45 protein-coding genes and 1 pseudogene (1 of these 46 cut by a window edge) are annotated in these 57671 nt (G+C 71.7%); 14 read left to right on the forward strand and 32 right to left on the reverse strand.

What is annotated here, in order from left to right; translation table 11 throughout:
- From ACILSK_RS15785 to ACILSK_RS15810, 6 genes are all read left to right on the forward strand, one after another.
- Positions 1–1079 carry the 3' portion of a metallophosphoesterase gene (locus tag ACILSK_RS15785; protein WP_395728127.1) on the forward strand. Its footprint begins 103 nt before the window's first position, so the window shows 1079 of its 1182 coding nt (coding positions 104–1182); its start codon lies off the left edge, out of view; the stop codon is at positions 1077–1079.
- A gap of 306 nt (positions 1080–1385) precedes the next feature.
- Positions 1386–2525: a sensor histidine kinase gene (locus tag ACILSK_RS15790; protein ID WP_395728128.1), complete on the forward strand. Its 1140-nt coding sequence runs from the start codon at positions 1386–1388 to the stop codon at positions 2523–2525.
- A 28-nt stretch (positions 2526–2553) separates the two neighbouring features.
- A complete protein-coding gene (locus tag ACILSK_RS15795; protein WP_395728214.1) occupies positions 2554–3210 on the forward strand; it encodes a response regulator in 657 nt (218 codons plus the stop codon).
- Positions 3211–3384: 174 nt separating this feature from the next.
- Positions 3385–4140: a glycerophosphodiester phosphodiesterase gene (locus ACILSK_RS15800; protein ID WP_395728129.1), complete on the forward strand. Its 756-nt coding sequence runs from the start codon at positions 3385–3387 to the stop codon at positions 4138–4140.
- A complete protein-coding gene (locus tag ACILSK_RS15805) occupies positions 4137–4805 on the forward strand; it encodes a thymidine kinase (protein ID WP_395728130.1) in 669 nt (222 codons plus the stop codon). The genes ACILSK_RS15800 and ACILSK_RS15805 overlap by 4 nt, the downstream gene beginning before the upstream one ends.
- Before the next feature lie 547 nt (positions 4806–5352).
- Positions 5353–5694 carry an RNA polymerase-binding protein RbpA gene (locus ACILSK_RS15810; protein WP_395728131.1) on the forward strand — a complete coding sequence of 114 codons (342 nt, stop codon included), beginning with the start codon at positions 5353–5355 and terminating at the stop codon, positions 5692–5694.
- A gap of 101 nt (positions 5695–5795) precedes the next feature.
- Here the strand turns inward: ACILSK_RS15810 and ACILSK_RS15815 are convergent, their stop codons facing one another.
- The 4 genes from ACILSK_RS15815 to ACILSK_RS15830 all read right to left on the reverse strand — a co-directional run bounded on the left by ACILSK_RS15815 (position 5796) and on the right by ACILSK_RS15830 (position 11585).
- Complete coding sequence (locus ACILSK_RS15815; RefSeq protein ID WP_395728132.1) at positions 5796–6590, reverse strand: polyprenol monophosphomannose synthase; 795 nt, start codon at positions 6588–6590, stop codon at positions 5796–5798.
- On the reverse strand, positions 6587–8326 hold the full coding sequence (lnt, locus tag ACILSK_RS15820; RefSeq protein ID WP_395728133.1) for an apolipoprotein N-acyltransferase: 1740 nt from the start codon (positions 8324–8326) through the stop codon (positions 6587–6589). The genes ACILSK_RS15815 and lnt overlap by 4 nt, the downstream gene beginning before the upstream one ends.
- A 218-nt stretch (positions 8327–8544) precedes the next feature.
- Positions 8545–11421, reverse strand: a complete 2877-nt coding sequence (locus ACILSK_RS15825) for an FAD-binding and (Fe-S)-binding domain-containing protein (RefSeq protein WP_395728134.1) — start codon at positions 11419–11421, stop codon at positions 8545–8547.
- Positions 11421–11585, reverse strand: a complete 165-nt coding sequence (locus tag ACILSK_RS15830; RefSeq protein WP_395728135.1) for a hypothetical protein — start codon at positions 11583–11585, stop codon at positions 11421–11423. The genes ACILSK_RS15825 and ACILSK_RS15830 overlap by 1 nt, the downstream gene beginning before the upstream one ends.
- A 164-nt stretch (positions 11586–11749) precedes the next feature.
- Here ACILSK_RS15830 and ACILSK_RS15835 point away from each other — a divergent pair, with 164 nt between their 5' ends.
- Positions 11750–12406, forward strand: a complete 657-nt coding sequence (locus tag ACILSK_RS15835) for a GntR family transcriptional regulator (RefSeq protein WP_395728136.1) — start codon at positions 11750–11752, stop codon at positions 12404–12406.
- 211 nt (positions 12407–12617) lie between these two features.
- Here ACILSK_RS15835 and ACILSK_RS15840 read toward each other — a convergent pair whose 3' ends face one another.
- Positions 12618–14231 carry an amidohydrolase gene (locus tag ACILSK_RS15840; RefSeq protein WP_395728137.1) on the reverse strand — a complete coding sequence of 538 codons (1614 nt, stop codon included), beginning with the start codon at positions 14229–14231 and terminating at the stop codon, positions 12618–12620.
- A 166-nt stretch (positions 14232–14397) separates the two neighbouring features.
- Here ACILSK_RS15840 and ACILSK_RS15845 point away from each other — a divergent pair, with 166 nt between their 5' ends.
- Complete coding sequence (locus ACILSK_RS15845; protein ID WP_395728138.1) at positions 14398–16842, forward strand: HAD-IC family P-type ATPase; 2445 nt, start codon at positions 14398–14400, stop codon at positions 16840–16842.
- Between the two features lie 76 nt (positions 16843–16918).
- On the opposite strand, the gene ACILSK_RS15850 is transcribed toward ACILSK_RS15845, so the two are convergent.
- From ACILSK_RS15850 to ACILSK_RS15865, 4 genes are all read right to left on the reverse strand, one after another.
- Positions 16919–18346 (reverse strand): MDR family MFS transporter, encoded by a 1428-nt coding sequence (locus ACILSK_RS15850; protein WP_395728215.1) that lies wholly within the window; start codon positions 18344–18346, stop codon positions 16919–16921.
- A 112-nt stretch (positions 18347–18458) separates the two neighbouring features.
- Positions 18459–20567 (reverse strand): prolyl oligopeptidase family protein, encoded by a 2109-nt coding sequence (locus tag ACILSK_RS15855; RefSeq protein ID WP_395728139.1) that lies wholly within the window; start codon positions 20565–20567, stop codon positions 18459–18461.
- Entirely contained in the window at positions 20564–21040 is a 477-nt protein-coding gene (locus tag ACILSK_RS15860; protein ID WP_395728140.1) for an Lrp/AsnC family transcriptional regulator, read from the reverse strand. Before ACILSK_RS15860 ends, ACILSK_RS15855 begins: the two co-directional genes overlap by 4 nt.
- Before the next feature lie 11 nt (positions 21041–21051).
- Complete coding sequence (locus ACILSK_RS15865) at positions 21052–22194, reverse strand: M24 family metallopeptidase (protein ID WP_395728141.1); 1143 nt, start codon at positions 22192–22194, stop codon at positions 21052–21054.
- 79 nt (positions 22195–22273) lie between these two features.
- Between ACILSK_RS15865 and ACILSK_RS15870 the strand changes: the two genes are divergently transcribed.
- Positions 22274–23014 (forward strand): dienelactone hydrolase family protein, encoded by a 741-nt coding sequence (locus ACILSK_RS15870; RefSeq protein WP_395728142.1) that lies wholly within the window; start codon positions 22274–22276, stop codon positions 23012–23014.
- A gap of 65 nt (positions 23015–23079) precedes the next feature.
- On the opposite strand, the gene ACILSK_RS15875 is transcribed toward ACILSK_RS15870, so the two are convergent.
- A complete protein-coding gene (locus ACILSK_RS15875; RefSeq protein ID WP_395728143.1) occupies positions 23080–24426 on the reverse strand; it encodes an ankyrin repeat domain-containing protein in 1347 nt (448 codons plus the stop codon).
- Complete coding sequence (locus ACILSK_RS15880) at positions 24423–25151, reverse strand: GntR family transcriptional regulator (RefSeq protein ID WP_395728144.1); 729 nt, start codon at positions 25149–25151, stop codon at positions 24423–24425. Before ACILSK_RS15880 ends, ACILSK_RS15875 begins: the two co-directional genes overlap by 4 nt.
- Positions 25152–25317: 166 nt before the next feature.
- Here ACILSK_RS15880 and ACILSK_RS15885 point away from each other — a divergent pair, with 166 nt between their 5' ends.
- On the forward strand, positions 25318–26337 hold the full coding sequence (locus ACILSK_RS15885; protein ID WP_395728145.1) for a 5'-3' exonuclease H3TH domain-containing protein: 1020 nt from the start codon (positions 25318–25320) through the stop codon (positions 26335–26337).
- A gap of 308 nt (positions 26338–26645) precedes the next feature.
- On the opposite strand, the gene ACILSK_RS15890 is transcribed toward ACILSK_RS15885, so the two are convergent.
- Positions 26646–27308: a helix-turn-helix domain-containing protein gene (locus ACILSK_RS15890; protein WP_395728146.1), complete on the reverse strand. Its 663-nt coding sequence runs from the start codon at positions 27306–27308 to the stop codon at positions 26646–26648.
- A 324-nt stretch (positions 27309–27632) separates the two neighbouring features.
- On the opposite strand from ACILSK_RS15890, the gene ACILSK_RS15895 reads away from it, so the two are divergent.
- Positions 27633–29018, forward strand: coding sequence for an NAD-dependent succinate-semialdehyde dehydrogenase (locus ACILSK_RS15895; RefSeq protein ID WP_395728147.1), 1386 nt, complete (start codon positions 27633–27635; stop codon positions 29016–29018).
- Between the two features lie 39 nt (positions 29019–29057).
- Here ACILSK_RS15895 and ACILSK_RS15900 read toward each other — a convergent pair whose 3' ends face one another.
- From ACILSK_RS15900 to ACILSK_RS15950, 11 genes are all read right to left on the reverse strand, one after another.
- Complete coding sequence (locus tag ACILSK_RS15900) at positions 29058–30005, reverse strand: DUF4333 domain-containing protein (protein WP_395728148.1); 948 nt, start codon at positions 30003–30005, stop codon at positions 29058–29060.
- A gap of 174 nt (positions 30006–30179) precedes the next feature.
- Entirely contained in the window at positions 30180–32927 is a 2748-nt protein-coding gene (locus ACILSK_RS15905; RefSeq protein WP_395728216.1) for a DEAD/DEAH box helicase, read from the reverse strand.
- Between the two features lie 128 nt (positions 32928–33055).
- Positions 33056–33586: a DUF6325 family protein gene (locus tag ACILSK_RS15910; protein ID WP_395728149.1), complete on the reverse strand. Its 531-nt coding sequence runs from the start codon at positions 33584–33586 to the stop codon at positions 33056–33058.
- Between the two features lie 152 nt (positions 33587–33738).
- Positions 33739–35295 carry a DUF2252 domain-containing protein gene (locus ACILSK_RS15915; RefSeq protein WP_395728150.1) on the reverse strand — a complete coding sequence of 519 codons (1557 nt, stop codon included), beginning with the start codon at positions 35293–35295 and terminating at the stop codon, positions 33739–33741.
- A gap of 102 nt (positions 35296–35397) precedes the next feature.
- Positions 35398–36423: a twin-arginine translocase subunit TatC gene (gene tatC, locus ACILSK_RS15920; RefSeq protein ID WP_395728151.1), complete on the reverse strand. Its 1026-nt coding sequence runs from the start codon at positions 36421–36423 to the stop codon at positions 35398–35400.
- 95 nt (positions 36424–36518) lie between these two features.
- Positions 36519–37064: a potassium channel family protein gene (locus ACILSK_RS15925; protein ID WP_395728152.1), complete on the reverse strand. Its 546-nt coding sequence runs from the start codon at positions 37062–37064 to the stop codon at positions 36519–36521.
- Positions 37065–37128: 64 nt separating this feature from the next.
- Positions 37129–38094 carry a helix-turn-helix transcriptional regulator gene (locus ACILSK_RS15930; protein ID WP_395728153.1) on the reverse strand — a complete coding sequence of 322 codons (966 nt, stop codon included), beginning with the start codon at positions 38092–38094 and terminating at the stop codon, positions 37129–37131.
- A 178-nt stretch (positions 38095–38272) separates the two neighbouring features.
- Positions 38273–39355, reverse strand: a complete 1083-nt coding sequence (locus tag ACILSK_RS15935; protein ID WP_395728154.1) for a helix-turn-helix transcriptional regulator — start codon at positions 39353–39355, stop codon at positions 38273–38275.
- A 314-nt stretch (positions 39356–39669) separates the two neighbouring features.
- The gene (gene pafA, locus ACILSK_RS15940) at positions 39670–41028 is read right to left on the reverse strand and encodes a Pup--protein ligase (RefSeq protein ID WP_395728155.1); all 1359 of its coding nucleotides are present in this window, start codon (positions 41026–41028) and stop codon (positions 39670–39672) included.
- A gap of 9 nt (positions 41029–41037) precedes the next feature.
- Positions 41038–42207: a hemolysin family protein gene (locus ACILSK_RS15945; RefSeq protein WP_395728156.1), complete on the reverse strand. Its 1170-nt coding sequence runs from the start codon at positions 42205–42207 to the stop codon at positions 41038–41040.
- Positions 42204–43673, reverse strand: a complete 1470-nt coding sequence (locus tag ACILSK_RS15950) for a hemolysin family protein (protein WP_395728157.1) — start codon at positions 43671–43673, stop codon at positions 42204–42206. The genes ACILSK_RS15945 and ACILSK_RS15950 overlap by 4 nt, the downstream gene beginning before the upstream one ends.
- A 149-nt stretch (positions 43674–43822) precedes the next feature.
- Between ACILSK_RS15950 and ACILSK_RS15955 the strand changes: the two genes are divergently transcribed.
- On the forward strand, positions 43823–44356 hold the full coding sequence (locus ACILSK_RS15955) for an FxsA family protein (RefSeq protein WP_395728158.1): 534 nt from the start codon (positions 43823–43825) through the stop codon (positions 44354–44356).
- A 40-nt stretch (positions 44357–44396) separates the two neighbouring features.
- Here ACILSK_RS15955 and ACILSK_RS15960 read toward each other — a convergent pair whose 3' ends face one another.
- Positions 44397–47057, reverse strand: a complete 2661-nt coding sequence (locus ACILSK_RS15960) for a CHAT domain-containing protein (protein ID WP_395728159.1) — start codon at positions 47055–47057, stop codon at positions 44397–44399.
- A gap of 166 nt (positions 47058–47223) precedes the next feature.
- Here ACILSK_RS15960 and ACILSK_RS15965 point away from each other — a divergent pair, with 166 nt between their 5' ends.
- Positions 47224–48405, forward strand: a complete 1182-nt coding sequence (locus tag ACILSK_RS15965; protein WP_395728160.1) for an aminotransferase class I/II-fold pyridoxal phosphate-dependent enzyme — start codon at positions 47224–47226, stop codon at positions 48403–48405.
- 4 nt (positions 48406–48409) lie between these two features.
- Here ACILSK_RS15965 and ACILSK_RS15970 read toward each other — a convergent pair whose 3' ends face one another.
- The 6 genes and pseudogenes from ACILSK_RS15970 to dop form a co-directional block, all read right to left on the reverse strand.
- Positions 48410–49072 carry a hypothetical protein gene (locus ACILSK_RS15970; protein ID WP_395728161.1) on the reverse strand — a complete coding sequence of 221 codons (663 nt, stop codon included), beginning with the start codon at positions 49070–49072 and terminating at the stop codon, positions 48410–48412.
- Positions 49069–49764, reverse strand: coding sequence for an RNA polymerase sigma factor (locus tag ACILSK_RS15975; protein WP_395728162.1), 696 nt, complete (start codon positions 49762–49764; stop codon positions 49069–49071). The genes ACILSK_RS15970 and ACILSK_RS15975 overlap by 4 nt, the downstream gene beginning before the upstream one ends.
- 297 nt (positions 49765–50061) lie before the next feature.
- Positions 50062–50841 (reverse strand): proteasome subunit alpha, encoded by a 780-nt coding sequence (gene prcA, locus ACILSK_RS15980; protein WP_395728163.1) that lies wholly within the window; start codon positions 50839–50841, stop codon positions 50062–50064.
- Positions 50842–50899: 58 nt separating this feature from the next.
- Positions 50900–51604, reverse strand: a pseudogene (prcB, locus tag ACILSK_RS15985) (proteasome subunit beta); the annotation flags it as partial.
- 28 nt (positions 51605–51632) lie between these two features.
- Positions 51633–51827 (reverse strand): ubiquitin-like protein Pup, encoded by a 195-nt coding sequence (locus ACILSK_RS15990; RefSeq protein ID WP_395728164.1) that lies wholly within the window; start codon positions 51825–51827, stop codon positions 51633–51635.
- A gap of 71 nt (positions 51828–51898) precedes the next feature.
- Entirely contained in the window at positions 51899–53404 is a 1506-nt protein-coding gene (gene dop, locus ACILSK_RS15995) for a depupylase/deamidase Dop (RefSeq protein ID WP_395728217.1), read from the reverse strand.
- A gap of 48 nt (positions 53405–53452) precedes the next feature.
- Here dop and ACILSK_RS16000 point away from each other — a divergent pair, with 48 nt between their 5' ends.
- The gene (locus ACILSK_RS16000) at positions 53453–54670 is read left to right on the forward strand and encodes an aromatic acid exporter family protein (RefSeq protein ID WP_395728165.1); all 1218 of its coding nucleotides are present in this window, start codon (positions 53453–53455) and stop codon (positions 54668–54670) included.
- A 98-nt stretch (positions 54671–54768) separates the two neighbouring features.
- Here the strand turns inward: ACILSK_RS16000 and ACILSK_RS16005 are convergent, their stop codons facing one another.
- Both ACILSK_RS16005 and arc read right to left on the reverse strand, forming a co-directional pair.
- On the reverse strand, positions 54769–55773 hold the full coding sequence (locus ACILSK_RS16005; protein WP_395728166.1) for an aldo/keto reductase: 1005 nt from the start codon (positions 55771–55773) through the stop codon (positions 54769–54771).
- A gap of 160 nt (positions 55774–55933) precedes the next feature.
- Entirely contained in the window at positions 55934–57634 is a 1701-nt protein-coding gene (arc, locus tag ACILSK_RS16010) for a proteasome ATPase (protein WP_395728218.1), read from the reverse strand.
- Positions 57635–57671 lie beyond the last annotated feature (37 nt).

The following is a 57671-nucleotide window of genomic DNA, read 5'->3' on the forward strand; positions in this document are numbered from 1 at the left end:
TGGTGCTTGCACCGCGATGGCCGGTCGGGCTGTTCTGGACCGGGACCGTGACGATCCTGATTGCGGTCGCCACCTTCCCGGTCGCGATGATCCGCGGTCACGGCCGTCGGCACGACGACCGGTGGGCCATCGCGGGTGACAGCTGGCTGGGGGTGATCTGGCTGCTCTTCAGCTGGTCGGTGATCGGTGGCGTGGTCGACGTCGGCCTGCTGCTCGGTGGCGTCCCGAGCCCCACCGCCCAGCGGTGGACGGCCGGGACAGTGCTCGTCGTCGTGCTGATCCTCGCAGCCTGGGGCATGCGGCAGGCGCTGCGGCTCCCCCGCGTCCGGCGGACCCAAATCACCCTCGACCGGCTCGATCCCGCATTCGACGGCACCCGGATCGTGCTGCTCGCCGATACCCACTACGGCCCGATCGACCGGGCCCGCTGGTCGGCCCGCTTGGTCGACGCGGTGAACCGGCTCGACCCGGACGTCGTCGCCCACGCCGGCGATCTGGCCGACGGGTCCGTCGACCAACGCCGCGCGCAGGTCGCGCCGCTGGCGTCGGTGCGAGCCGGGCTGGCCCGGGCCTACATCACGGGCAACCACGAGTATTTCTCCGGTGCCGAGCCGTGGGTTCGGCACATGGCGGACCTGGGTTGGTCGGTGCTGCACAACCGGCATCTGATCCTGCGGCGCGGGACGGCCCACCTGGCGCTGGCCGGCATCGACGACCTCACCGCGGCCGGGTCCGGGCTGCCGGGCCATCACGCGGACCTGCCCGCGGCCCTGGCCGGCATCCCATCGGACGTCCCGGTGGTGCTGCTGGCCCATCAGCCCAAGCAGGTCCGGGCCGCGGTCGCGGCCGGGGTCGATCTGCAATTGTCCGGGCATACCCACGGCGGCCAGATCTGGCCGTTTCACCTCCTGGTCCGGGTGGAACAGGGCGCGCTGCAGGGACTGTCCCGGCCCGGCGGTCGAACCCAGCTGTACACCACCCGCGGCGCCGGCTTCTGGGGTCCGCCGCTCCGGGTGTTCGCGCCCAGTGAGATCAGCCTGCTGATCCTGCGGTCGGGATCGCCGCAGCCCCGCACCTGATCAGCCCGGCCCGGCCCGCCTGCGGCACCCCGCGCTCCTCGGCTCGTCCACCCGTGCACGGCTCCCCCGCTGCCCGGCCCGCCTGCGGCACCCCGCGCTCCCCGGCTCGCCCACCCGTGCACGGCTCCCCCGCTGCCCGGACTCGCGAGCTCCGGCTGACCGCGTCGAATTGCCACTCTTGGCCCAGGCCTGCCGGGTCACGAGGGCGGAAACCGTCAACTCGGCAGTGCCGGTGGTAGGGGACCCCGACCGAATCGGGGGGTTATCCCCACTCCACCGGACCGGCACAGGCGTCAGAATTGGGGCATGACGGACCCCCGCCTCCCCGACCCGCGACCGGCGGGCCGATGGCAGCTGTTCGGCATCGCGTTGGCGTACGTCGGCCTGTGGGTGGTCGGAATGGTGCTGTTGGTGCTGCTCGTGCTGGCGGTCAGCCTGCTGGTCATCTGGATCGGCCTGCCCCTCCTGCTGGCGTTCCTGGCCTCGTTGCGCTGGTTCGCCCGGCTGCACCGCCGGCTGGCCGGCCGGGTGCTGGGCCAGCCGATCCTCGACCCCTACGCGCCGCTACCCCCCGGTGGCCTGTTCGTCCGGCTCCGGATCCGGCTGACCGACCGGGCCACCTGGCGCGACCTGGCCTGGCTGTTCGAGGTGCTGACCCTCGGCTTCGCCCTGCAGCTCACCGCGTTGTTGTCGTTCCCGTTCCTGCCGATCGGCTGGTGGGGCTCGCCCCTGCTGTTGCGCCTGGACGCCGGCATCACCCGGTTGCTGCTGTCGGCCCAGGACGAGCCTCTGCACCAGCGCATCGAGGCGCTCGAGTCGTCCCGCCAGGACAGCGTCGACCACTCGGCGGCCGAGCTGCGGCGGATCGAACGGGACCTGCACGATGGAGCGCAGGCTCAGCTGGTCGCATTGGGCATGAACCTGGGTCTGGCCAAGGAACTGGTCGATCGGGACCCGGCGGCCGCGACCGAGCTGATCGCCGAGGCCCAGCAGTCGTCGTCGACCGCGCTGGCGGAACTGCGCTCGCTGGTACGCGGCATCCATCCGCCGGTGCTGGCCGATCGCGGCCTGGCCGGCGCGGTCGAGGCCCTCGCCTTGGCCCACCCGCGACCCGTCGACCCCGATATCGCGCTCGGTGGCCGGCCGCCCGCGCCGGTCGAATCGGCGGTCTACTTCGCCGTCGCCGAACTGCTCACCAACTGCGCCAAGCATGCGTCCGCCCAGCACGCCTGGGTGTGGATCCGGCACGACGACGGCATGCTGACCGCGATGGTGGGCGACGACGGCGTCGGCGGCGCGCAGCCGACGGCCGAGGGTGGTCTGGCCGGGGTGCAGCGTCGGCTCGCCGCGTTCGACGGCACCCTGTCGGTGGCCAGCCCACTCGGTGGTGGAACGATCGTCACGATCAAGGTGCCGTGCGTGCTCCGGGTGTCCACCGCGGCCTGAGCCCGAACCGGCGGAGGTGTAGGTGCCCGTGCGCGTCGTATTGGCCGAGGACCTGGCGCTGCTCCGGGACGGCATCGTCCGGATCCTGACCGCCCACGACATCGACGTGGTCGAGGCGGTCGACAACGGCCCCTCCCTGCTCAAGGCGATCACCGAGCATCGGCCGGACATCGCCGTGGTGGACGTCCGGCTCCCCCCGACCTTCACCGACGAGGGTCTGCGAGCGGCGTTGGCCGCCCGCGAGCGAATCCCGGGCCTGCCGGTGCTGGTGGTCAGCCAGTACGTCGAGCAGCTCTACGCCCGGGAACTGTTGGGCCAGGGCACCGGCGGGGTCGGGTACCTGCTCAAGGACCGCATCTCCGACGTCGGTCAGTTCATCGACGCGGTTCACCGGGTCGCCGGCGGCGGCACCGCGATGGACCCGGAAGTGATCGGGGCCCTGCTGGCTCGGCATCGGGACAGTTCGCCGATCGCCTCGCTCACCCCCCGCGAGCGCGAGGTGCTGTCCCACATGGCGCAGGGCCGCTCGAACGCGGCCGTCGCGGCGTCGATGTTCATCACCGAGAAGGCAATCGGCAAACACACGAACTCGATCTTCGGCAAGCTCGGGCTCGAGCAGAGCGAAGACGACAATCGCCGAGTACTGGCCGTGCTGGCCTACCTGGAGAGCACGCCCCGACCCTGAGTCCCCCGTGCTCCCGTGTTGGTCAGGCGCTGCCTGCGCGACACGCCGACGACACGCCGACCGTGGGCCGGGAACGCCATGATCGACTCATCCGTCCAACCCTCAACCTCAAGTTGAGGGTGAAGGAATTGGTGGTGTGACTTCGATCGAGCGGGCCGTGCCAGACTGTCCGCCGTGACGGCGTACCTGGACGGAGACCCACCTCGGGCGTTCGCCCATCGGGGATGGCACATCGATGAGTTGGTCGGGCGCGAGAACTCGATGGCGGCCTTCCGCCGAGCCTACGACGAGGGGTTCCGGTACCTGGAGACCGATGTGCACGCCACCACCGACGGTCAGCTGGTCGCATTTCATGATCTGTCCCTCGGCCGGGTCACCGACCGCCAGGGCCAGATCGCCGCGCTGTCCTGGGCGGACGTCCGCCAGGCGCGGATCGGCGGCACCGATCCGATCCCGTTGATGGCCGACCTGCTCGAGGAGTTCCCGGACGCGCGGTTCAACATCGACGCAAAGGCCGATCCTGCGGTGGGTCCGTTGGCCGACCTGATCCGACGCGCCCGGGCCAGGGATCGGGTCTGCCTCGGATCGTTCTCGGATCGGCGGATCGCCTCGTTGCGAGCCGCGGTCGGCCCACGGGTGGCCACCTCGATGGGTCCGCGCGAGGTATTCCGACTGGCCCGGGCGGCGCGGCTGCGCCGGCCCTTCGTCACTGCGGCGGTTGCCGCCCAGGTCCCGGTCGCGTTCTCCCGGGTAAAGATCGTCACCCCGGCGTTCCTGGAAACGGCGCACCGAGCCGGACTCGAGGTGCATGTCTGGACCATCGACGACGAGCCCGAGATGCGTCGGCTGCTCGACCTGGGGGTCGACGGGCTGATGTCCGATCGCCCGGACCGGTTGCGCCGCGTGCTGATCGAACGCGACGCCTGGTGAGCACCGTCCCGCCCCAGCCCGGCAGCGTCAGGTTCTTCTATGGCCCGATGGACTGCGGCAAATCGACCCTGGCCCTGCAGATCCACGACAATCAGCTCCGGCAGGGTCGCCGCGGCGTGCTGCTGACCCGATTCGACCGGTCCGGACCGGCCCGGATCAGTTCGCGGATCGGCCTGAGCAGTCCGGCTCTCGAGGTGACCGGCGACCTCGACCTGGCCCAGGTCGTCCGCGAGGCCGGGACGGTCGACTATGCGATCGTCGACGAGGCGCAGTTCCTCACCGCCGCGCAGGTCGACCAGCTCGCGCTCGTCGCCGACGAGCAGTCCGTCGATGTGTTCGCGTTCGGCATCGCGACGGACTTCCGGAGCCGGCTGTTCCCGGGATCGGCCAGGTTCTTCGAGATCGCGGACGGGGTCGCGCCGGTGCAGGTCGAGGTGCTCTGCTGGTGCGGCCGGGCGGCCCGGTTCAACGCGCGGGTCGTCGAGGGCCGGGTGACCCGCGAGGGGCCGACGATCATGATCGCGGACACCGGTGCCGAACCGGTCCCGGATCCGGCAACCGGTTCACGCCCGCACAGTGAACGGGACGGCTCCGGGACGCGGTACCGGGTGCTGTGCCGGCGTCATTTTCGGATGGGTCTGCTCGGCCCGATTGAACCCGGGTGAGCCGTTCCGACGTGTTGTCCAGAAATGGTTCGCGTCGCCGCGTGACCAACCGGGTGCTGGTGCGTCTCGAAGTAGTGAAAAGCCTGCCGGCGAGTGGAACGGTGCGTCCGCGTCCGGCCGGGTCACGGTACAAGTAGTACCCGGCAACGCGCCGGTGGCCGAGCACGCGAGGCCGCCATCGAACACCGCAGGAGGGCACTGGGCGCAATCGGACGACGAAGGAGTCGGATTGCCCAGGGCACGCCTAGTCGGCCGAGCACGCGAGGCCGCCATCGAACACCGCAGGAGGGCACTGGGCGCATCGGACGACGAAGGAGTCGGATTGCCCAGGGCACGCCTAGCAGTGCAAACTTGTCGACTTCGAAGGGAACGAAACACCGACGATCAGCGTTACCCACCGGTAGGAACCCGTCTCGGGGCTCGCCGTGGGTGCACGAACAGCTGCTATGAGGCCGCTTCGGCGGTCATCTGTGGCCTGCCCCACCCGGAAGCATCACCCCAGCTAGGCACCACCCAGCTTGGCACTACCCAGCAAGGAAGGAACACCATGGCCGACCGTGTCCTGCGCGGAAGCCGCCTTGGCTCGACCAGTTACGAGGCCGATCGGAACCATGATCTGGCGCCTCGTCGCACGGCGACCTATCGCTGCCCCCGCGATCATGAGTTCACCGTTCCGATGGCCGACGACGCCGAGGTTCCCTCGGTGTGGGACTGCCGGATGCACGGGTTGTCGTCGACGCTGATCGACGGCTCGGTACCCGAGGGGAAGGCGGCCAAGCCGCCGCGTACCCACTGGGACATGCTGCTGGAGCGCCGGTCGATCGAGGAGCTCGAAGAGATCCTCAACGAGCGGCTGGCCGAGCTGAAGGCGCGCCGCACCGCTTCCTGAGCGGTCGAACGAGACAACGCCACCTTCCCGAGGGGAAGGTGGCGTTGTGCTTTCCGCGATGTGGGCCGGCCGGGCCGGCTCAGGGCGTGCGATGGGCCGGCTCAGGCCTTGCGACGCCGGAAGACCCCGGTCAGCTGGTGCCAGCGGTGAGCCGCACCCCACACGGTGACCTTGAGCAGCGCCTCCCGCACGATGCCGCCGCTCATCTTGGAGGTACCGATCTGCCGTTCGGTGAAGGTGATCGGCACCTCGGTCACCCGGAATCCGGCCCGGACCGTCCGCCACGCCAGGTCCACCTGGAAGCAGTAGCCGGTCGACGCGACGTCATCCAGGGCAAGGGCCTTGAGCGCCTCGGCCCGGTAGGCGCGATAGCCGCCGGTGATGTCGTAGATCCGGACCCCGAGGGCGAACCGGGAGTACAGGTTGCCGCCCCGAGAGAGCCACTCCCGATGCTTGGGCCAGTTGACCACCGTCCCGCCGGCCACGTACCGCGAGCCGAGCACCAGGTCGGCGTGCTGCAACGCGTCCAATAGCCGGGGCAGCTGCTCCGGCGCATGCGAGCCGTCGGCGTCCATCTCGACGAGCACGTCGTACCCGCGGTCCAGACCCCAGCCGAACCCGGCGATGTAGGCGGCCCCCAGACCGGCCTTCTCCGTCCGGTGCATGACGTTCACCCGCTCGTCGCGGGCCGCCCACTCGTCGGCGATCTCGCCGGTGCCGTCGGGGCTGCCGTCGTCGGCGACCAGAACATTCGCGGTGGGCACCGCCGCGAACAACCGCTCCAGGATCAGCGGGAGGTTCTCCCGCTCGTCGTAGGTCGGGATGATCACCAGGACTCGATCGCCATGTGGCTCGTCGAGTTCGAAGTGCGGCGTCGGGTCGCCTTTCGGGCTCACGATGTGCGGTCCTCCACGGGATTGCCGGCAGCCGGGCGGCCGGTAGTGAATGTGCTGGGCTCTGCTGCGGCGCCGGCGGCCGGCCCGGATGTCGGTCCAGGTGAAGCCGCCCGGCGACGCCGGCGCTCCACCACGACCAGGTAGGCCAGCGCCGCGGGGGTGGCCAGGGCGAACAGCCACTCCAGCGGCGCACCGAGCACCGTACCGGGAGTGGTTGCCGTGATCAGCGGCACGGTCGGGGTCAGGTAGCCAGGCGTGAACAAGGGGATGGAGGATTCGATCGTCCCGTCCGGCCCGACGACCGTCGACACGCCGCTGGTCGAGGAGATCAACACGCTTCGGCCGTGCTCGACCGCCCGCACGCGACTCATCGCCTGCTGCTGGTAGGTCTCGTCGGTGTATCCGAAGGTCGCGTTGTTCGTCTGCACCACCAGCACCTGGGCGCCGCCCTCGACGACGTCCCGGACCAGCTGGTCGTAGACCACCTCGAAGCAGATGACGTCCCCGACCGGGACGCCGGCGACGTCGACGTTGCCGGGTCGCTCGCCGGGCAGGAAGGTGCCGCGCAGCAGGTCGACCTTGTCCGAGAACAGGCGGAAGAACGACCGGAACGGCATGTACTCGCCGAACGGCAGCGGATGCCGCTTGGTGTACGTCTCGCCCGGTCCGGTGACCGGGTCCCACACGATGCCCATGTTGTACAGCTCGCCGGGCTGCGACCCCTGCACCACCGCGCCCACCAGGATGGGCACGCCGATGTCGGCGGCCGCAGCGGAGATCACCGCATTCGCGTCGGCGTTGCGGTAGGGGTCGATATCGGTCGAGTTCTCCGGCCAGATCACCAGGGTCGGCGCCGGGGCCTTGCCGGCCCGGACGTCGGCAGCAAGCTGGTGCGTCTGGGTGGCGTGCAGGTCGAGCACGGCCCGGCGTTCGGCGTTGAAGTCAAGACCCGGCCGCGGCACGTTGCCCTGGATGACGGCGATGGTGCGGGCCGGGGTGTCGGTGCCGTGTTGCACCGTCAGCAGGCTCAGGGCGCCGACGACGAACGGCAGGATCAGCAGGCCGATCGGGCCCAGGATCGTGGTGGATCGCCAGCCCGGCCGGGGCCGCCGGGCCAGCGCCCCGACCAGCGCCGCCAGCGCGAACCCGCCCAGGGCGGTGAGAAAGGCCACGCCGACGGAGCCGAGCAGCGACGCGGCGGGCAGCAAGGGTCCGTCCGGCTGGGAGAACGCCACCCCGCCCCAGGGAAACCCCCCGAACGGCCACCGGGCACGCAGTGCCTCGCCGGTGATCCAGGCGGCGGCCGCCCAGGCGGGCCACAGCGGCAGGCGACGGGATGCGGCGGCGATCAGCGCGCCGGCCGGTGCGGTCAGCACCGCCTCGGCGACGGACAACGCGTACCAGGGCAGGTCCCCGACGTAGATGTTGGTGAACGAGAGCAGCGGGATGTAGAAGGTCAACCCGAAGACGAAGCCCAGGCCGAGGCCGGCCCGCCAGCTGCGGCCGTCCAGGGCCACGCCGAGCAGCGTGAATCCGACGATGGCCAACCACCACCGGGTGGACGGCGCGAACGCCGAGTACAGCGCATACCCGCCGGCCGCGGCGGCCAGGATGCGCAGGCCCCCCAGGCCGAACAGCGAGCGCCGCCAACGGGTCAACCGGGCCCGCCACCGGGCCCGCGGGGCCGTCCGCGCAGTCGGCGGCGCGGTCGATCGATGCACCGTCGGCTGGGCCACGGCGTCACTGTAGTGGCGACCACCGACAAACTCCGTGTGCTCGGCGTCGGGTCACGATCCGGGAATCGGGTTGCCATGTTCCGCCCACCTGAATCGATTCAAGGCGGGCCGAAGGTGGCAAGTCGGCGGCCGGCTCCGGCTCTCGGCGGCCGGCTCCGGCTCTCGGCGGCCGGCTCCGGCTCAGGGCGGCCGGGCCGGCTCAGGGCGGCCGGGCCGGCTCAGGGCGCACTGGCCCAGTCCACCACCTCCAGCACGTGCTGGTAGTCGTGCCCGGTCGCCCGGGTCATTCCGAGCTCGCAGGTGCGGTTGCAGGACGCGTAGGAGTCGAAGGAACTCTGCTCGAGCTCCTGCGCCTCTGCCCTGGACGCGGAGGCCGTCAGCTCCGGGTGCAGCATGCCGCGGTCCCCGGCGAACGCGCAGCAGCCCCACGACGCGGGCACCGTCACCGACTCCGAGACGGCCTCCGCCACCTCCTTGAGCTGGTCGTTGAGCCCCAGCTGGGTGGACGAGCAGGTCGGGTGCAGGGCCATCGACGCCTTGCGGCGCTTGATGTCCAGCCGGGGGAGCACGTGCTCGGCGACGAACGCGGTGGCGTCGACGATCCGCAGACCCGGGAAGTGACCGGCGGCGAGTTCGCTCTCCAGCATGTGCCGCAGCCCCTCGGTGCACGAGGACGCGTCACAGACGATGGGCAGCTCACCCTTCCGGGACGCCGCCCACAGCCGGGGCAGCACCTTGCGGACCATGGTCCGGTACCCGTCCTTGATGCCCTTGGACTTCCAGGGGGTGCCGCAGCACAGGTCGGGCAGGTCGGGCGGGTAGCTGAACGGGATGCCGGCCCGCTCACACAGCCGGACGAAGGCTTCCCGCGCGCCCGGTCCCCCGTCGGCCGGCCCGAACATGGTGCCGACACAGGCGCTGAAGAAGACGAATTGGGCGTTGCCGGTCGCCGTCCCCGAGTGGCGCTGCGGGCCACCGCCGGGCAACTCGGCCGAGTACAACGGCAGCAGATCCGGGTCGACGACCTTGCGACCCAGCTGGTTGGGCCCGGCGATCAGCGCGTCCGGGGTCTTGTCGGCGACGGTGAGCGCGGCGCCGGCGATCCGGGTCGTGGTCGCCCAGTGCTTCGCCGCATACGACCAGCCCTTGGCCGCGGTCTTGTTGACCGTCTCGGCCCGCAGCCGGCGGACCAGATCACCGGTGTTGATCAGCACCGGGCAGGCCGTCGAGCACATCCCGTCCACGGCGCAGGTCTGCACCCCGTCGTAGGCGTACTCGGCTTCCAGCTCGTCCAGCAGCGCGGTGTCGCCGGCCGCCCGGGCCCGCTCCATCTCCCGGCGCAGCACGATCCGCTGCCGCGGCGTGGTCGTCAGGTCGCGGCTGGGGCAGACCGGTTCGCAGTAGCCGCATTCGACGCAGCGGTCGACCTCCTCCTCCACGGTGGGCGTCACCTTGAGGTCACGCATGTGCGCCTGGTCGTCGTCGGTGATGATGACGCCCGGGTTGAGCAGCCCGGCCGGGTCGCACAGCTGCTTGATCTGCAGCGTCACGTCGTACAGCTCGTCGCCGTACTGGCGGCGGACGAACGGCGCCATGATTCGGCCGGTGCCGTGCTCGGCCTTGAGGTTGCCGCCGTTCTCGAGCACCACGTCGACCATGTCCTCGGTGAACTCGGCGAACCGGTGCAGGTCGCCCCCGGCGCCGAGCTGCTCGGTGAGCATGAAATGAATGTTGCCGTCCTTGGCGTGCCCGAAGATCACGTTGTCGGTGTAGCCGTGCTTGCCGAACAGTTCGATCAGCTGCTCACAGGTGTTCAGCAGGGACGGCACCGGGACGACGATGTCCTCCAGCAGCGCGGTGGTGCCGGACGGCCGGGCCTCGGCGACCGTGGTGTAGAGCCCTTTGCGGGTGTGCCACAGGCGCGCCCGGGCGCGCGGGTCGGCGGTCAGCTCGGCCGGCCCGGCGACAGGAATGGACCGCAGGACCGGCCCCGCCTGCGCAGCCATGTCGGCGACCGCCTCGGCCGAGTCGGCCTGGTATTCCACGAGTAGTGCGGAGTGCTTGTCGACGGTGATCCGCCTGATGATCTCGTCACAGGCCGGGTCGGACTGGGCGACCCGCAGCGAGGTGGCGTCCAGCAGCTCAATGGTGGCCGGCCCGGTGGACACCAGCGCGGGCAGCGACCCGGTGGCGCCGGACAGGTCGTCGAACACCAGCAGACCGGTCATCGCGTGCCGCAGCAGCGGCACCGTCCGGAAGACCGCGCTGGCGACAAACGCCAGCGTGCCCTCGCTGCCGATGATCAGGTGGGTCAGGATGTCGATCGGCCGGGTGTGGTCGACCAGCGAGTTCAGCCCGTAGCCCATGGTGTTCTTCATCGAGAACTGCCGGGTGATGATCCGCACCGACTCGGCGTTGCCTCGCACCCGATCGCGGAGCGTGGCCAGCCCTTCGTAGAGCGCCGGCTCGGTCGCCCGCAGCTTGGTGTCGGCGTCGGCGGCCCCGGTGTCGATGACGGTGCCGCTGGGCAGCACCAGGACCAGCGACTCCAACGTCTGGTAGGTGTTCTGCACGGTGCCGCAGGCCATGCCACTGGAGTTGTTGTTGACGACGCCGCCCAAGGTGCAGGCGATCTCACTGGCCGGGTCGGGACCGAGCTTGCGGCCGAAGCGGGCCAGCCGGGCGTTGACCTGCCGAACCGTCGCGCCGGGTCCTACCCGGATGCGCGCGCCGTCGTCGAGGATCTCGATGTCGCGGAAGTACTTGCGGGTGTCGGCCAGGATGCCGGCGGTGCCGGCCTGGCCGGACAGGCTGGTGCCGCCCGACCGGAAGGTCAGCGGTACCCCCTGAGCCGCGGACACGCGGAACAGCCGGCCGACGTCGGCGGCGTCGCGCGGGGTGACCACCGCGGTCGGCGTGAGGAAGTAGTGCGAGGCGTCGTGGCCGAGGGCGAGCCGGTCCAGCGCCCTGGTCCGGAGCTGGCCCGGTCCGGGTAGGGCCAGCAGCAGCGCGTCCAACAGGGCCGGGTCCGCCGGAGCCAGGAGCGACGAGGACGCCTGGCCCCCGCCGTTCGACTGCTTCGTTGCGATCGACATCAGTCCACCATCCAGTCACGGGCGGGCGTGGCCGGCAGGTCGACCGGCAGACATGTCCCGCACCGCAGGTCCAGGCTTCCCCAGGACACGACGCCGGACAAGTTCGCTTCTCGTACCCCGAGACCCCCCTGGGCGGCCACCGGACTGTTGACCTGTCGGACCATGCGTCACTCCCTCGTGTCGTACCTTCGGCGCCCTGATCGCCCTCGTCCACAAGTTGTATGACATGTATACACGTCTGTCAACCATTCGGATGGACTGTCTGACGATTCATCGGTAGATTTCTGTCGGGCGGATCGCTGGATCGAGGTGCGAGGAGGGCGGGCCGGTGAAGGGGCTACAGACCGTCTCGGTTGTCGATGCCTTGACGGCATCGCTGCGGGCGAAGGTCCTGGACGGGCAGATCGACCCGGGAGTGGGACTGGGCGAGACCGACGTCGCCGCCGACTACGAGGTGTCCCGGCCCACCGCCAAGGCCGCCATCGCCGCGCTGGTGTCCGAGGGGTTGCTGCGCCGCGAGGCCCATCGGTCCGCGCAGGTGCCGACCCTGTCCCGGGCGGATGTGGAGGACCTGTTCCTGGTCCGGATGCCGCTGGAGCTGGAGGTCGTCCGGCTGCTGGCCGGACATCCCATCCCGGAGGCGGCCGGGACGGCAGTGCGCGACCTGGCGCAGGTGCCACCGGATGCCCGGCATTCCATGTTCGTCGAGGCCGATCTGCGGTTCCACCGGGTGCTGTTCGACGCGGTGGCCAGCCCCCGGCTCACCCGGCTCTACCAGACGCTGACCGGCGAGATCCATCTGTCGATGGTGCAGTCCCGCTACGCGTTGGGCCGGGACCGCATCGTCGCCGAGCACGACGGGGTGCTGGCCGCGCTCCGGGCCGGCGAGGCGGACCGGGCGGCCGCGCTCATGCGGGTGCACCTCGAAGGCGCCCGTGATGCGTTGGCCGCCCACCTCGACCAGGGCGCCGGAATCGCCGGCTGACCTCTCGCCGGCCGACGTCGCGCCGGCACTCCCCGACCCGGCCCCGAGCCCCCGGTCGGCCGCGGAACATCCGCCGCCCCCAGCCCGGCCGACGTTCCGCAGCCCTCACTACGAGCGGCACACTCCCCGGGTCGGGGTCGAGCGCGGAGCATCCGCCGCCCCCAGCCCGGCCGACGTTCCGCGGCCCGAGAACCCGCGGCCCGGTCCGCGCCTATCCGAAGACACCCGTGTCGAACACGACGCGTCCGGCCACGAGGGTGGCCAGGGTGGTCGGCAGGTCGACGCCCGGCGTCAGGTCGGGCAGCAGCGGCACCCGCGAGCGAGGGTCGGTGGACCATCGGGCCACCGACGGGTCGGCCGCCGGCCGGACCAACTCGCCCGCCTGCACGATCGCCAGGTGCGCCGGCGCCCCGACATTGATCGTGCCGATCTCCCGGTCCATCCGGCCGGCCGCGCGGTGCCCGCCCCGGGTGTGGGCGGTGAATGCTCCGCGGGGCGACAGCCCGCGACCGGGTGTGCGGTGGTGAACCGCCGCCTGCACCGCGGCCCACGGCCCGATGGGGGTGACCGGCGCGTCGGACCCGAAGGCCAGGGCCACCCCGGCGGCGGCGAGCGCGGCGAGGTCGTTCATCGGCGCGGCTCGTTCAGCGCCGAGCCGCCGGGCGTACAGCCCGTCCGGGCCGCCCCAGGCCGCGTCGAACATCGGCTGCATGCCGGCGACCGCGCCGGTCCGCGCAAACGCGGCGATCGCGTCGGCGTCGGTCATCTCGGCGTGCTCCACCCGGTGGGCGCAGGCGGCGAGCCGGACCGTCGCGTTCTCCCCCAGCCGGTCCGCCGCGGCCAGCAGTCCCCGGCCGACGGCCGAGACGGCGTCGTCGCCGATGGCGTGGAAACCGGCCTGCACGCCGGCGACGGTGCAGGCGATCAGGTGGTCGACGATCTGCTCGTCGGTCAGGTAGCGGGCACCCCGGTTGCCCGGGTCGTCGGTGTACGGGTGGGTCAGCGAGGCGGTCCGGGAGCCGATCGCGCCGTCGACGACCAGATCCCCGCCGAGCGCGTGCGCTCCCGTCTCGGCGAGCGCGGCCCGGGCCGCCTCGGGCGAACCGACGGATCGGGCCAGGTACCCGCGGACCGGGATCGGCCCGTCCAGATCAAGCAGGGCCCGCAGGTCGGCCAGTCCGGACGGCCCGTCCGCGGCGCATTCGTGCACCTCGACGATCCCCTGCCCGGCGCAGGCGGACAGGAAGGAAAGGTGCGCAAGCCGGCGTTGGGCGGAGCTGAGCAGGTCGCGGGCCGCGGACCGGACGGCGGCGTGGGCCAGCCGGGTGACGGGCGCGCTGTCCGACCAACCGTCCGGACGGTCGGCGATCGTCGCGGCGAGCGCGGTGGACAGTTGCGCGGAATGCACGTCGATCCGGGACAGGTACGCCGGGCGACCACCGACGGCGTCGTCCAGTTCGGCCCGGGTCGGCGGCCGGCCCTCCGGCCACCGGGTGTCCTCCCAACCGTGTCCCCAGATCACACCGTCCGGGTGGGTGCCGGCGTACTCGCGCACGGCCTGGAGGCACTGGGTCAGCGACCGGGTACCGGACAGGTCGAGCCCGGTGAGCGCCAGGCCCGCGTCGAGGGTGTGCACGTGGGCGTCGACGAAGCCGGGCACGACGAGCGCGCCGGCCAGGTCGATCACCCGGTCCGGCCGGCCGGCGGTGTCGACGGCGTGTTCACCGCCGATCCAGCTGATCGTGCCGTCGGTGATCGCCAGGGCGGTGGCTTCGGGATCGGCCGCGGTGTGCACCCGGCCGTTGCGCAGGACTGTGAGCGTCATCGGCGACCAGTCAACACCGTCGGTGGGGTGAACTCACCTGACCGGTGTCGGTGCCATCTGTCACAGTGTTGCCTGTGATCCAGTCGTGCCGAGCCAACCAGTTGCCCAGTCGACGGACCGGTACCGGTCCTGCCGGGTATGGGCGGCCGAACCCCGAGGGGGCGTCGTGAGTATCTCCCCCGAGTCGACCGACGTCGGAGCCGTCGGCGCGACCGATCTCACCCGCGGCCTGACGGCCGAGCAGGTCGCCCAGCGGGTGGCCAACGGTCAGGTCAACCACACCGACCAGGCGTCGTCGAGGTCCCTGTGGGTGATCTTCAAGACGAACGTGTTCACCCGGTTCAACGCGATTCTGGGCGCCCTGTTCGTGCTGATCGTGATCACCGGATCCCTGGCGGACGGCCTGTTCGGGGTCGTGCTGATCGTCAACTCGGCGATCGGCATCGGGCAGGAGTACCTGGCCAAGCGCAAGTTGGATCGGCTGGCGCTGCTGAATGCACCCACCACCCGGGTCGTCCGGGACGGCCGGCTGATCGAGATCCCCACCGGCGAGGTCGTCCTGGACGACCTGATCGAACTCCGCACCGGCGACCAGGTGCCGGCCGATGGTGTCGTGCTCACCACCTCGGGTCTGGAGGTCGACGAGGCAAATCTGACCGGCGAGGCGGACCCGATCCCCAAGGCCCCCGGGGACGAGGTCCGCTCCGGCACCACCGTGGTGGCCGGCACCGGCCGGTTCCCGGCCTCCGCGGTCGGGCATGACGCCTACATCAACAAGATCGCGGCCGAGGCCAAGAAGTTCACCAAGACCCGGTCGGAGATCCAGGAGTCCGTCAACCGGCTGCTCAAGTACATCACCTGGATCATCGTCGTCGCGTTGCCGCTGCAGCTGTGGTCGCAGTGGCGGGCGATCGGCGACCAGGGCTGGCAGCAGGTCGTCATCCGGTCCACCGGCGGGCTGGTCGGGCTGGTGCCCGAGGGTCTGGTGCTGCTGACGTCGGTGGCGTTCCTGCTCGCCGCGGTGCAGCTGACCCGGCAGCAGGTGCTCGTCCAGGAGCTGCCGGCGGTCGAGGGCCTGGCCCGGGTGAACGTGGTCTGCCTGGACAAGACCGGCACGCTCACCGTCGGCGACATCGCCTACGAGGACTGCGAACCCGTGCCGGACGCGGCGATGACGGCCGACGAGGTGCGGGAGGCACTCGGCGCGCTGGCCGATGACCCGAACGCCAACGGCACCCTCAAGGCGCTGGCCGCCGCGCTGCCCGCGCCGGGCGGCTGGTCCCGCGAGGCCACGATCGCGTTCAACTCGGCCCGCAAATGGAGCGCCGCGTCCTTCACCGGCCGCGGCGCCCTGGTCTTCGGCGCCCCCGACGTGCTGCTGGCGCCCGACGACCCGTTGCGGGACCGGGTCGCCGAACTCGCCGCGACGGGACGGCGCGTGTTGCTGCTGGCCCGCTCGGACGCCGCGTTGCACGGCCAGGAGCTGCCCGCCGGGATGCGCACCGTCGCGCTGGTGACGTTGACCGAGCAGGTCCGCCCGGACGCCGAGGAGACCCTGAACTACTTCAAGGACCAGGGCGTCGCGATCAAGATCATCTCCGGGGACAACCCGACGACGGTCGCGGCGATCGCCCGCCGGGTCGGCCTGGACGTGCCGGCGGAGGCGGTGGTCGACGCCCGGACGATCGGCGAGGACCCGGAGGAGCTGCGCGAGCTCGTCGAGCGGACGACCGTGTTCGGCCGGGTCTCGCCGGAGCAGAAGCGGGCCCTGGTCAACGCGCTGCAGCGGAACGGGCATGTGGCCGCGATGACCGGCGACGGGGTCAACGATGCGCTGGCGCTCAAGGACGCCGACATCGGTGTGGCCATGGGCAACGGCGCGCAGGCGACCAAGGCGGTCGCCCAGCTGGTCCTGCTGGACGGCCGGTTCTCGCACCTGCCGAACGTGCTGGCCGAGGGCCGGCGGGTGATCGGCAACGTCGAGCGGGTGGCCAACCTGTTCGTCGCCAAGAACGTGATGAGCCTGATCGCGATCATCACCGCGGCCCTGTTCACCCTGCCGTTCCCGTTCCTGCCCCGGCACCTGACGCTGGTGTCCGCGGTGACGATCGGCATCCCGGCGTTCTTCCTCGCCCTCGGCCCGAACAAGCGGCGCTACGTCCCCGGCTTCCTCAAGCGGGTGCTCCGGTTCGCGGTGCCGGCCGGCGTTGTGTCCGGCATCGTCGTGTTCGTGTCCTACCTGCTGGCCCGGGCCGAGGTCGGCGCTCCCCCGGCATCGGAATGCCTGGTCAAGACCGAGGGGGCCGCGGTCACCGACAACGTGGTCTGCTGGCAGCCGTCGACCGCGGCGACCATCGCGCTGCTGTTCACCGCGTTCTGGATCCTGGTGGTGCTGTCCCGGCCGTTCCGGCTGTGGAAGGGCGCCCTGGTGGGCGCCATGGTGGGGATTGCCACGCTGGCCTTCATCACCCCGCTCGGCCGCCAGTTCTTCAACTTCTCCATCACCGAGACGACGCTGTTGACCTCGCTGGCGGTCGGGGCCGTCGGCGCGTTGGCGATCGAGATCATCTACCGGACCGAGCCGGGCATGCGGACGGCCGCCGGCACCTGAGCCGGTCCACCTCGTCGGTGAACCGCCCTTGCGCACCAGATCGGCCCAGTGCGCAACCGGCGTTCAGCCGGCGTGGCTACTTGGGCTCGGCCGAGGGGGCGCCGGCCTGGACCGCAGCGGCCGACGGCGCCTCGCCCGAGGGCGGCGCCGCGGCGTCCTGCGCCGAGGGCCGGCCACCGGGCAGCACCCAGGCCGCGGCGAACATGCAAGCGGCCAGCACCGCGGTGGCGACGAAGACGTCGTGGCTGGCCGCCGCGACCGCGGCCGGGTTGTCCGCGGCGTTCGCCGTCGCGCCCAGGCTGGCGTTGGCCAGCGCCCCGAAGGCCGCCACGCCCACCGCGCTGCCGATCGACCGGGCGAACAGGTTTGTCGCCGTCACCACCCCGCGCTCGGACCAGCCGACGCTGGACTGGGCCGCGATCAACGTGGGGCTGGCGATCAGGCCCATGCCCAGGCCGACGACGAAGCAGCTGGCCGCGACCTGCCAGACTACGGACGACGCGCTCAGCCAGATCGTGGACACCGCGCCCAGCACGGCCAGCGTGGCTCCGATGACCGCCGTCGTGCGGAAGCCGAGGCGCAGGTAGAGGCGGCCGGACAGGGTCGCCGAGATGGGCCAGCCGATGGTCAGCGTGGCCAGGGCGAACCCGGCCACCAGCGGTCCGGTACCCAGCACGGCCTGGACGAACGTCGGCACGTACGTCGTCAGGCCCAGCAGCACGGCACCGACCAGGGTGGCGATCACCGCGCTGGCCACCAGCACCCGCCGGGAGAACACCCACAGCGGCAGCACCGGCTCGGCCGCTCGGCGCTGCACCACCAGGAAGATCGCGATCAGCACCGCTCCACCGCCGAGCACGGCCAGGCTCGGCGCCGACGTCCAGGCCCATGCCTGGCCACCCTCGAGCAGCCCCAGGATCAGCAGGGCCGCGCCGACCGTCAACGTCACGCTGCCCAGGTAGTCGATGCGATGGGCGACCCGCTGCACCTTCTCGTGGAAGCGGCGGGCCAGCATCCAACCGGCCAGCAGGCACAGCGGGATGTTGATGATGAACAGCCACCGCCAGGTCAGCCATTCGGAGAACACGCCGCCCAGCGTCGGCCCGACCACCGCGGAGATCGCCCAGACGCTGGCCAGGTAGCCCTGCGCCTTGGCCCGTTCGGCCAGCGTGTAGATGTCGCCGGCGATGGTGATGCTCATCGGCTGGACGGCGCCGGCGCCCAGCCCCTGCAGCGCGCGGAACACGATCAGGGCGGTCATGCTCCACGCCGCCGCGCAGAAGATCGAGCCGAGCAGGAACAGCCCGATACCCACCAGCATGATCGGCTTACGGCCAACGATGTCGGCCAACTTGCCGTAGATCGGCACCGACACCGCCTGGGCCAGCAGGTACACCGAGAACAGCCAGGGAAACTGCGAGAAGCCGCCCAGGTCGGCGACGATGGACGGCACCGCGGTGGCCACGATCGTCGAATCGAGCGCGACGAGCGAGGTGGCCAGCATCAGCGAGGCCAGGATGGGCCCCCGCTCGGAGCGCAGACCGACCGCTGCCGTCACCGCCGCCTCCCCTGCCTCAGCCCGAACCTTATGCAGGCTAACCGTCCACCGAACATCGCTATTCCGGCCGGCCGACCGCCAATCCGGTGTGCCGCGCGGCGAACGCGAGCTGGTCGGCGTATTCCAGCGCCAACGCGCGCGCCGGTTTGCCCATTCCGTGGCCCGCCCGGGTGTCCACCCGCAGCAGCACCGGCGCCGGGCCGGCCTGACAGAACTGCAGCTGGGCGCCGAACTTGAGCGAGTGCGCGGGCACCACCCGGTCGTCGTGGTCGCCGGTGCAGATCAGGGTGGCCGGGTAGCTGGTCCCCGGGGTCAGCCGGTGCAGCGGCGAGTAGGCCAGCAGCACGCCGAAATCGTCCGGGTCGTCGGGCGAGCCGTAGTCGCTGGTCCAGGCCCAGCCGATGGTGAACAGGTGGAAGCGCAGCATGTCCAGCACGCCCACGGTGGGCAGCGCGGCCGCGAACAGGCCCGGTCGCTGCGTCATGACGGCGCCGACCAGCAGCCCGCCGTTGGACCGGCCGTGCACCGCCAGCTGCCCCGGGGTCGTCACCCCGGTGTCCACCAGCGACTCCGCGCAGGCGATGAGGTCGTCGAACACCTGCTGCTTGCGGTGCCGCATGCCGGCCTCGTGCCAGGTGGCGCCGAACTCGCCACCGCCGCGCAGGTTGGTCACCACGAGCACCCCACCGCCGGCCACCCAGGCCGCGAACATCGCGGAGAACGCCGGCAGCAGCGGGATGTCGAACCCGCCGTAGCCGTAGAGCAGGGTCGGCGCCGGGCCGGCGGGCAGGTCCGCGCGGCGCAGCACCGTCATCGGCACCTGGGTTCCGTCGGTCGACTCGACCCGCCGCCGGTCGGCCACCATCTCGGGCAACGGCACCTCACCACCGGGTCCGGGCAACGCCCGGACGTCGGTCGACGACGTACCCACCAGCAGCCGGAACAGCCGCGTCCGGGTGGTGAACGAGTTCACCCCGAGCAGGATCTCGGCCGATTCGGCGCGGGTGTTGACCGCCGCCATCGACACCGGGGCGGGCAGATCGGGCCAGTCCAGGTGCCCACCGGCCCGGTCCACGAGCTGGAGGCGATGCGCGGCGTCGGTCGACCAGACGAGCGCGAATGCATCGCGCGCCGGGTGGACGCTGACCAGCACGTCCTCGGCGTGCTGCGGCACGATCTCCGCCCACTCCGGGGTCGCGGCGGTGCGGACCCGGTTCAGGTCGGTGGCGACCAGCCGGCCCCGCGGCGCGTCCCGCTCGGTGCGCACGAAGAGCACGTCGCCGGCGGTGCCGACGACGTGGTGGGCGTCGGCCAGCTCGGTCACCACCGGCACCGCGGCCGGGTCGACGACCGTCCGACCGGCGGTGACGGCCAGCCGGTGCGCGGTCAGCAGGGTCCGCGAGTCGGTCCCCGGGCTGCACGTGAGAATGAGCCAGCGCCCGTCCGGAGCCACCCACGGATCGGCCAACCAGTCGCGGTCCGGCGGCGTCCAGACCACCTCGTCGTCCGCGGAGTCGGCGCCGATGCGGTGCAACGCCAGCTCGCCGGCCCCCATCGCCTCGGTCAGTTCGCCACCGGCCGCCGCCGGGTACCGCCAGTACAGGAAGCCGGACGCGTCGGGCAGCCAGGTCGGGTCGATCCACTTGGCGAACCGCAGCACGTCCGACCGGTCCCGGCCGGTCGCGACGTCCCGTACCCGGATCGTGCGCCAGTCCGACCCGGCCTCGGACACCGCGTAGGCCAGCAGTTCACCGTCCGGACTGACCCGGGCGGCCGTCATCGCGACCGTGCCGTCGGCGGACAGCGCGTTGGGGTCGAGCAGCAGCGTCGGCGTGTCCAGCAACTCGTCCAGACCGTCGGCGCGGAACAACTGGTCCTGATCCAGTTCGCCCGGATTGCCGACGACGAAGTACCGGCCGCCCCGCTCCCACGGGACACCGCGACGGGGGGCGGTCAGCAGGGCGGTGGTCAGTTCCAGCAGCGGCTCACGGGCCGGCAATGCCTCGAGATACGGCCTGGACAGCGTGTTCTGGGCGTCGACGAAGGTCCGGGTGCGCTCGGCGTCGGGATCCTCCAGGTAGCGGTAAGGATCGGCGACAGGGACGCCGTGCAGCGACTCGACGACGTCGTCCCGCTCGACCGCCGGGTAGGTCGGAGCCTGGGTCACTCGGTCGGGCCGACGGGGTCGACACCGATGGGCGGCGCGACGGGGCGCCCCTCGAACGGGGTCGACAGCACCACAGTGGTGCGGGTGGTCATCCCGGCGGTGCCCCGGATCTGGCCGAGCAGGGACTCCAGCGCGGCCGGCGACTGCACCCGCACCTTGACGATGTACGACTCGACCCCGGCCACCGAATGGCAGGCCTCGATCTCGGGCATCACCGACAGGCGCTGCGGATAATCGTCCGGCGCGGCGGGATCGATCGGGGTGAGCGAGACGAAGGCGGTCAGCGGCAGGCCGATCTGCTCGCTGTCGATCTGCGCCGTGTACCCCCGGATGACGCCGCGCTTTTCCAACCGGCGCACCCGCTGATGCACGGCCGACACCGACAGGCCGACCTTCTCGGCGAGATCGGTGTAGCTGCACCGGCCGTCGGCGGCGAGCACCGCGGCGATGCGGGCATCAAGCTCCTCGAGCATCCCTCGACCCTTCAGCCACCGACGACGACCAGCTCGGTGGACGCATTGTTCATCAGCAGTGCCCCGGACTCCCCCACGACAACGATGTCCTCGATCCGGACCCCGAACTCGCCGGGCAGGTAGATACCCGGCTCCACCGAGAACGCCATGCCCACCTCCAGGGGGATCGAATTGCCGGCCACCATGTAGGGGTGCTCGTGCACCTCCAGGCCGATCCCGTGACCGGTCCGAGTGATGAAGTATTCCCCAAATCCGGCGTCGTCAATCACCGAGCGTGAGGCGGCGTCGACCGATTCGGCGGTGGCCCCCGGACGGACGGCGGCCACCCCGGCCGCCTGCGCCCGCCGGACCAGCTCGTAGACCTCGCGGACCCGGTCCGGCACGGCGCCCCCGGCGGCCGACCCGGCGACGTAGGTGCGGGTGCAGTCGGAGAAGTACCCGGACGGCATCGGCCCGCCGATGTCGATCACCACCACGTCGCCGGGTTCGATCACCCGGTCGGAGGCCTCGTGGTGCGGGCTGGCCCCGTTCGGCCCGGAGCCGACGATCACGAAGTCAGGGCGTTCATGCCCCTCGGCGACGATCGCCGCGGCGATGTCGGCGGCCACCTCGTTCTCGGTGCGGCCGGGACGCAGCCACTCCCCGATCCGGACCTGCACCCGGTCGATCGCGGCCCCGGCGGCGGCCAACGCAGCCACCTCGTCGGCGCTCTTGCGCATTCGCAGTTGGGCGATCGTCTCGCCGGCCAACGTGAGCTCCGAACCCGGCACGATCGCCTGGGCGTTGAGCGCGTGCACCGCCGGCATGTGGTAGTCCACTGCCAGCACCCGCGCGTCGGCGGGCAGGAGGCCGGCCAGCGCCGCGTACGGGTCCTGGCCGTCGGTCCAGGTGCCGATCGCCACGTCCATCCGTTCGACCGGCGACCCGGCCCAACCCGGTCTTTCCAGCGTCGGTACCAGCAGCGATGGGCCGCCGGTGGCCGGCACCACCAGGCAGGTCAACCGCTCGTGCGAACCGATGGAATGGCCGATGAAGTAGGCCAGGTCGGGGCCCGGGGTGATCAGCACGGCGTCGGCGCCGGACACCCCGGCCAGCTCGGCCAGGCGGACCAGCCGGTCGGTGAACACGGCCACCGGGTCAGGGTCGGGTGACATACCCGGAGCCTAGTGTTCCTACCGGGGACGGAACGCCGACCGGGCCGGCACCGCGTCCGAGCGGGCGTACCGTCATCCGATGCAGACCGTCACGGTTCCCGGCTCGGGCGCGCTGCACGATCGTCAGGCCTACCTGGCCCGGCCCGTCCCCACCGGTCCCCAGCCGGGGCCGTGGCCCGGCGTCGTCGTCATCCACGAGGCGCTCGGCCCCACCGACGACATGCACGAGCAGTGCGACTGGTTCGCCGCCGCGGGGTATCTGACGCTGATGCCGGACCTGTACCACGGCAAGCCGATGATCCGGTGTGTCCGCGGTGCCGTGCGGCAGCTGGCTGCGCAACGCGGTCCGATGTTCGAGCAGATCGAAGCCGCGCGCAGCTATCTGGCCGGGCGGGACGACTGCACGGGCGCGGTCGGCGTCGCCGGCTACTGCCTGGGCGGGGGGTTCGCGCTGCTGCTGGCCGGTCGCGGCGGTTACCACGCGGCCGCGGTCAACTATGGCGAGCTGCCGCAGAACCTGGACGAGGTGCTGGCCGGCAGCTGCCCGATCGTGGCGTCGTACGGCGGCCGGGACGGGCTGGTGCGCGGCCCGGCGGCGGCCACGCTGACCGCCGCGCTGGACCGGGCCGGAGTGCCGCACGACGTCAGGCACTACCCGCCGGCCCGGCATGCGTTCATCAGCCGCAACGTGGTGCCGTCGCCGCTGACCACGATCGGCAAGGTGCTGGGGGTCGGCTACCACCACGACAGTGCCGCGGACGCCAAGCGTCGGATCCTGGCGTTCTTCGACGAGCACCTGCGCGGCTCAACGACCGGATAGCGCTTCCGGCAGCTCATCGGGAACCTTTCCGATCTATCGCTCGCGTTTCCGCGGGGACGACCCGGTCACCCGCCCGCGGCGGCCAACCGCTGGGCGATCTCGTCCTGCCCGCGGCTGCGGGCGTGCTGCAGCGGGGTGACGCCCTGCGCGTCGGCGATCCGCGGATCGGCGCCGGCGGTGAGCAGGATGTCGACGATCTCCCGGTACGGCGCGGATCCATCGCCGTAGACGATCGCCTCGAGCAGGGCGGTCCACCCCGGATCGTTGATGTGGTTGACGTCGATGCCGGTCTGCACGACGCGACGCACGTAGTCGACGTGCCCGCGCTCGCTGGCCGGGATCACCGAGACCCCGCCGAACCGGTTGGTCAGCGTCAGGTCCGGGTCGGCCGGCAGCAGCGTCTCCAGCATGGCCACGCTCCCGGTCACCCCGGTGACCAGCCAGGCGCTGTCGCGCCGATCGTCCTGGGCGTCCGGGTCGGCGCCGAGCACGACCAGCAGCCGGGCGACCTCGACATGATCGTTGGTCGCAGCCAGCACCAGCGGTGTCCGGCCCCCCGCGTCGCGGGATTCGATCGGCGCGCCGGCCCGAAGCGCGGCGGCGGCCGCGTCGGCGTCACCGTCGGCGGCCGCGCTCAGCAGCGCCGTCGCCGGATCGGCGGGCGGCGGCTGGGTACCGGCGGTCAGCGCGAGCACCACCGCGTCCTGACCCTGCCGCACCGCGTTCTGCGGCGGCGTCCGCCCGTCGGACGCGACCCGGTCCAGGTCGGCGCCGCCCGCGATCAGGGCGCGCACCGTGTCGACGTACGACGGGCTGCCGTCCCCGTAGACGATCGCCTCGTCCAGCGCGGTCCAGCCCGGCCGGTTCACATGGTTGGTGTCGATCCCGGCGCGCAGCAACCGCCCGACGATGTCCGCGTGGCCGCGTTCGCCCGCGCGGATCAGTCCGGTCCCCCGGTAGGAGTCCAGGCTGGTCAGGTCGGCGCCGTGGGCGAGGGTGAGCTCGAGCAGGTCCAGGTAGCCCTCGCTGGTCGCGATCAGGTAGGCGCTCTGCTGGGTGTCGTCCTTGGCGTTGACGTCCGCGCCGGCGGCGATCAGTTCGGCCGCCCGAGGCACGTCGTTCGCCCAGGCCGCGTCACGCAGGGGTTGGTCGAGGGTGGGGTCGCGCGGGGGTGCGGCCGGCTCGAGGGTGCTCGACTCGGTGGTCGGTGGGGACGACAGGGTCGTGACCGGCGGGATCGATGCGGTGATGGCGGGCTCCGGGCTGGTGGTCGGGATCGGCGGTTGGCTCGACGTGACCGGTGACGGGACGGCACTCGACGCCGCGGTCACGTCGCTGCCGGCCGGTCCGGCACAGGCCGCGAGCAGGACGGCGACACTGCCGAGCGTCAGGGCCGTTCGGGTGATCCTCATCGGGCCGCCGACCGTTCCGCACGCGAGTCCGGCTCCCCGGCCGCAGCCGACCGGGGTCCGCCGAGCCGGCGCGCGGCCGCGGCTCGGCTGGTGGCCAGGTGGTGCACCGCCAGACGCTGGACGGTCGGCTCGTCACCGGCCAGGATCGCGTCGAACAGGGCGACGTGCTCGACGTGCATGGCGGCCGGATCCTCGTGCTGACGCAGCAGCCAGCGCATCCGGTCCCGCACGCCGTCCAGCAGGCCCTGCAGCAGCGGGCCGGCGACGACCTCGGCGAGCACCTCGTGAAAGCGGGCGTTGCCGGCGACGGCGCCGGCCCGATCCCCTGCCGCCAAGGCTTCGCCGGTCGTGTCCAGGCAGTCCCGCAGCTGCCGGGCGCCGACCGGCGACAGGCCGCCGGACGCGCGGCGAAGCAGGACGGACTCCAGAGCCGACCGGATTTCGAACAGCTCGGCCACGTCGTCGGCGGGGTAGTCACGCACGGCGATCCCGCCGGTCGCCCGGGTCACCGCGTACCCCTCGGCGACCAGATCGCGCAGCGCCTCCCGCACCGGCACCCGGGACACCCCGAGCCGGTCGGCCAGCGCACGTTCGACGAGCCGAGCGCCGGGCCGGAGCTCACCGTCGATGATCAGTGCCCGCACGGCGTCGCGCGCGGTCTCGCGCAGCGCGACCGGGCCGTCGCCGCTCAGCCCGGCAGGTTCGGTTTGATGAACACTCACCATTTTAGGTATACCAAAATCTTGGTGGATCGGTCGGCGGACTCGATGACCGTCCGTCAGGCTGATCAATTCGGCAGGACACTCGACATTGCGGGCGCGTACCGCCGAGTTGATCAGCCTCGCCCGGCTCGATAGGTCAGCTGACGGACAACGGGTAGCGTCGGGCGCCATGCTGCAACTGCTGGACCTGGCCGGCATCTACTTCCGCGCGTTCTTCGCGGTGCCAACCTCCACCACGTCACCGGACGGGCGGCCGGTCAACGCGGTCCGCGGGTCGCTGGACATCATCGCCCGGGTGGTGGCCGACGCCCGGCCGACCCGGCTGATCGCCTGCCTGGACCTGGACTGGCGGCCGGCCTGGCGGGTCGAGCTGATCGACACCTACAAGACCCACCGCGTGCTGGAACCCGCAGCGGCGCCGGGGTCGACGCTGACCGCGGTGCCGGAGGCGCTCACCGGAGCGCTGACCGGGGCGGGCGCGACGCCGCACAGCGGCGGGCCCGGCCCGTCGGCCGACATCGAGGTGGTGCCCGACGAACTCTCGCCCCAGGTGCCGATCCTGCTGGACACCCTGGCTGCGATCGGGATCACGGTGGCCGGGGCGACCGGGTACGAGGCCGACGACGTCATCGGCACCCTGGCCGCCGCCGAGGCGACGGACCCGGTCGAGGTCGTCACCGGCGACCGGGACCTGTTCCAGGTCGCCCGGGACGAAGCGCCGCCGGTCACCGTCCGGTACATCGGCGCCGGGATGAGCAAGGCCAAGGTCTACACGGCGGCCGATGTCGCGGCCCGTTATGCCATCCCGGTGGGCAGCTACGCCGAGTTCGCCGCCCTGCGGGGCGACCCGTCCGACGGGCTGCCCGGCGTGCCCGGCGTCGGCGACAAGACCGCGGCCACCCTGATCGGCCGGTTCGGCTCGGTCGACGGACTGGTCGAGGCGCTCGATTCCCGCAACACCGGGCTGGCCCCGGGCGTGCGCACCAAACTGGCGAACGCCCGCGACTACCTGCTGGTCGCCCCGAAGGTCGTCCGGGTCGCGACGGACGCCGCGGTGACCGTCGAACCCGCCGGTGACGGCGCCCTGCCCCCGGAACCCGCTGATCCGGGCGCACTGTCGGAGCTGGTGCGGGCGCACGGCATCGGCGGCCCGGTGAACCGCCTGCTGCAGGCCCTCGCGTCCCGCTGACCCACACCCCCACCCTCCCGCGCGGACCTTCCTCGTCCACACCCCCACCCTCCCGCGCGGACCTTCCTCGTCCACGGCCGCCCCCGCCCGCGCGGATCAACAACGCCGGCGCGGATGAACTGACGCCGAATGTGGCGGGTGGGACAGGAGTAATCGAATTCATCCGCGCGGGTGTGCACACCTCGCGGTCAGCCGGTCTGTGCACAGCTGCGCGGATCAAGTGACGCCGAATGTGAAGGATGGGACAGAAGTCGACGAGTTCGGCCGCGCCGGGCCAGTTGATCCGCGCGGGGTAGGCGGCCGGGGGGCTACTTGATCCGCGCCGCGTAGGCGGCCCGGGAGTCGGCGGCCGGGGAGGGGGTGGTTCCGTCACCGGCCGGCGCCGCCTCGGCGAGCGCCGGGCAGAGCACCCAGAGCACGGTGGTGACCCCGTCACTCGCCTCGGCGCGGAAGGTGTGCGTCACCGCGGCGTCGAAGGTGAACGCGTCCCCGGGCCCGAGTTCGACGGTGCGGTCGGCGAACCCGACGGCCAACCGACCGGTGATCACATAGGCGAACTCAACATCGGCCGGCAACGCGTACGCCTCCGGACCGCTGCCGCCGCCGGGCCGGATGTCGGAGCGCAACACCTGCACCCGCCGCTCGGTGAACGGGGTCAGCTGGTACTCGTCGAGGTCCTGTCCGCCGAAGTCGATCCGCGGGTACTGCCCGGCCCGCACCACCTCACCGGTGCTGTCGTTCTCGAACAGCGACGCCAACGGGATGCCCAAGGTGCCGCAGATCCGCAGCAGCGCGGCGACCGATACCGATGCCAGATCCCGTTCGATCTTCGACAGGAAACCTTTGGTCAGCCCGCTCGCCCCGGCGACCTCCTCCAGGGTGCGTCGCTGCGCCCGCCGGACCGCCTTGAGCCTGGCGCCGATGCGCGCGGTCTCGCCGTCGTCCGGCAGTGCCACCACCGCTGCGCCCATCCCGTCGCCCCTTCGTGAGGTATCCCTGCATGCAACCCGAGTATTCCATCAGCGACGGGGGTTGCCGTCAAAGAATCTTTAGTTGCAGCCTCGGTGCGTCCCGGGATCAGCGTTGTCATCCGTGCCTTCTCAGCCTCAGGGATGCCGAGACCGACGGCCACGACGCCGTTGGCGACGAGATCCCCGTCAGCAGCGGTCTTTGACCGTTGTGGTGGATGTCGGCAGGCCGGTGACGAGCCCGCCATCGGAATGCACCGGGCAGGGTCGTGCCCTCCGGATCGGTCTCCGGTTGTCGACGGTCGCCGGTCCAGAGACCATTGCCCCATGTTTGCCGTCACCAACCCCGCGACCGGTCGCGAGGAATCTCGGTACGCCACCGCGACCGACGCCGAGATCGAGCAGATCCTGGCCAGCAGCGAGACTGCCGCGCGGGAGCTGGCCGGCAGCGAACTGGACCGGCGCTGCGCGGCGCTGGGCCGGATCGCCGAGTTGCACGACGAACGTCGCGACGAGTTGGCGATGCTGGTCACCACGGAGGTCGGCAAGCCCATCCGGCAGGCCCGCGGCGAGCTCGGCCTGGTCGCCTCGATCTACCGGTACTACGCCGAGCGGTCCACGCAGTTTCTCGCCGACGATGAGATCACCACGGGGGCGGGGGGTTCCGCTGTCGTCCGGAAGGTGCCGGTCGGCCCGCTGCTCGGCATCATGCCGTGGAACTTTCCCTACTATCAAGCCGCGCGGTTCGCCGCGCCGAATCTGGCCGCCGGCAACACGATTGTGCTGAAGCCGGCGCCGCAGTGCCCGTCGAGTGCGCTGGCTCAGGATGCGATCATCCGGCAGGCGCTGAGTGAATCCGGCCTGCCGGTCGACGGTTTCCAGACGGTGTTGGCCGGCAACGAGCAGATCGCGACGATGATCGCCGATCCCCGGGTCCGGGGGGTGTCACTGACCGGGTCGGAGCGGGCCGGCGCCGCGGTGGCGGCGATCGCCGGCCGGCACCTGAAGAAGGTGGTCCTGGAGCTGGGCGGGTCCGACCCGTTCGTGGTGCTCGACGCCGCCGACCTGGATCGGGTGGTGAAACGGGCCGTGCACGCCCGGCTGGCCAACGCCGGCCAGGCCTGCAACGCGGCCAAGCGGTTCATCGTCCTGGACGACCTGTACGACGAGTTCGTCGACCGCTTCGCGACCGCGATGGGCCGGATCGAGCCCGGCGACCCGACCCTCGACTCGACGTTCCTCGGTCCGCTGTCCTCGAAGGACGCCCGCGACACCCTGGCCGACCAGGTCGACCGGGCGGTCGCCCAGGGGGCCCGCGTGTTGACCGGCGGCCGGCGCACCGACGGACCCGGCTACGGGTACCGGCCGACAGTGCTCACCGGCGTGACCGCCGAGATGGATGTGTTCAATCAGGAGCTCTTCGGCCCGGTCGCCGTCGTGCACCGGGCCACCGACGAGGACGACGCGGTCGCGCTGGCCAACGCGACGCCGTTCGGGCTGGGCGCGTCCGTGCACTCCGACGACCCGGAGCGGGCGGCCCGGGTGGCCGACCGGCTCGATGCCGGGATGGTCTCGATCAACGAGTCCGGCGGCAGCAGCGCCGACCTGCCGTTCGGCGGCGTCAAACGCAGCGGCTTCGGCCGGGAGCTCGGCTCCTACGGGATCAGTGAGTTCGTCAATCACAAGCTGGTGCGCACCGCACCGGCCCGCTGACCGTCGCCTCGGGGTGCGAGGCGACGGTCATGGCGTGCGTCAGTTGGGCGGGTTGACCTGGTACAGGCCGCTGTTGTCCTGCACCTTGACTGTCACCGTCGTCGACTCGCCGTTGACCTTGAGCGTGCACTGGAAGCTGGTGCCCGCCGTCACCGGCTGGCCGGACGGGCACGTCACGTCGCTGACGCCAGTCATCCCGTAGCCGGACGGCGCCTGGCCGGTGAGCACGTTGTTCACGCCCTGGGCGACCTGCTTCTCGTCGAACACCTTCTTGTTCAGGAAGCCGGGCCAGACGAACAGCGCCACCGCTGCCAGCGCGGCCAGGACCACGACGACCACGATCGCGATGATCAGGCCCCGGTTGGACTTCTTCGGCGCGTCGGTGGTGGCCGGGAACCCGCCCGACGACGGGCCGTACCCGCCGTAACCGGGTTGCTGCTGGCCGTACCCCGCGGAGGCCTGACCGTAGGTCGGCTGGCCGTATCCGGCACCGCCCTGCCCGTAGTCCTGGCCGCCTGCCGGCTGACCGTAGCCGGGCTGCTGGTAGTAGCCCTGGCCGGCGTTCGGGTCGGGCTGACCGTAGCCGGGCTGCTGGTAGTAGCCCTGCTGGCCGGCGTCCGGCTGGCCGTACGACGGCTGCTGGTAGTACCCCTGCTGGCCACCGGACCCGCCGGGTTGGCCGTACGCCGACGGGTCGTAGCCCGGCTGCCCGCCGTAGGAGGGCTGCTGACCGTAGGAGGGCTGCACGCTGGTCGGCGGCGCGTACGAATCGCCGGGGCCACCCGGGGACGACCCCGAACCCGACGATCCGCCGGCCGGTGCCCCGGAGCCGGACGAACTACCGGAGGAGGCGGGGCCGCCCGACGGGCCGGCGCCGGAGACGCCGTAGTCGCCGGGACGGTAGACGGTGGTGGCGTCCGAATCGGCCGGCTGATCGGATCCGGGCTGCTGGCCGCTCCCCGATTGACCACCCTGTGGGGTACTCATCGCTTCCTCCTCGAATCCGCCGCTCGATCCGGCGCGACGTCCGGTCGTGTCACCACACCGGGACGGTGATTGATGTTGATCCAACCACGATGAGTCCGGGCGCGGGGCGGGGCACGACGAAGACCTTCCGGGCCTCCTCCGTGCCCACCACATCGTTCACTCGGCCAGCCTCGCTCAGGCGGCGCCGAGGGAGACGACGCCGCGCCGCAGACTTCCGACGGCCGACCGGGCGACCGCCGCAACGTCCGGCGCCGCCACCCCGGCGATCTGATCGAGCAGGTCGACCACCTGGCGGCACCAGCGGACGAAATCCCCGGCGGACAGGTCGGTTCCGCCGCCGACCGCGACGGCCAGGGCCTCCGCCAGGGTGGCCCCCCGGCTCCAGGCGGCGACCGCCGCGGCAAACCCCGGATCGACGTCCCGGGTGGCCGGCAGCCCGATCTCCCGTTCGGCGGCGGCGACCCGCACCCAGACCGCCGACGTCGCGGCGACCAGCTCGCCCGCCTCACCGGCCGCCACCCGGGTCGCGCCCGGTCCGTCCCGGCGGGATTCGTAGACCAGGCAGGACACCGCCGCCGCGAGCGCCGGCGCGGACGCTCCCGACCAGATGCCGCGCCGCAGACATTCCGCCACCACCAGGTCGCTCTCGCCCCAGATCCGGGCCAGCATCCGGCCGTCCGCGGTCAGCTCGTCACCGGCCAGGTACCCGTGCTGCTCGAGCAGCCGGACGATCTTGTCCAGCGCCAGGCCGAGGGAGCCGGTGGCCGCCGCGACCTTCGCGGCCAGGGCCTCGTTCTCACCCGTGAGCCGGCGCCAGCGGCGGGCCCACTGAAGGTGCTGCTCCCGATCCGTGCACCCGTGCACCGGGTGCGCCCGGATCGCCTTGCGCAGGACGGCCAGATCCATTTCCTCCGGCGACGAGACCCCCGACGCGGACCGCGCGGACCGGCGCTCACGGCCGGGCGGCCGGACGCCGGAGGAGGCGATCGCCGACGCCAGGTCGCGGCGCACCTTCGGCGAGCGGTGGTCGGTGAACTTGCCCAATTTCACCCGGCCCAGCGCCGGCACCGGACCACGGAAGTCCGCGGTGGACAGCCGGCCGGCCCACCGGCCGGCGGTCACCACCAGCGGGCGTGGCGGCCCGTCGGGTTCGATACCCGGGTCCAGCACGACGGCCAGGCCCGACCGGCGACCGGACGGCACGTCGATCACGTCGCCGCGGCGCAGCTCGGCCAGGTCCTCGGCGGTCCGGTCGCGGCGGCGGGCCGCGCCGGCCCGGGCGATCTCCTTCTCCGCGTCGGCCAGACCGGTGAGCAGGTCCAGGTACTCGGCGGCGCTGCCCAGATGGCACTGCATCGACCGCTCGTGGGCGACGATCGCCTCGGTGTTGCGGGCGACCTGCCGGGCCATGCCGACCACCGCACCGTTGGCCTGATATTGGGCGAAGGACTGCTCGATCAGCTCGCGGGCCGCGCCCCGGCCGAGCCGGTCCACCAGGTTGACCGCCATGTTGTAGCTGGGCCGGAACGAGGACCGCAGTGGGTAGGTGCGCCGCGATGCCAACCCGCCGACCATCCGCGGGTCCATCCCAGGCGACCAGAGGACGACCGCGTGCCCCTCGATGTCGATGCCGCGCCGGCCGGCGCGGCCGGTCAACTGGGTGTACTCCCCCGCGGTCAGATCGGTGTGGCTCTCCCCGTTGAACTTGACCAGCTTCTCCAGCACCACCGTGCGGGCCGGCATGTTGATGCCCAGCGCCAGGGTTTCGGTGGCGAACACCGCCTTGACCAGTCCGGCGACGAACAGTTCCTCGACCGTCTCCTTGAACACCGGCAGCATCCCGGCGTGATGCGCAGCGACGCCCCGCTCGAGGCCGTCCCGCCACTCCCAGTAGCCCAGCACGCCCAGGTCGACGTCCATCAGCTCGACGGTGCGGCGGTCGACGATCTGGCGGATCTCGTCGCGTTCCTTCTCGGTGGTCAGCCGCAGGCCGGCCCGCACGCACTGGGCGACGGCCGCGTCGCAGCCGGCCCGGGAGAAGATGAAGGTGATCGCGGGCAGCAGCCCGGCCCCGTCCAGCCGTTCGATGACGTCGACCCGGCCGGGCGGACGCCAACGGGGTCCGCCAGCCGCGCGGCCGTGCTCGCCGCGGCGCCCGGGGCGACCACCGCCGTACCGTTCGGCGATCGCCTCGGCGTCGTGGATCGCCCGGATGAGGGCCGGGTCGACGCGCAGCGCACCGCTCGGCCCGCCCGCCGGTGGGGCATCGTCGTGTCCGCCGAACAGGTCGAACAACCGCCGTCCGACCATCATGTGCTGCCACAGCGGAACCGGCCGGATCTCGTCGACGACGATCGACAGCTCACCCCGGACCTCGGCCAGCCAGGCGCCGAACTCCTCCGCGTTGGACACCGTCGCGGACAGGCCGACCACGGATACCTCCGCGGCCAGGTGCAGGATGACCTCCTCCCACACCGGGCCGCGGAATTTGTCGGCCAGATAGTGGACCTCGTCCAGCACGACGTGGGTGAGACCGGCCAGGTCGGGCGAGCCGGCGTAGAGCATGTTGCGCAGGACCTCGGTGGTCATCACGACGACCGGGGCGTGCGGGTTGACCGAGGTGTCGCCGGTCAGCAGGCCGACGCGGTCCGGCCCGTACTGGGCGATCAGGTCGGCGAACTTCTGGTTGGACAACGCCTTGATCGGCGTCGTGTAGAAGCACTTGCCGCCCGACCCCAGGGCCAGGTGCACGGCGAACTCACCGACGACCGTCTTCCCGGCCCCGGTCGGCGCGCACACCAGGACGCCGCGCCCGTCCTCCAGCACCCGGCAGGCGTCGATCTGGAACTGGTCCAGCGGGAAGGGGCGGGTCAGCGCGAACTCGGCCAGCCGGGGATGCATCCGATCGCCCCGGGACGCCATCGCGTGGGCGTACCGATCGGCCGGTGACCCGTCCGTCTCCTGCGTCCAGCCGTGTCGGGTCACCATTCCAGGGTGTCACACGCGTGCCGAGGACCGGGGCAGCGACGGCCGCCCCGGAACCGGATCCCTCAGGACGTGCCGGCGTCGGCCTCCTCGTCGGCCTCGATCTGCGCGGCGACCTCCGCGACCAGGGCCTGCGCCTCGAGTTCGGTCTCGATCTCCTGCGCCAGCTCGGCCTCGGCGGCCGCCAGCAGCTGCTGCACCGGAACGCGCCCGCTGGCGATCAGCTGCCCGCCGGACCGCCGCACCGCCGAGGCCAGGGGCGCCGCCCACAGGTTCTCGTAGATCAGCAGTGCCGCCGTGCTTCCGGGTTCCAGCGCCTCGGCGGTGGCGGCGACATCGTCGTCGGACAGCAGTTCGGCCAGGTCGCGTTCGATCTCCCGCAGTTCGGCCAGCGGGCCCTCCTGCAGGTCCTCGAATTCGAACGCCTCGTACGAGCCGTCCTCGTTCTTGCGGATCACCGCCAGGTCCAGGATCCGGACGACGCCGTGCCGCACCAGGGCCAGCAGTTCCGGCAGGATCTCGCCGTTGAACTGGCTGCCGGGGAACTCGACCACCAGGTAATCCACCGGGCCGAGTTCGTCGATGGGTTCGGTCATGACGTGCCTTTCCTGATTCGGCGGCCTGAGCCGGCCGCCGTGGGTGCGCAGAGCAGTCTCACCCGGGTGGCCGGCCGAGCGTGCGCCGCCCTCAACCCGGGTGCGGGCCCGAGCATATTCGGCGGGGCCGGACCCGACTCGGTCGGTGCGCCCTACAGACCTCGCCGCACCGGGAGCCGGCCGGAGTCGATCGCCGCGGTGAACGCCTGGTAGTCCACCTCGTTCTGGTCCGCGTAGCGCACCGCGAAGTCGGTGATGCCGGTCTCGAAGACGTCGGAATCGCCCAGGTACGCCGCCAACGCGATGACGTCCCCGGACCGGGCGTGGGCCCGGGCCAGGGTCCAGCCGCACAGGTCCGCGTAGAAGGCGAGCGCGGCCGGCGTCATCGACTCGATGACCGCGGACGTCTTCATGTCGCGCAGTTGCCGCCAGTAGTAGTACCGGTTCGCCTGGATGCCCTTGGTCCAGCCCAGGAAGATGTCGCTGGTGGCCTGCATCATCCGCTGGCCGCGCACGACCCGTTCGCCCGGGTTGGCGAACTTGCTCGCCGGCAGGTGGTCCTCCAACACCGATCGGGTCGCCTCCTTGACCTGCAGGAACAGCGGGTCCTTCATGTCGCGACCCTCCAGCAGGACGATGAATGCGCGGGTACCGACGCTGCCGACGCCGACCACCTTGCGGGCCATGTCGACGTAGGCGAAGTTCTCCAGGACATGCCGGCGATCCGGTTCCAGGCTGGCCCGGTACTCGCGGAACTGCTCACGCAGCACGTTCTCGATGTTGTCGGCCGAGAGCTCATCCACACCCTGGAAGTCCCGCAGCGGCACCACGATCGGCGGCTGGCTCTTGATCCGGTACCGGCCGTCGACCAGCTCACCCAGCTTGGACAGGGCCTGCAGGGAATCGCGGGTCCGCGCCTTGTCCAGGCCCTTCTGCGCCCGGCGGGCGGCCTGCGCGAGCACGTCGGCGTCGGAGACCGCCTCGGGCAGCGTCCGGTCCTGCTTGCCCTTCCCGCCGTCCTTGCGCGCCTTCGCGGCTCCCTTTCCGCTCTTGGCCTTGCCGGCCTTGCCCTTGCCGGCACCGTCAGTGGCAGCCGCGGCCGCCGATTCCGACAGTCGGCCGAGCGCCGACTTCAGGTCGTCCTCCGACAGATGGCTGTACCAGAGTTCCATCGTCCCCATCGCGGCGAACTCGCTCATCGCGGTGCGGTACCGACGGATCGCGGTCAGAGCGGCGGTGGCGGATTGCTCGGGCGAGAAGCCGTTGTTCCGTCCGGCGATGACGAAGCTGGCGGCCAGCCGCTTGACGTCGTACTCGACCGGTCCGGGCAGGGTCTCGTCGAAGTCGTTCAGATCGAACACCAGCCGGCGTTCCGGGGAGGCATATCCGCCGAAGTTCGACAGGTGGGCGTCCCCGCACAACTGGGCGTTCAGCCCCGCCGTGGGGGTGGTGGCCAGGTCGGCGGCCATGATCTTGGCCGCGCCCCGATAGAAGGTGAACGGGGACACCGCCATCCGGCCGTGCCGCACGGGCACCAGGTCCGGCTCCCGGGTCGTGTTCTGCTCCTCCAGCAAGGCCACCGGGTCGAACCGGTCGGGGGCCGGCGTCCAGCCCAGGTGGCTCTCCAGCGGCGTCCGCTCCCGTGCGTCCGCCCCCTTGGCCTGCCGGTCGGCGACGGAAAGGTGGACGAGGACCTTGGGAGTGGCCACGGGAACTCCAGACGATGGCGACGCGGACGACGGGCGACGTTCATCACACCGCCGGATCCGGGCGTCCGCATCACCCCAACAGAATGGGCACGGCGTCGCGGCTCAGGTCACGTCGCCCAGGTCGTCGAACGCGCGGCGGGCGGGCCGCGCGGGTACCGGCCGGGGCGGCCCGACCGGCGTCGCCGGAGCGACGGGCTGGACCACCGTGTCGGCGCCGGCGCTCACCGTGCTCGTCGGCAGGTCGGCCAGCGGGGTCGCCTCGTCGTCGGACAGTGCGCTCTGCGCCTCGTCGCGGCGCCGGCGGCGGTCGTGCAACTTGGCCGCCTGCACGGAGACCTCGTAGAGCAGGGCCAGCGAGACGGCCAGCGCGAGCATGGTGATCGGGTCGTTCCCGGGCACGATGAGCCCGGCGAACACGGTGAGGCCGAAGATGGCGTACCGCCGCCATTTCGACAGCTGGGCCCCCCGGACCACCCCGATGCGATTCAGCATGATCAGCAGCAGCGGCAGCTCGAACGACACCCCGAAGATGATGATCATGGCGATGAGGAAGGAGAAGTAGCTGTCCGGGGACAGTGCGGCGATGGTCGCGTCACCGCCGAAGCCGAGCAGGACGGTGAGCCCCTCCCGGATCACCACGTAGGCCAGCACCGCCCCGGTGGCGAACAGCACGGCGCCGGCGCTGACGAAGATGATCGCGTACTTGCGTTCCTTGCTGTACAGGGCGGGGGTGACGAACGCCCACAGCTGATAGAGCCAGATCGGGCCCGACAGCACGACCCCGGCGATGAGCGCCGACTTGAGCTGTAGCTCCAGCGCCGAGAACGGACCGGTGGCCAGCAGCTTGCACTCGTCGGTGGCGCCGAAGGTCACCCGCTCGGTCACCGGGACCGCGCAGTAGGGGGCCGTGAGGATGTCCGACAGGCTGGGCAGGCCGATCGCCGGAATGCCGTGCCCGAACCAGATGAAGCCGACGATCGTGCCCAGCAGGATCCCCAGGGTGGCCACGAAGAGCCGGCGGCGGAGCTCGTGCAGGTGCTCCATCAACGGCATCGTGCCGTCCGGGGCCTTGGGCGGCTTGCCGCGGCGCAGGCGCAGGCTCGGAAGCGACCGCCCGAACACCCGCACGCCTGGCTCCTTCGTCGATCCGACGGACCGTGAATGCTGTTCGGAACGATCCTACGGAGCGCTCGGTCCCGCCCGGACCCGATCGCCGGCGACGGTCAGGCCGGCGGCGTCACCCGGCGGCGCAGATTCATCTCGACGGCGCCGAAGATCAGCTTGGCGACCAGGCCGAAGACGATCAGGTTCAGCAGCATCTGCAGGCTCACCAGCAACCGGGGAAGGTCGCCGACCGGGGTGATGTCACCGAAGCCGACGGTCGAGAAGACCGTAATGGTGAAGTACAGGGCGCCGACGCGGTCCAACGGCTGGGAGAACGCCGTGGGGTCGCCCTGGGAGATCAGGTAGTAGCCCCCGGCGAAGGTGATCAGCAGCAGCGGCAACCCGACGGACAGCGTCTCGAACGCGCGAAGCCGCGGGAACGGCGAGCCGACGATCGCCCGGATCTGCCAGGCCAGGACGAGGGCCAGCGTGAGCACGCCGACCACCAGGACGACGATCCCCGTGCCGGCCGGCTGCTTGAGCGGCAACAGGAAGTAGGCGGCGACGATCACGACGACGGACACCAGCGATCGCAGGATCAGCAGCGCGGCCATCCGTTGCTTCTGCCGCCGGGTCAGGTCGTCGAACTGGGCGAGTGTGCGCATCGCTGCACCGTGGCAGCCGAGCGCATCCGCGGCATCCCCCGCGCAGGACGAACGCGACCGGCCGTCACCTCCGGTCGTAGGCGGCGAGCGCCTGTTCGGCGCGCCGGGCGACCAGTTCGGTGATCTCGGGCCGATTCGTGACGACCGCGTCGCCGCCCAGCGAGAGCACCAGGCGGGCGAGCCACTCGTCGCTCCCGGCGTGGATGGTGACCCGGACGCCCGGCCGCGGTTCCGGCATCGGACTCACCGACTCGACGGGGTAGTACTCGGCCACCCAACGGGCCCCGCCGGTCAGCTCGATCTCCACGGGTGGCACCGCCGGATCCGGGTGGAAGATCCGGTCGGGCACCTCCGAGTCCACCCACAGGCTGCCCTGGGCCGGCTCGTCGAGCACCCGGGCCGCCTCGATCCGGTCGATCCGGAAATGGCGGATCGCCCGGGCCAGATGGCAGTACGCCTCCAGGTAGGCGTGCCCGTCGGTCACCAGGATCCGCAAGGGGTCGACCGTACGTTCGGTGACGGTGTCCCGCGACGCGGTGTAATACCGCATCCAGAGCCGGCGGCTGCGGTCAAGGGCGTCCCGCACGGTGCCCATCTCCACCGCCGGGTCCGCCGGCAGCACCCGCACGACGTCGGTCGATTCGGCCGCCGGCCGGTCCAGTTCGGCCAGCTTGGCCAGGGCCGACTGCACCGCGTCCGTCTCCACCAGCCCGGGCGTCTGGGCCAGCGCACGCAACGCCACCAGCAGGGCCTGGGCCTCGTCGGCGGTCAGCCGCACGGGGCGTTCGATTCCGGCATCGAAGGTGATCGACACGGTGCCGCCGTCGTCGTCGAGCACAACGTCGATCAGGTCGTCCGGGTAGTAGCCGGGTAGTCCGCAGACCATCAGCAGGTCCAGGTCGGCGCTGATCTGGTCGCGGCCGACACCGAACTCCCGGGCCAGCTCGTCGATGCCCACCCCGGGGCGCCGGGAGATGTACGGGACCAGGGACAGCATCCGGGCCAGCCGATCCGTGGCGTTCTCGGTCACACCGATCCCTTCCCGCATCGCCTCGCGAGCTCGGCGACCCGGCCGCGGGAACAGCGAGAGTGCAGATGGCTCGCTCGGCCAGCCTCACTCACGGCTCCCTTCCCGCGTCGCCTCGCGAGCTCGGCGACCCGGCCGCGGGAACAGCGCGGGCGCAGACGGTTCGCTCGGCGAGCCTCACTCACGGCGCCTCCCCTGCCCATTCGTCGAACGCGAGCACGGCGTCCGGCTCGCCCGGCTCCTCGGCGCCCGAGCCGGCACCGGCGCGCACGGACGCCAGCGTGCCGGTGAGCAGCGTGACGGTGGCCTCGATCAGGTCCGCGGGTTCCTCCACCACCACGTCCGGGCCGAGCGCGGCGATCTGCCGGGCCTTGTCCCAGCGCGGCCCGAGCGGGATCCGCACCCGGTCCCATCCCGGACGGTCGGCGATCGGGGTGCTGTCGACGGCGCCGCGGCGCAGCCCGATCGCCACCCCGGCGCGCACCCGCAGGGTGGCCTGCCGGTCCGTCGCCGGGCGCTGCACGCTGCCCGCGACCGCGGCGAGCAGGTCGATGCCGGCCGGTGCCCGGACCGTCGTCCGGCCACCCGGACGGACCGGCCCGGCGATCCGGGACAGCCGGAAGGTGCGCCGGTCGCCACGGACGTCGTCGTGGCCGATGACGTACCAGCGGCCGCGGAACGAGACCAGTCCCCAGGGCTGCAGCCGGCGCGGCTCGGCCGGCCCGCCGGGGTCCTTGCGGTAGTCGAACTCGACGGCCCGGCCGGCCCGCACCGCGGCGAGCATCGGCTCGAACGCCGGGTCCGAGGTGCGCACCCGTGGCTGCAGCAGGGTGACCACGGAATCCTCCGGGAGCCCGCCGTCCTCGTCGGCGTCCGTGCCGGGGTCGGTGGCCTCGGCGTCGCGGATCTTGCGCAGTGCGCCCGATCCGGCGGCGTCGAGCGCGGTGGTCTCCCACAGCCGGCCGGCCAGCGCCAGCGCGGCCGTCTCGGCGGGAGTGAAGGACAGCGGTGGCAGGGTGAACTCGCTGCGCGGGATCCGGTAACCGTCGCCACCGTTCGGCGGGGTCTGCAGGGGGACGCCCAGGTCCCGCAGTTCCTTCTTGTCCCGTTCGAAGGTGCGTAGGAACGCCTCTTCCGTGGGGGCGTCCCCGTACCCGGCCACCTTCGTCCGGATCCACGCCGCGGACCGGAACGTCGGGGCGTTCAGCAGGGCGATGACCAGGTTGAGCAGGCGCTCCGCCTTCGCCGCCTTCGTCGTCACCACGCGAACCAGCCTGTCACACCCCGACACTCCGTTGACCGCGCGGATCAACTGCGCCGGCGCGGCTGAACTCGTCGACTTCCGTCCCACCCGTCCCATACAGCGTCAGTTGATCCGCGCATCTGTCCACAACCCGCGGTGGGGACGGCCGCGCGGCTGAACTCGGCGACTTCTGTCCCACCCGTCACATTTGGGGTCAGTTGATCCGCGCCGGCGAAGATGATCCGCGCGGCAAGGGGCAGCCGCGTGGTGCCGGCGGGGGGGTAGGCGGCAAAGGGCGGGGCGGGGGGTCCAGGACGTGCGGGGTCAGCGGCGGGTTACATGGCCTCGATCAGCTTGGTGACCCGGTCGTCGGTGGCGCGGAAGGGATCCTTGAGCAGCACCGTTCGCTGGGCCTGGTCGTTCAGCTTCAGATGCACCCAGTCGACGGTGTAGTCCCGTCCGGCGTCCTGGGCGGCAGCGACGAACTCGCCGCGCAGCCGGGCGCGGGTGGTCTGCGGCGGCACCGTCATTGCGGTGGTGATCTGCCCATCGGTGACCACCCGGGCGGCCCGACCCCGAGCGACGAGGAGTGAATGCAGGCCGCGACCCGGGCGTACGTCGTGATAGGTCAGATCCAGCTGGGCGATCCGCGGGTGGGTCAGATCGAGGCCGTGCTTGGCCGCGTAGGCGTCGATCAGCTTCTTCTTGATCACCCAGTCGATCTCGGTGTCGACCTTGGTGAAGTCCTGCGTCTGCACCGCCTCCAGGGTGCGTCGCCACAGGTCCAGCACCTGATGGGTGACCGGGTCGGTCCCCCGGTTGGCGACGAACGCGGCGGCCTTCTCGTAGTACTCGGTCTGCGCGTCCAGGGCGCTGATATCGCCGCCGCCGGCCAGCCGCACCGGCTTACGGCCGGTGGTGTCATGGGAGATCTCCCGGATCGCCCGGATCGGGTTCTCGAACGTGAAGTCCCGCATCGGGACGCCCGCTTCGATCATCTCCAGCACCAGGGCCGCGGTGCCGACCTTGAGCAGGGTCGTCGTCTCGCTCATGTTCGAATCGCCGACAATCACGTGCAGCCGCCGGTACCGCTCGGCGTCGGCGTGCGGCTCGTCCCGGGTGTTAATGATGGGCCGGGACCGGGTCGTCGCCGACGAGACGCCCTCCCAGATGTGGTCGGCCCGCTGGGACAGGCAGTAGGACGCGCCGCGCGGCGACTGCAGCACCTTGCCGGCGCCGGCGATCAACTGCCGGGTGACCAGGAACGGGATCAGCCCATCGGCGATCTTGGCGAACTCGCCGCCGCGGGCAATGCAGAAATTCTCGTGGCAGCCGTAGGAGTTGCCAGCCGAGTCGGTGTTGTTCTTGAACAGGTAGATGTCCCCGCCGATGCCCTCCTCGGCGAGCCGGGACTCGGCGTCCACGACCAGGTCCTGCAGGATCCGCTCACCGGCCTTGTCGTGCGCGATCAGCACCGGCAGCTCATCGCATTCGGCGGTGGCGTACTCCGGATGCGAGCCCACGTCCAGGTACAGCCGCGACCCGTTGCGCAGGAAGACATTGGACGAGCGGCCCCAGGACACCACACGGCGGAACAGGTACCGGGCCACCTCGTCCGGGCTGAGCCTGCGCTGACCGTGGAACGTACAGGTGATGCCGAACTCGGTTTCGATCCCCAGGATCCGCCGCTGCATGCGCCGACCTTATGCCCCGGAACGGCCGGTCGGGGGCCGTAGGTCGGCTGCCGGACGGCCCGGCGTGCGGCGGGTCGCGTCCTGCACCTCGCCGATCAGCGCCTCGATGACGTCCTCCAGCATCACCACGCCGACCACCGAGCCGATCCCACCGTCCATCCCACCGATGGCCGGCGGCGGGACCGACTCCGGGGTCGGGTCCACCACCTGGGCCAGGTGCGCGCCGATCCGGCGCATCCGGTCGAGCGCGGTCCGCAGGTCGGTCATCGGCGCCACCGCCGGCAGTTCGCGGATCCGCTCGGCCGGCACCGGGTCGTCGCGGCGGCCAGCGGGGATGTCGACCACGTCCCGGATGTGCAGGTAGCCGGTGAACTCGGTGCCCCCCGCCGGCACACCGGTCCCGGGCCCGGCCGCCGTCCGGATCGGGAAGCGGGAGAATCCGGTGCGCGCGCACATGCGCTCGACCTCGGCCGGAGTGACGCGGTCGGAAGCCGATTCCACCTCGGCGATCGGCACCATGACCGCCGCGACGACCGTCGTGTCGAAGCCCAGGGCCGAGGTGATCAGCTGGTGCTCCTCGTCGTCGAGCAGTCCCTCCCGCCGGGACTCGGCGACCAGTTCGGCGACCTCCTCGCGGGTGAACGCGGACGCCACCTCGTCCTTGGGTTCCCGGCCGGTGAGCCGGACCACCGCGTTGGCGAACCAGTTCAGCGACCGGATGATCGGGCCGATGCCGGTGGCGATCGCCTGCAGGGCCGGCGCGAGCGCCAGCGCGGTGCGCTCGGGGTCGGCGATGGCGATGTTCTTGGGCACCATCTCGCCGAACGCCACATGCGCGGACACCACCAGCAGCAGCGCGATCACCAGCGAGACGGGGTGCAGCCATGCCTCCGGCACGCCCAGGGCGTGGAAGACCGGTTCGAGCAGGGCCGCCACCGCCGGCTCGCCGAGGGCGCCGAGCAGGACGCCGCACAGCGTGATGCCCAGCTGCGCGCAGGCCATCATCAGGGACACGTGCTCCATCGCCTTGAGCGTGGAGCGGGCCCGGGCGCTGTTCACGGCGATGGGTTCGATGACCGACCGCCGGGCGGCGATGAGCGCGAACTCGGCGGCGACGAAGAAGGCGCTGGCGGCGAGCAGCACGACCACCAGCAGGAGCAGCAGCCACTGCGTGGTCATCGGCGCTCACCCCCTCGGTCACCGGTGTCGCCGTCCCCGTCCGGCACGTCGTCACCGGTGTTCAGGCTGACCGCCGACATGAGCACGGACTCGACGCGCCGGCGGTCGAGCCCGTGCACGGTGAGCCGCACGGTGACCGATCGCGGCAGGTCATCCTCGGTCTGCGGGTCGATCGGTTCGTCGTCCGAATGCAGCACCTGGTTCTCCGGCACCCCCAGATGCGCCGATGCGTCCATGGTCGCGTCCACCTCGACGGTGTCGAATTCGCGGGGCATCCGGCCGAGCCGGGCGATCAACAGTCCGGCCACCGTCTCGTAGGCGTTGGACTCGGGCAGCCGCACGCCGGTGACGTCGACGATCTCGTCCGGCCGCAGGGTGCCGGGCAGCAGCCAGGAGCCGTCGGCCCGGCGCTCGGCCGGGCTGTCCACCGGGTCGTGCTCGTCGGTGATCTCACCGACCAGTTCCTCGACGACGTCCTCGAGGGTCAGAATGCCTGCGGTGCCGCCGTACTCGTCGGCGACGACGGCCATCTGCAGGCCGCTGCGCAGCTCGTCCATGACGTCGTCCAAGGGGATGGATCCGGGGACGACCGGCACCGGCACCATCAGCTGCTCGACCCGCACCCCGGCCCGCTCATCCGGCGCGATGGCCACCGCCCGCTTGAGATGCACCACGCCCACGACATCGTCGGAATCCTCCCCGGAGACCGGGAATCGGGAATGGCCGGTCTCGGCGGCGGCGACCAGCAGGGCCTGGGCGGAGTCGGTGGCCTTGACGAACCGCACCCGCACCCGCGGGGTCAGCACGTCGTCGGCGGTCTTGCCGGAGAACGAGATCGAGCGGGCGAGCAGACCGGCGGTGGGCTGCTCGAGGGTGCCCTGGGCGGCGGATCGCCGGACCAGCGAGTCGAGTTCGACGGCCGACCGGGCGGAGCGGAGTTCCTCCTGCGGCTCGACCCCGATCATCCGCAGCACCGCGTTCGCCGTGCCGTTCAGCACCACGATCAGCGGCTTGAACAGCATCGTCGACACCCGCATCGGGGTGACCACCGTCTTGGCCGTGTCCAGCGGCTCGGCGATGGCGATGTTCTTGGGCACCAGTTCGCCGAAGACCATCGACAGCACGGTCGCGACGACCAGCCCGAACAGGGTCCCGATCGTCCGGGCGACGGTGTCGCCCATCCCGATCCAGTCGAGCGCCGGCGCGATCAGATCGGCCAGCGCGGGCTGCATGACGAAGCCCAATGCCAGGGTGGTGATGGTGATGCCGATCTGCGCCCCGGACAGCTGGGTGGACAGCGATCGCAGGGCGACCATCAGCGACTTGGCGCCGCGGTCGCCCTGCGCGGCCTGCTTGGCCGTCGCCGCCCGGTCGGCGGTCACCAGGCTGAACTCGGCGGCGACGTACAGGGCGGTGCCGGCGATCAGGATCAGCCCGATGCCGACCATGATCCACTGCGTGATCAATTCTGGGCTGCTCCCCGGCAGGTGACGGCTGTACCGACGACGGTAACGGATCGTCGGCCCGCGACCGGACGACCGCGCGCGGCCGCGACCCACATCAGACTCCCACCCGGTTCGGGAGCGATTCCGGCCGCTTGCGCGTTGCCCTGGGTATGACGGTGTTGCTGCTGATGTTCCTGGAGATCGCCAGCCTGCTGATCGTGGGTTCGTGGATCGGCGTGGGCTGGACCTTGCTGCTCCTGCTCGGCGGCTTCGTGCTGGGCCTGGCGCTGATCGGCCGCGGCGGCCGGGCGGCGATGAGCGCGGTGAACCAGGCCGCCCGGTCCCGGCAGGTCGCCGACGATGCCCTGACCGGCGGGTTCCTCACCGTCGTGGCCGGCGTCCTGCTGATGATCCCGGGCTTCGTGTCCGATCTGGCGGCGGTCGCCCTGCTGTTGCCACCGGTGCGGACACTGGTCCGCCGGCGCATGCGGGCGTGGGCGGAGCGCAGCGCCACCCAGGTCCGCGTCGTGCATCTGGGTGGTCCGCCCCCCGGGATGTGGGCCGGCCCGGAGCCTGGGCGCAGCAGCGGGTATGTGGACGGGACCGTCGTCGACGGCAGCGTGGTGGACGCGGCGGTGACGGATGTGACCCCCGGCACCCGGCCGGCGATCACCCGGCACCCCGGGGAACACCCGGTCGCCTGACGCAGCTCGACGTCTCGGGTCGCCGGGAGCCGGATCGCTCCTACAGGCCGGCGCCGAAACAGGTGAACGGCGCCGGATCGCCTTCGACCTCGGCGGCCGCCTTGATCGCCCCGGCCAATGCGATGGCCGGCGCCTCGCCCTTGAACAGGCGCTGGTGATAGGCGGTCATCACGGCCGCGGCCATCCGGTCGGAGATCCGGCTGGTGCCGGCGACGACGGTGCCGACCCCACTGCGCAGCAGCGCGGCCACCAACCCGAGTGGTTCACCGCCCGGCCGGTCGTCGGTCCGGCCGACGTCGCAGCTGGACAGCACGACCTGAGACGGCAGGTTCGGATTGGGTGCGACGTCGTAGCCGTAGAGCAGCCCGTCGGCCAGCAGCACCCCGGAGAAGAGCGGATTCTCCGGCTCATGGTGCCCGTGGGCGGCGATGTGCAGCAGACCGCCGGCCGGGATCGCGTCGAGCACCTCCCGGCCCGTCGCCTCGGCCCCGGTGAGCAACCGGTTCGACGCCTCGAACGGGCCGCCGGCGGCATAGACGTCGGCGACGGCCTGGGCCTCCTCGACCCCGTGCGGCACCTCCGGCCCGGCCACCGCCAACACCCCCTTCCGGAACTCCTCGGCGGTGCGGCCCATCCCGGCCACCGCCGCGGTCACCGACGGGCTGACCGAGATCGCCCGGCCGGACAGGCCCGGCAGCAGCGCCCAGGGCACGATGGCGGCCGACCCGGCCGCCGCGACCACCACCGGACCGTCCTGCACGAGAGGCTCCACCGGGCGGGCGATGTAATCGGCGACGCGGTTCAATCCGGACTCCAACGACGATGCGGCGACGCGGCGCAGCGGCGCCAACACCCGGTGGTCGGCCAGGATGTTCAGGTCGCCGATGATCCGGTTCAGCGCCGCCTCGAGCCCGAAGTCGCGGCCCAACCGCAGGTAGCGGGCGGTCCGGGCAGTGATCACCAACGCGTGGAACCGGCCGGCGCCGCGGAACGGGGCGACGATGCTGACGTGGCCGCCGGATTCGGCCAACCGGCGCTGCACGGCGGCCAAGGTCAACGGCCGGTTGACCGACCCGCTGCCACCGACCAGCCAGGACCGGGACCGGACCCGGCGGCGCAGTTCGTCGACCTCGTCCTCCAGTTCGGCGTCCGGTTCCCCGGTCCGCTCGGCCATTCGGGCCCGGTACATCGCCATGCGCAGCTTGGACAGTTCTCGCGCCAGCACCCCGTCGGCGGACGGCCGGACCGCGGCCAGCCGGGTGCTGGCCGCCCGCGACCGCTCCAGCCATTGCAGGATGGCCGCCGGCGAACCGGTCTGCAGGGCCGTGCGCAGTCCCAACCGGGTCAACTCCAGACCGTGCACGGCCGATGCCGACTGCAGGTCCTGCGAACCGAACCGGGCCTGGTAGGCGGCCAGATCGTCGAGCCCGCGCCGGATGTGCAGCAGGCCCGCCGTTTGCCGGCCGCGGGCCAGTTCGATGCGGGCGTCCACCACTCGGGTGTGCAGTTCCGTCGCGATCAGCGGCACCCGCGGCGAGTGGCGGCGGCGCCTGGTCTCGGGGGTCTCGCGGGCCGGGTCACCGAGTTCGGCGGCGTCCGCGGCGGCGCGCTCGGCCCCCTCCACGTCACCGGCCTCCAGCAGCGCCTGGGCCTGCAGGAGCCGGACGGCTCGGGCGTCCTCCCGGAGGCCGGCGTCGAGGAGCGTGCCGGCCAGCCGCGCGGCGCGTTCGGCCCCCTCCCGCGCCCGACCGGGAGGCACGGTGCGGTGGGCCGCCCGCACCTGCCCGTCGGCCCGGACCTCCATCACCCGGGCGGCCAGGACCCCCCGCTCGTGCCGGGCGGCGGCGTAGGTGCGGGCGGCTCGCCGCGCGGCCGTCCGGGCGGGTGCCGCCGCCCCGGCCACCAGGTCGATCTCGGCGGTGACCAGCAAGGCATCGGCCAGGTCCACCCGGGACCGCTCCGCCGCGAAGACGTGCTCGGCCTGCTCGGCGACCTCCCGGGCCTCGGCCAGCAGGCCGGCGGCCAGCAGCACCCTGGCCCGGTCGAGCGCGCGCACCCCGGAGCGGACCTGCGGGCCGGCCTCCTCCGCCCTGGTCATCTGTTGCAGCGCGCCGGGCAGGTCACCCGAGATGTACCTGACGAGCCCGAGATTGTGGACGGCGATGACCACAGCGGCGTCCAGACCGGCCTGCCGGCCCAGTTCGGCCGCCGCCTCACAGTCCGCGGTTGCCGGTTCCAAGCGGGCTTCGCTCAGGTGCAGCAGGCCCCGCCAGAGCAGGGCCCGGACGAGGTTGTGCCGCGAGCCGCCGGAGCCGGAGAGCCCGGCGACGGCGGCGTCCAGGTGTTCGCGGGACGCGTCGAGCCGGCCGGTGCGGGCCAGCAGCACTCCTCGGGACGCCTTGACGATGGCCGCCACGTCGGGGCTCACCTGCAGGGCCGCGTCGAGCAACGACGCCGCCTGCTCGACCTCGCCCAGTTCCACCTTGGCGTCGGCCATGGTGATCAGGATCCGGGCGCGTAGCGCAGCGGCCATGGCGCCGGGCAGATGTTCGCGGCCCAGGTGGGTCAGTGCCCGGCTGCCCAGGCGGTACCCGGTGCCGGGCCGGCCGAGATCGACGCTGCCCCGAGCCCGCCCCCACAGCTCGGCGGCCGTCGGCACCGCGCGAGCACCCTCGGCCCGGCGATCGGCCGAAGGAGTCACCGCTCGATCACTCCTCGTCACCTTTCAAGGATCCACGACGTCGCCCGATCCGACATCCCGGGTTCAGCCCTACTCCCACCACCGGATCGGCATTACGCTGCCGGGGCGACCCCTCAGTTCTACCCCGCGCGTGCCTTTCCTTCCGCACAGCCTCGGCGGAGCCCTGATGAACCGACCACCCGACGCCCGCGTGAGCGAGCGGGTGCGGCGCGCCGAGGACAGCATGCGGGCTCTGCTGGGGCAGCTGAACCGGTGGGATGCCGCGCGGGCAACCCCGGGCGTCAGCGACCTGATGCTGGGCAACCCGCAGGAGCTGCCGCTGCCCGGGCTGGTCTCGACGCTGCAACGGCACGCGGTCCCCGAGAACAAGGACTGGTTCGCCTACAAACGATCCGAGGCGGCGCCCCGGGCGACGGTCGCCGAGGCCTTGCGGGTGTGGCGCGGGATCCCGTTCGCGGCCGAGGACGTCTTCCTGACGACGGGGGCGTTCGGCGCGCTGGCCGTCCTGTTCCAGGCGCTGCTCGACCCCGGCGACGAGGTCGCCTACTCGCTGCCACCTTGGTTTCTCTACGAACCCATGCTGATCGCAGCCGGTGCCGTGCCGATCAAGGTGCGAGTGCGGGACGCGGACGACGACCTCGACCTGGACGCGCTGGCCTCCGCGATCGGTCCGCGAACCACCGCGGTCATCGTGAACACACCGAGCAACCCGACCGGTCGCATCTACCCGCCGGCGACCCTGGCCGGGCTCAGCGCACTGTTGACCGACGCCTCGAACCGGTACGGACGACCCATCTGGCTGATTGCCGACGAGTCGTACTCCCGCTTGGTCTACCGCGACGCGCAGTTCCGCAGCCCGACCGAGTTCTACCCGTATTCGGTGCTGGTCTACACCTACGGCAAGGTGCTGCTGGCGCCCGGCCAGCGGATCGGTTGGATCGCCCTGCCCCCGGCGCTGCCCGGTGCCCGGAGGGTGCGGGAGGCGATCGATGCGGCGCAGATCGCCGCCGGTTGGCTGTACCCGAACGCGCTGCTGCAGCATGCGGTCGCCGATCTGGAGCACCTGTCGATCGATTTGGCCGACCTGGAACGCAAGCGCGACCTGATGGTCGGCGAGCTCCGATCGGCCGGTTACCGGTTGCGCTCGCCGGAGGGCACGTTCTACCTGTGGGTGCGGTCGCCCGACCCCGATGACGAGGCGTTCTGCCGGCGCCTCGCCGACCACCGGGTGCTGGTGATGCCAGGCGCGGTGTTCGAGGTGCCGGGCCGCTTCCGGGTCAGCCTCACCGGCTCCTGGGACATGCTGGAACGGGCGCTGCCCGGGTTCCGCGCCGCCGTCAGTCGGTGACGGCCTAAAGGTGGACGGCCGGGGTCACCACCGGCAGCGTGAGTGACGGATCCGAGTCCAGCGTCGGGTGCAGCACCAACTGCGCCGGCCCGGCCGGTACGGCGTCGAACACGAATCGGCCCGACTCGTCGCACTCCGCGGTCATCGTCGATTCGCCGACCCGCAGCTCGGCGTGCAGCCGCCCGCCCGGTGCGGCCCACCCGTCCAACCGCACCCGGCCGTCCCGCTGCGGGTTCACGACGACCATGACCGTCAGGTTCTCGCTCGCGAAGGTCACCCGACGGGCGTGTTCCACCGACCGGGTCCCGGCCCCGCCGGCCACCGCGAGCTCGGATTCGACGAGCCGGGCGAACTCCGCCTCGAAATCCTGCGCCTCCAACCCGAACATCACCAGCTCCGGCAGCATCCCCGGCATCGGGTCGACCGCGTCGTAGATGGCCTGCAGATCGGCCAGGATGCGCAGGTCGGCCCGGTCCATGGGAACGGGCACGCCACCGGCCCCATCGTCGTCGTCGTCCCAGTCGAAGCCGGCGGCCAGGTCGAGACCGCCGAGCAGGTCCGGCAGCGCAACCGTGCCGTCGAAGCCGGCGGAGCGGGGCGCCGGAGGGCCGTCGGCATCGCCCGGGCCACGTCCGGGGCCGGCCGCGTTACCACTCGTTGCCGTCATGTCCAGTCTCCCCCGTCGAGGCGGGCGCGCAGCTTAGCCAAGCAACGCCCTCGTGTCGGACCGATGGATCCCACCGGTATTCCCAGATCCACCGCGATGGTGGCGTAGTCGGGTCGTGGTGCGAATGCGATGACCGCCAGCAGCCGCCGGCAGCGTTCGGACATCTCCGAGACCAGTTCCCAGAGCCGGCGCTGCTGATCGGTCAGCACGGCCGCGTGTTCGGCGGACGGGGCGCGGGGCAGGTCGTCGTCGGTGGGCTCGTCGCCCGACCGCTTGGCGCTGTTGGCCCGTTCGCGCCAGGCGAGCCGGCGCAGGCTGACCGTCAACCAACGAACAACGGCCAACGGGTCGCTGATGCTGTCCTTGCTGCGGACCAAGGACAGGAACGTCTGTTGGACCACGTCCTCGGCCTCCGCCGAGGACAATCCGCACTGCCGCGCGGTGTGCCACAGCAGCGGGCTGACCAGCCGGACGAGGGTGTCGATAGCGCCGGGGACACCTTGCCGGTATTCGTCGAAGGCCGTCCCGGCCCGCACGACGAGATCGCCGACATCGGCCCGACGGCGCAGGCCCTCGGGGGTGGTGCCGCGCGGCGCCGCGGTCGCCGCCGATTCCTGGGCACCGGTCGCCGACGGTGCGGGCCGTTCGGCGGTCATCGGCTCCGTCACGGTGTCCTGGTCGGAGCCGATCACTGGCCGTACCTCCCCATTCCTTTGCGGCGACCGGCCGCAACCGGGACCGTGCCGCCACAGCGAACAATGCGCACGGTTCCTCCCGGTAGCGACGGATCGGATGCTGCTGTGAGGCGCCGGTAGACACCGACAGCAGCTTAGGGGCGGTTCTTTCGATCGCGAAAGGACCTGCACCCCTCAGCCAGGCCCTGTCGGAACACGGACAGGACCGGCGACCCCGACCGGGTGATACCTGCGCCCGCCGCCGGCCGTGTGATGTGGGTCACAGTGATGCAACCCACTCGGAAGCCGGCGGCGTCAGCCCGCTTCGGGGCCGTCCGGCGATGCCTCGGGAGCCGCGGGGGCGGGCGCCGGCGGGGCGAGCAACGTGGTCAGCAGGGTGCCCTGGACCCGGCGGAACGTCCGGCCCGGCGCGCTGCGATCGAGCACGGCCACCTCGAGCTGGGTGGGCAGCAGCTCGCGGGGCGCGTTCTCCCCGGTGGAACCGAGCGCGCTGACCGCGGCCCGCAGGGCGGTCGGCAGATCCCACCCGACCTGGAAGGTTGCATTCAGCGCGGTGATCACCGGTTCGGTGGCGCCGCCCATCACGACAAACTTGCGCTCCTCGACGATCGAGCCGTCGTAGGAGATGCGGTACAGCTGGTCCCGCACACCCGGGGCGCTGTCGTTGGCCGTCGGCACCGAGCCGGGCGGGCCCACCTCGGCCACGCAGATCTCCACCTCGAACGGCTTCTGATGTTCGGAGAAGATCGAACCGATGGTCTGCGCGTAGGCGTTGGCCAACCACCGCCCGGTGACGTCCTTGCGGTCGTAGGAGAACCCGCGGACGTCGGCGAGCCGGATGCCGGCCGTCCGCAGGTTCTCGAACTCGTTGTAGCGACCGGCGGCGGCGAACCCGATCCGGTCGTAGATCTCGCTGACCTTGTGCAGGGCCGGCGAGTGATTCTCCGCGACGAACAGCACGCCGCCCTCGAACAGGGTGACCACCACGCTCCGCCCGCGAGCGATGCCCTTGCGGGCGTACTCCGAACGGTCCCGCATGAACTGTTCGGGGGAAGCGTAGATCGGCATCGTCACGGCGGGCTGGGCTCCTCGAACGCTGAGTGTGGTGGTGTCTGCTGTCGAACCGGGACGGTCAGCCGCCCGGGTTCACCATCCGGCCGGCGACCACGGCCTCGGCGACCACGCCGACCTCGTCGTCGCTCCACCGCACGGCGCCCTCCACGGTGATCGCCACGACCACCGGGAAGATGCGCCGGGTCAGGTCGGGTCCGCCGGTGGCGCTGTCGTCGTCGGCCGCGTCGTACAGGGCCTCGACGGCGGCCCGCACCGCCGCCGGCACATCCGACGACCCGTCGTACCGCTTCTTCAGGGCGGACCGGGCGAACGTGGACCCCGACCCGACGGCGTAGTAGTCGTGCTCCTCGTACTTGCCGCCGGCGACGTCGTAGGAGAAAATCCGGCCCCGCCGCGGCGGACGCTGCGCGGGGTCGAACGCCGGGTCGGACTCGATCCCGGCGAACAGCGGGACCACTGCAAGCCCCTGCATGGCCATGCCCAGGTTGCCCCGGATCATCGTGGCCAGCCGGTTGGCCTTGCCGTCCAGGGACAGCCGGATGCCCTCGATCTTCTCGTAGTGCTCGAGCTCGAGCCGGAACAGCCGCACCAACTCGACCGCCAGGCCGGCGGTGCCGGCGATGCCGACGGCCGAGTGGGTGTCGGTGACGAAGACCTTCTCGATGTCCCGCTGCGCGATGATGTTGCCCATCGTGGCCCGCCGGTCTCCGGCGATGACCACACCCTGCTGGCAGGTCACCGCGACGATCGTGGTGCCGTGCGGGACGGTCAACGGCCCGCACCGTCAACGGTCACTGGCCACCCTTCTGCACGTACGAACGGACGAAGTCCTCGGCGTTGGACTCCAGCACGTCGTCGATCTCGTCCAGGATGTCGTCGGTCTCCGAGGCCAGCTTCTCCCGTCGTTCCTGACCGGCCGCATCGGCACCGGTGCCTTCGTCGTCACCGTCGCCGCCGCCGTGGCGGGTCGTCTGTTCCTGGGCCATCTGGAGTTCTCCGATCTGTCGAAGCTATTCGCGAGGATACCGACGAGCTCCGACAATCCACCCGGCGCACCTCATCTGCGGGTCAGCGCATCGACCAGCTCGGTCGCGTCGGCCGCGGCGTCGAGCAGCGCGCCGACGTGCCGCTTGGTCCCCCGGGTCGGCTCCATCGTGGGGATCCGGACCAGCGACTCCCGGCCGATGTCGAAGATCACCGAGTCCCAGGACGCGGCCGCCAGGCGGTCCGCGTACTTGGCCACGCACCGGCCCCGGAAGTAGGCCCGGGTGTCCTCGGGCGGTTCGGTGATCGCGGCCTGGACCTCGTCCTCGGTGACCAGTCGCTGCATCGACCCGCGCGCGACCAGCCGGTTGTACAGGCCCTTGTCCAGGCGCACGTCCGAGTACTGCAGGTCGACCAGGGCCAGCCGGCCGGCCCCCCAGGCCAACCCGTCCCGGCTGCGGAAGCCTTCCAGCAGGCGCAGCTTCGCCGGCCAGTCGAGTTCGCCGGCCAGGTCCAGCGGGTCGTGCGCGAGCCGGTCGAGCACGCTGATCCAGCGGTCCAGCACGTCCCGGGTCTGCTCGTCGACGTCCGACCCGTACTCGGCCTCGACGTAGGTGGCGGCCGCCTCGTGGTAGGCGCGTTGCACGTCCACCCCGGTCAGCCGGCGTCCGTCGGCCAGTGGGACGGTGACCTTCAGGGTCGGGTCGTGCGAGATCTGGTGCACCGCGGACACCGGGTGCGCCAGCTCCACGGACGGGAGCGCCCAGCCCGATTCGATCATGGCCAGCACCAGCGCCGCGGTGCCGACCTTGAGGTAGGTGGCGATCTCGGCGAGATTGGCGTCGCCGATGATCACGTGCAGCCGGCGATGCTTGTCGGCGTCGGCGTGCGGTTCGTCGCGGGTGTTGATGATCCCGCGCTTGAGCGTGGTCTCCAGGCCGACCTCGACCTCGATGTAGTCGCTGCGCTGGGCGAGCTGGAAGCCCTCGGTCTGGCCGGCCGGCCCGATGCCGACCCGGCCGGCGCCGGCGAACACCTGCCGGGTGGTGAAAAACGGGGTGAGGCCGCTGATGATCGACGGGAACGGGGTGTCCCGGCTGCACAGGTAGTTCTCGTGGGTGCCGTAGGACGCGCCCTTGCCGTCGACGTTGTTCTTGTACATCTGGATCGGCTTGGAGCCGGGCAGCGAGGCGGCCAGCCGGGCCGCGGCCTCCATGACCCGCTCGCCGGCCTTGTCGTACCGCACCGCGTCCAGCGGATTGGTCACTTCGGGCGCGGAGAACTCCGGGTGCGCGTGGTCGACGTACAGCCGCGCCCCGTTGGACAGGATCACGTTCGCCGCGCCGATGTCGTCGACGTCCGGCTCGGCGGCACCGAACAGGGTGGACAGGTCGTAGCCGCGGGCGTCCCGCAGCGGCGACTCCACCTCGTAGTCCCACCGGGGGCGACGGGCCCGGGGCGCGGCCACCGACGCGGCGTAGGCCAGGACCACCTGGGTTGAGGAGATGACCGGGTTCACCCCGGGCTCGCCGGGCACCGAGATGCCGTACTCGACCTCGGTCCCCATGATGCGCCGCACACTCATGACAGTGAATCTAGTGAATGCGGGTGCGGCAGGATCGGTCGCATGGATGCCGCACCCTCAGCGACGACCCGGGACGGGACCGGCCCGACGTCCCTGGACTTGATCCGCCGCCGGTGGCGCGCGCTGCGCGGGGTCGACGCGCGGCGCAAACGGACGATCGGCGAGCTGCTCGACATCGACCGCGGGGTGATCGTCCAGACGATCAAGGTGGCCGTCTCCGCGGGCCTGTCCTGGGCGCTCGCCCAGTGGTGGCTGGATTCCCCGGCCCCCATCTGGGCACCGATCACCGCCGCCCTGATCGCCATGCTGACCGTCCGCGCGTCGATCCGGGACGCGGCGGAGAAGGTGCTGGCCGTCACCCTGGGCATCCTGGTGGCGATCTGGTTGGGCAGCATCATCGGCCTGCACGCCTGGTCGATCGCGCTGATCGTCGGCATCGGATTCCTGGCCGGCAAGGTGCTCCGGCTGGGTCCGGGGGCGGCCGCCCAGATTCCGATCAATGGACTGTTCGTGCTGGCCCTGGGCAGCGCCGGCATCGAGCAGCGGTTCCTCGACACGCTGATCGGGGCCGGGGTCGCGGTGCTGGTCAACTTCGTGATCATCCCGCCCAACCACGTCGCCGCCGCGACCCGATCGGTCGCCGAACTGGCCGACGGCATCGTCGACTCGATGACGGCGCTGGCCGGCGGGATCGCCCGGCCCTGGCCCAGCCGTAGCGCGCTCGAGTGGCTGCTGGACGCCCGGGAACTGGGCCGCCTCTCGGCGACCGCCGAGTCCGAGGTCAGCAAGGCCGACCAGTCCCTGTCCCTGCACCCGACCCGGGCGTCGTGGGCGGCCTCGATGGTGCGGCTGCGGCAGGCCAACGAGACGCTGCAGGTGGTCGAGCTGCAGAACCGGACGATCACCCGGACCGTCCGGGACCTGTCGGTCAAGATCGTCGAGCAGGACGGCCGGCACCCGCCGATGCCGATGGCGTCGGCGATGCTGCGGGCCACCGCGGACGCCATCGAGGCGTTCGCGCACACCGTGCTGCGGGCCGAAAAGGGAGCCACCCTGGATGTGGTCGGCGGGCCGGCCCGGCGCGCGGTCGGCCATGCCCGGGACCGGATCGACGCGATCAATGCCGACCTGGGCGACATGCTGGCGGCCAACCTGTCCCGCGGCGTCTTCCTGGGCACTCTGGTGGTCGAGACCGGCCGGATCCTGGACGAACTGTGCGCCGGCCTCAACGCCCTCGAGGAACCCGCCGCGGGCGGCTGACGACGGGGGCGGTTCGCTGATCAAACCCGCGCCGAACCGGACATCTCACCGCCGCAAGCGCGGAAATGATCAGCGAACCCGGGAAGACGGGCCCGGGCCTAGTGCCAGCTCAGCGCGGAGCGGTCCTGCCAGTAGTCGGCCGGGTCGATGGCCAGCTCGGCGACCAGGCTGGTCAGCTCGTCCGGATCCAGCTCGACGGCGTCGGCCCGCAGGTTCGCGTGCAGCTGGTCGATCCCCGCCGCGCCGAGCAGCACCCGGTCGGCCCAGGGTTGCTGGGCCACCGCGGCCAGCGCGACGGCGTCGACCGCGGCCCCGTGCCGGTCCGCCGCCGCCCGCAACGCGGCCGGCGGGTCGATCACGAGGCGGCCGTTCGCGAGCGACTCCTTGACGATGACGGTGAGCTCGCGCCGGGACGCCTCGCGCAGTGCCGGCCCGGCGGACGGCTCCAGCAGGTTCCAGGTCGCCTGTACCGCGGAGAACAGCCGGGCCCCGTCGACGTCGATCTCCATCGCCCGGCGGATGATCTCCCCTTGCTGCGCCCCGGACGAGGAGAAGCCGATCGCCACACCGGCGTCCCGCAGCTCCCCCAGCGCCTGCAGCAGGTCCTGGTCGTCGAACAGCGGGGAGTCCAGGGTCAGCGAATGCACCTGGTACAGGTTCAGCCGGGGCAGGCAGGCCCGGGTGAGCGCCAGCTGCGCCCGGAAGTGGGCGAGCGAGTGGTCCTTGACCTCGTGCACGGCGGCCTGCATGTCCCAATCGCCGACGTAGCGGTAGCCCCACTTGCTGCTGATCGTCGGCGCTCGCTCCGGGAAGGAAGGATCCGCCGCCGAACGTGCGCGCCACCAGTCGCCGACGAACTCCTCGGCCCGGCCGTAGGACCGGGCGGTGTCGACCCAGTCGACCCCGGCGGCGACGGCCGCATCCAGCATCAGCGCGGTGTGCGCCCGGTAGGAGTCGACGGAACGGTCGGCCGGCAGTTGACCGGCGCTGCCGGTGTTGATGTACGCCGGGCGGCCGAGCACCGCGGTGCCCAGCGCCCACCGGGCCCGCCGCGGGCGACGCGAGGCCGGGGTCGTGGGCCGGTCGAAGATCGGGTCGGGCACGGGCCGAACCTACCGGTGCGTGGCGGCGCAGCGGCGGACGACGGTGGTACGGCGTCGCGGCGGCGCTGTGGCAGCCCCGCGGTGGGCGCCCCGGGGGAAATGCGCGAAGGCCGTGCCGTCGACGGGACGGCACGGCCTGCGCGGGGCTGACGCCCGGGACCTACAGGTACTGCCCGGTGTTGGACGCGGTGTCGATGGCCCGCGAGCCCTCGGACTGCTTGCCGGAGACGAGGGTGCGGATGTAGACGATCCGCTCGCCCTTCTTGCCGGAGATCCGGGCCCAGTCGTCCGGGTTCGTGGTGTTCGGCAGATCCTCGTTCTCGGCGAACTCGTCGGCGATCGCGTCCAGCAGCTGCGTCATCCGCAGGCCGTTGACCCCGGTCTCGATCCGCGACTTGATGGCCGACTTCTTGGCCCGGTCCACGATGTTCTGGATCATCGCGCCGGAGTTGAAGTCCTTGAAGTACAGGACCTCCTTGTCGCCGTTGGCGTAGGTGACCTCCAGGAACCGGTTCTCGTCGGTCTCCCCGTACATCCGCTCGACCGTGTGCTGGATCATGCCGGCCAGGCAGGCGGACCGGTCCCCGCCGAACTCGGCGAGGTCCTCGGGGTGGATCGGCAGCTGGTCGACCAGGTACTTGCCGAAGATGTCCCGCGCCGCCTCGGCGTCGGGCCGCTCGATCTTGATCTTCACGTCGAGCCGGCCGGGGCGCAGGATGGCCGGGTCGATCATGTCCTCGCGGTTGGAGGCGCCGATGACGATGACGTTCTCCAGGCCCTCGACGCCGTCGATCTCGGACAGCAGCTGGGGGACAATGGTCGTCTCGACATCGGAGGAGACGCCGGTGCCGCGGGTGCGGAACACCGAGTCCATCTCGTCGAAGAACACGATCACCGGAGTGCCCTCGGACGCCTTCTCCCGGGCCCGCTGGAAGATCAGCCGGATGGTCCGCTCGGTCTCGCCGACGTACTTGTTCAGCAGCTCGGGGCCCTTGATGTTCAGGAAGTAGCTGGTGACGGTCTCCTCACCGCGCAGCGCCGCCACCTTCTTGGCCAGCGAGTTGGCCACCGCCTTGGCGATGAGGGTCTTACCGCAGCCGGGCGGGCCGTACAGGAGCACACCCTTGGGCGGCCGCAGCTGGTACTCACGGAACAGGTCGGCGTGCAGGAACGGCAGCTCCACCGCATCGCGGATCTGCTCGATCTGCCGGGTCAGGCCGCCGATGTCCTCGTAGGCGACGTCCGGGACCTCTTCCAGCACCAGGTCCTCGACCTCGGACTTGGGCACCCGCTCGTAGGCGTAGCCGGCCTTGGAGTCGACCAGCAGCGAATCACCCGGCTTCAGCGGGAGCTCGAGCAGGGGCGCGGCGAGGTGCACCACCCGCTCCTCGTCGGCGTGCCCGACGACGAGGGCCCGGTCGCCGCCGAGGATCTCGCGCAGCGCGCAGACCTCGCCGATGACGTCGAACTGGGCCGCCTCGACCACGGTGAGCGCCTCGTTGAGGCGCAACTGCTGGCCACGCTGCAGTTGATCGATGGCGACCGTCGGCGAGACGGCCAGCCGCATCCGCCGACCACCGGTGAACACCTCGACCGTGCCGTCGGGGCCGGGGCTGACGAACACGCCGTACCCACTGGGCGGTTGGGCGAGGCGGTCGACTTCTTCCTTCAACTGCAGAAGTTGCGCCCGGGCGTCACGCAGGGTGACGACCAGTTTCTCGTTGCGTTCGGACAGCGCGTTGATACGGTTCGCCGACTCGGTGAGTTGACGTTCCAGCGGACGCGTGTCCGTGGGCGTGATGGCCAGCCGGCGGCGCAGCTGGGCGATCTCGTCGTTGAGTACCCGGATCTGAGCAGTCAGTTGCGCTGGGGTCTGGCGGTAACCATCGGCGGGACTC

The organism is Nakamurella sp. (assembly GCF_044224575.1).
In the GTDB taxonomy this organism is placed as follows: domain Bacteria; phylum Actinomycetota; class Actinomycetes; order Mycobacteriales; family Nakamurellaceae; genus Nakamurella.

Excerpts from the sequence above, each read along its gene's own strand:
- ACILSK_RS15885 (WP_395728145.1), top strand. The coding sequence starts at position 25,318 with ATGCTGCAACTGCTGGACCTGGCCGGCATCTACTTCCGCGCGTTCTTC.
- ACILSK_RS15890 (WP_395728146.1), bottom strand. The coding sequence starts at position 27,308 with ATGGGCGCAGCGGTGGTGGCACTGCCGGACGACGGCGAGACCGCGCGC.
- ACILSK_RS15870 (WP_395728142.1), top strand. The coding sequence starts at position 22,274 with ATGCAGACCGTCACGGTTCCCGGCTCGGGCGCGCTGCACGATCGTCAG.
- ACILSK_RS15825 (WP_395728134.1), bottom strand. The coding sequence starts at position 11,421 with ATGTCGATCGCAACGAAGCAGTCGAACGGCGGGGGCCAGGCGTCCTCG.
- ACILSK_RS15790 (WP_395728128.1), top strand. The coding sequence starts at position 1,386 with ATGACGGACCCCCGCCTCCCCGACCCGCGACCGGCGGGCCGATGGCAG.
- ACILSK_RS15875 (WP_395728143.1), bottom strand. The coding sequence starts at position 24,426 with ATGAGGATCACCCGAACGGCCCTGACGCTCGGCAGTGTCGCCGTCCTG.
- pafA (WP_395728155.1), bottom strand. The coding sequence starts at position 41,028 with ATGCAGCGGCGGATCCTGGGGATCGAAACCGAGTTCGGCATCACCTGT.
- ACILSK_RS15865 (WP_395728141.1), bottom strand. The coding sequence starts at position 22,194 with ATGTCACCCGACCCTGACCCGGTGGCCGTGTTCACCGACCGGCTGGTC.
- ACILSK_RS15925 (WP_395728152.1), bottom strand. The coding sequence starts at position 37,064 with ATGCGCACACTCGCCCAGTTCGACGACCTGACCCGGCGGCAGAAGCAA.
- ACILSK_RS15910 (WP_395728149.1), bottom strand. The coding sequence starts at position 33,586 with ATGACCGAACCCATCGACGAACTCGGCCCGGTGGATTACCTGGTGGTC.
- ACILSK_RS15895 (WP_395728147.1), top strand. The coding sequence starts at position 27,633 with ATGTTTGCCGTCACCAACCCCGCGACCGGTCGCGAGGAATCTCGGTAC.
- ACILSK_RS15860 (WP_395728140.1), bottom strand. The coding sequence starts at position 21,040 with ATGCTCGAGGAGCTTGATGCCCGCATCGCCGCGGTGCTCGCCGCCGAC.
- ACILSK_RS15965 (WP_395728160.1), top strand. The coding sequence starts at position 47,224 with ATGAACCGACCACCCGACGCCCGCGTGAGCGAGCGGGTGCGGCGCGCC.
- ACILSK_RS15810 (WP_395728131.1), top strand. The coding sequence starts at position 5,353 with ATGGCCGACCGTGTCCTGCGCGGAAGCCGCCTTGGCTCGACCAGTTAC.
- ACILSK_RS15990 (WP_395728164.1), bottom strand. The coding sequence starts at position 51,827 with ATGGCCCAGGAACAGACGACCCGCCACGGCGGCGGCGACGGTGACGAC.
- ACILSK_RS15945 (WP_395728156.1), bottom strand. The coding sequence starts at position 42,207 with ATGACCACGCAGTGGCTGCTGCTCCTGCTGGTGGTCGTGCTGCTCGCC.
- ACILSK_RS15840 (WP_395728137.1), bottom strand. The coding sequence starts at position 14,231 with ATGACGCTCACAGTCCTGCGCAACGGCCGGGTGCACACCGCGGCCGAT.
- ACILSK_RS15955 (WP_395728158.1), top strand. The coding sequence starts at position 43,823 with ATGACGGTGTTGCTGCTGATGTTCCTGGAGATCGCCAGCCTGCTGATC.
- ACILSK_RS15830 (WP_395728135.1), bottom strand. The coding sequence starts at position 11,585 with ATGGTCCGACAGGTCAACAGTCCGGTGGCCGCCCAGGGGGGTCTCGGG.
- ACILSK_RS15970 (WP_395728161.1), bottom strand. The coding sequence starts at position 49,072 with ATGACGGCAACGAGTGGTAACGCGGCCGGCCCCGGACGTGGCCCGGGC.
- ACILSK_RS15880 (WP_395728144.1), bottom strand. The coding sequence starts at position 25,151 with ATGGTGAGTGTTCATCAAACCGAACCTGCCGGGCTGAGCGGCGACGGC.
- ACILSK_RS15900 (WP_395728148.1), bottom strand. The coding sequence starts at position 30,005 with ATGAGTACCCCACAGGGTGGTCAATCGGGGAGCGGCCAGCAGCCCGGA.
- ACILSK_RS15905 (WP_395728216.1), bottom strand. The coding sequence starts at position 32,927 with ATGGCGTCCCGGGGCGATCGGATGCATCCCCGGCTGGCCGAGTTCGCG.
- ACILSK_RS15850 (WP_395728215.1), bottom strand. The coding sequence starts at position 18,346 with ATGCTGGCCACCTCGCTCGTCGCGCTCGATTCGACGATCGTGGCCACC.
- ACILSK_RS16000 (WP_395728165.1), top strand. The coding sequence starts at position 53,453 with ATGGATGCCGCACCCTCAGCGACGACCCGGGACGGGACCGGCCCGACG.